57 protein-coding genes, 1 tRNA gene and 1 riboswitch (2 of these 59 only partly in view) are annotated in these 55,792 nt (G+C 63.7%); of the genes, 36 read left to right on the top strand and 22 right to left on the bottom strand.

What is annotated here, in order from left to right; genetic code table 11:
• The 10 genes from obgE to C1A35_RS17180 all read left to right on the top strand — a co-directional run.
• Positions 1-951, top strand: the 3' portion of a protein-coding gene (gene obgE / locus C1A35_RS17225) for a GTPase ObgE (protein ID WP_104665506.1). 72 nt of this gene lie to the left of the window's left edge; 951 of the gene's 1,023 nt are visible here — the last part of the coding sequence; its start codon lies off the left edge, out of view; it ends in the stop codon at positions 949-951.
• Between the two features lies 1 nt (position 952).
• The gene (gene proB / locus C1A35_RS17220) at positions 953-2,122 is read left to right on the top strand and encodes a glutamate 5-kinase (RefSeq protein WP_104665505.1); all 1,170 of its coding nucleotides are present in this window, start codon (positions 953-955) and stop codon (positions 2,120-2,122) included.
• The gene (locus tag C1A35_RS17215; RefSeq protein WP_104665504.1) at positions 2,115-3,398 is read left to right on the top strand and encodes a glutamate-5-semialdehyde dehydrogenase; all 1,284 of its coding nucleotides are present in this window, start codon (positions 2,115-2,117) and stop codon (positions 3,396-3,398) included. Before proB ends, C1A35_RS17215 begins: the two co-directional genes overlap by 8 nt.
• Positions 3,399-3,414: 16 nt before the next feature.
• The gene (locus C1A35_RS17210) at positions 3,415-4,023 is read left to right on the top strand and encodes a nicotinate-nucleotide adenylyltransferase (RefSeq protein ID WP_104665643.1); all 609 of its coding nucleotides are present in this window, start codon (positions 3,415-3,417) and stop codon (positions 4,021-4,023) included.
• Between the two features lie 102 nt (positions 4,024-4,125).
• Complete coding sequence (gene rsfS, locus C1A35_RS17205; RefSeq protein WP_077968685.1) at positions 4,126-4,557, top strand: ribosome silencing factor; 432 nt, start codon at positions 4,126-4,128, stop codon at positions 4,555-4,557.
• Positions 4,558-4,922: 365 nt separating this feature from the next.
• On the top strand, positions 4,923-5,405 hold the full coding sequence (rlmH, locus tag C1A35_RS17200; RefSeq protein WP_104665503.1) for a 23S rRNA (pseudouridine(1915)-N(3))-methyltransferase RlmH: 483 nt from the start codon (positions 4,923-4,925) through the stop codon (positions 5,403-5,405).
• Positions 5,406-5,563: 158 nt separating this feature from the next.
• Positions 5,564-6,961 (top strand): murein hydrolase activator EnvC family protein, encoded by a 1,398-nt coding sequence (locus C1A35_RS17195; RefSeq protein WP_104665502.1) that lies wholly within the window; start codon positions 5,564-5,566, stop codon positions 6,959-6,961.
• The gene (locus tag C1A35_RS17190) at positions 6,951-8,273 is read left to right on the top strand and encodes a S41 family peptidase (RefSeq protein ID WP_104665501.1); all 1,323 of its coding nucleotides are present in this window, start codon (positions 6,951-6,953) and stop codon (positions 8,271-8,273) included. Before C1A35_RS17195 ends, C1A35_RS17190 begins: the two co-directional genes overlap by 11 nt.
• A 300-nt stretch (positions 8,274-8,573) precedes the next feature.
• Entirely contained in the window at positions 8,574-9,788 is a 1,215-nt protein-coding gene (locus tag C1A35_RS17185; RefSeq protein ID WP_104665500.1) for a divergent polysaccharide deacetylase family protein, read from the top strand.
• A 52-nt stretch (positions 9,789-9,840) separates the two neighbouring features.
• Positions 9,841-10,362: an RNA pyrophosphohydrolase gene (locus C1A35_RS17180; protein ID WP_104665499.1), complete on the top strand. Its 522-nt coding sequence runs from the start codon at positions 9,841-9,843 to the stop codon at positions 10,360-10,362.
• A gap of 76 nt (positions 10,363-10,438) precedes the next feature.
• Here C1A35_RS17180 and bfr read toward each other — a convergent pair whose 3' ends face one another.
• The 5 genes from bfr to C1A35_RS17155 form a co-directional block, all read right to left on the bottom strand.
• Positions 10,439-10,930: a bacterioferritin gene (gene bfr / locus C1A35_RS17175; RefSeq protein WP_034802698.1), complete on the bottom strand. Its 492-nt coding sequence runs from the start codon at positions 10,928-10,930 to the stop codon at positions 10,439-10,441.
• On the bottom strand, positions 10,896-11,207 hold the full coding sequence (locus C1A35_RS17170; RefSeq protein ID WP_104665641.1) for a (2Fe-2S)-binding protein: 312 nt from the start codon (positions 11,205-11,207) through the stop codon (positions 10,896-10,898). Before C1A35_RS17170 ends, bfr begins: the two co-directional genes overlap by 35 nt.
• Before the next feature lie 362 nt (positions 11,208-11,569).
• Positions 11,570-14,938: an error-prone DNA polymerase gene (locus tag C1A35_RS17165; protein ID WP_104665498.1), complete on the bottom strand. Its 3,369-nt coding sequence runs from the start codon at positions 14,936-14,938 to the stop codon at positions 11,570-11,572.
• Complete coding sequence (locus C1A35_RS17160) at positions 14,935-16,488, bottom strand: DNA polymerase Y family protein (protein ID WP_234822904.1); 1,554 nt, start codon at positions 16,486-16,488, stop codon at positions 14,935-14,937. Before C1A35_RS17160 ends, C1A35_RS17165 begins: the two co-directional genes overlap by 4 nt.
• On the bottom strand, positions 16,403-17,356 hold the full coding sequence (locus tag C1A35_RS17155; protein ID WP_104665497.1) for an ImuA family protein: 954 nt from the start codon (positions 17,354-17,356) through the stop codon (positions 16,403-16,405). The genes C1A35_RS17160 and C1A35_RS17155 overlap by 86 nt, the downstream gene beginning before the upstream one ends.
• Positions 17,357-17,524: 168 nt before the next feature.
• Between C1A35_RS17155 and C1A35_RS17150 the strand changes: the two genes are divergently transcribed.
• Positions 17,525-17,959, top strand: a complete 435-nt coding sequence (locus C1A35_RS17150; RefSeq protein WP_034802708.1) for a metallopeptidase family protein — start codon at positions 17,525-17,527, stop codon at positions 17,957-17,959.
• A 266-nt stretch (positions 17,960-18,225) separates the two neighbouring features.
• On the opposite strand, the gene C1A35_RS17145 is transcribed toward C1A35_RS17150, so the two are convergent.
• Both C1A35_RS17145 and C1A35_RS17140 read right to left on the bottom strand, forming a co-directional pair.
• Positions 18,226-18,432: a DUF1737 domain-containing protein gene (locus C1A35_RS17145; protein ID WP_104665496.1), complete on the bottom strand. Its 207-nt coding sequence runs from the start codon at positions 18,430-18,432 to the stop codon at positions 18,226-18,228.
• Positions 18,429-19,334 carry an HpcH/HpaI aldolase/citrate lyase family protein gene (locus C1A35_RS17140; protein WP_104665495.1) on the bottom strand — a complete coding sequence of 302 codons (906 nt, stop codon included), beginning with the start codon at positions 19,332-19,334 and terminating at the stop codon, positions 18,429-18,431. Before C1A35_RS17140 ends, C1A35_RS17145 begins: the two co-directional genes overlap by 4 nt.
• Before the next feature lie 125 nt (positions 19,335-19,459).
• Between C1A35_RS17140 and C1A35_RS17135 the strand changes: the two genes are divergently transcribed.
• The 9 genes from C1A35_RS17135 (at position 19,460) to C1A35_RS17095 (ending at position 26,562) form a co-directional block, all read left to right on the top strand.
• Positions 19,460-19,714 (top strand): hypothetical protein, encoded by a 255-nt coding sequence (locus tag C1A35_RS17135; protein ID WP_104665639.1) that lies wholly within the window; start codon positions 19,460-19,462, stop codon positions 19,712-19,714.
• Between the two features lie 189 nt (positions 19,715-19,903).
• Positions 19,904-20,335, top strand: coding sequence for a VOC family protein (locus C1A35_RS17130; protein ID WP_104665494.1), 432 nt, complete (start codon positions 19,904-19,906; stop codon positions 20,333-20,335).
• Positions 20,336-20,490: 155 nt separating this feature from the next.
• On the top strand, positions 20,491-21,096 hold the full coding sequence (leuD, locus tag C1A35_RS17125) for a 3-isopropylmalate dehydratase small subunit (RefSeq protein ID WP_104665493.1): 606 nt from the start codon (positions 20,491-20,493) through the stop codon (positions 21,094-21,096).
• A gap of 9 nt (positions 21,097-21,105) precedes the next feature.
• Entirely contained in the window at positions 21,106-21,486 is a 381-nt protein-coding gene (locus C1A35_RS17120; protein WP_057254948.1) for a RidA family protein, read from the top strand.
• Positions 21,487-21,583: 97 nt separating this feature from the next.
• Positions 21,584-22,423: an AAA family ATPase gene (locus C1A35_RS17115; protein WP_104665492.1), complete on the top strand. Its 840-nt coding sequence runs from the start codon at positions 21,584-21,586 to the stop codon at positions 22,421-22,423.
• Positions 22,420-22,863 carry an NUDIX hydrolase gene (locus C1A35_RS17110; protein WP_104665491.1) on the top strand — a complete coding sequence of 148 codons (444 nt, stop codon included), beginning with the start codon at positions 22,420-22,422 and terminating at the stop codon, positions 22,861-22,863. The genes C1A35_RS17115 and C1A35_RS17110 overlap by 4 nt, the downstream gene beginning before the upstream one ends.
• Positions 22,864-23,099: 236 nt before the next feature.
• Positions 23,100-23,177: riboswitch (SAM riboswitch) on the top strand.
• 61 nt (positions 23,178-23,238) lie between these two features.
• Positions 23,239-24,165 carry a homoserine O-acetyltransferase MetA gene (gene metA / locus C1A35_RS17105; protein ID WP_104665490.1) on the top strand — a complete coding sequence of 309 codons (927 nt, stop codon included), beginning with the start codon at positions 23,239-23,241 and terminating at the stop codon, positions 24,163-24,165.
• A 6-nt stretch (positions 24,166-24,171) separates the two neighbouring features.
• Positions 24,172-25,356, top strand: coding sequence for a vWA domain-containing protein (locus C1A35_RS17100; protein ID WP_104665489.1), 1,185 nt, complete (start codon positions 24,172-24,174; stop codon positions 25,354-25,356).
• A gap of 189 nt (positions 25,357-25,545) precedes the next feature.
• On the top strand, positions 25,546-26,562 hold the full coding sequence (locus C1A35_RS17095) for an aldose epimerase family protein (RefSeq protein WP_104665488.1): 1,017 nt from the start codon (positions 25,546-25,548) through the stop codon (positions 26,560-26,562).
• Between the two features lie 166 nt (positions 26,563-26,728).
• Here the strand turns inward: C1A35_RS17095 and C1A35_RS17090 are convergent.
• A tRNA-Gly gene (locus C1A35_RS17090) sits at positions 26,729-26,803 on the bottom strand.
• A 252-nt stretch (positions 26,804-27,055) separates the two neighbouring features.
• Here C1A35_RS17090 and C1A35_RS17085 point away from each other — a divergent pair.
• The 4 genes from C1A35_RS17085 (at position 27,056) to C1A35_RS17070 (ending at position 29,667) form a co-directional block, all read left to right on the top strand.
• Complete coding sequence (locus C1A35_RS17085; RefSeq protein ID WP_104665487.1) at positions 27,056-27,565, top strand: prolyl-tRNA synthetase associated domain-containing protein; 510 nt, start codon at positions 27,056-27,058, stop codon at positions 27,563-27,565.
• Positions 27,566-27,623: 58 nt separating this feature from the next.
• Positions 27,624-28,598 (top strand): thioredoxin, encoded by a 975-nt coding sequence (gene trxA / locus C1A35_RS17080; RefSeq protein WP_104665486.1) that lies wholly within the window; start codon positions 27,624-27,626, stop codon positions 28,596-28,598.
• A 189-nt stretch (positions 28,599-28,787) separates the two neighbouring features.
• The gene (locus C1A35_RS17075; protein WP_034802753.1) at positions 28,788-29,468 is read left to right on the top strand and encodes an LON peptidase substrate-binding domain-containing protein; all 681 of its coding nucleotides are present in this window, start codon (positions 28,788-28,790) and stop codon (positions 29,466-29,468) included.
• 10 nt (positions 29,469-29,478) lie between these two features.
• The gene (locus C1A35_RS17070; protein WP_104665485.1) at positions 29,479-29,667 is read left to right on the top strand and encodes a Trm112 family protein; all 189 of its coding nucleotides are present in this window, start codon (positions 29,479-29,481) and stop codon (positions 29,665-29,667) included.
• A gap of 235 nt (positions 29,668-29,902) precedes the next feature.
• Here the strand turns inward: C1A35_RS17070 and C1A35_RS17065 are convergent, their stop codons facing one another.
• Complete coding sequence (locus C1A35_RS17065) at positions 29,903-31,117, bottom strand: ubiquinone biosynthesis hydroxylase (RefSeq protein WP_104665484.1); 1,215 nt, start codon at positions 31,115-31,117, stop codon at positions 29,903-29,905.
• Positions 31,118-31,202: 85 nt separating this feature from the next.
• Here C1A35_RS17065 and tesB point away from each other — a divergent pair, with 85 nt between their 5' ends.
• The 7 genes from tesB (at position 31,203) to C1A35_RS17030 (ending at position 41,208) form a co-directional block, all read left to right on the top strand.
• The gene (gene tesB / locus C1A35_RS17060; protein ID WP_104665483.1) at positions 31,203-32,087 is read left to right on the top strand and encodes an acyl-CoA thioesterase II; all 885 of its coding nucleotides are present in this window, start codon (positions 31,203-31,205) and stop codon (positions 32,085-32,087) included.
• A 235-nt stretch (positions 32,088-32,322) separates the two neighbouring features.
• Positions 32,323-32,661 (top strand): P-II family nitrogen regulator, encoded by a 339-nt coding sequence (locus tag C1A35_RS17055; protein ID WP_077968248.1) that lies wholly within the window; start codon positions 32,323-32,325, stop codon positions 32,659-32,661.
• 28 nt (positions 32,662-32,689) lie between these two features.
• A complete protein-coding gene (locus tag C1A35_RS17050; RefSeq protein ID WP_104665482.1) occupies positions 32,690-34,045 on the top strand; it encodes an ammonium transporter in 1,356 nt (451 codons plus the stop codon).
• A gap of 235 nt (positions 34,046-34,280) precedes the next feature.
• Positions 34,281-36,935 (top strand): FtsK/SpoIIIE family DNA translocase, encoded by a 2,655-nt coding sequence (locus C1A35_RS17045; protein WP_104665481.1) that lies wholly within the window; start codon positions 34,281-34,283, stop codon positions 36,933-36,935.
• A 206-nt stretch (positions 36,936-37,141) separates the two neighbouring features.
• Complete coding sequence (locus C1A35_RS17040; RefSeq protein ID WP_104665638.1) at positions 37,142-37,804, top strand: outer membrane lipoprotein carrier protein LolA; 663 nt, start codon at positions 37,142-37,144, stop codon at positions 37,802-37,804.
• 179 nt (positions 37,805-37,983) lie between these two features.
• The gene (locus tag C1A35_RS17035) at positions 37,984-38,790 is read left to right on the top strand and encodes an exodeoxyribonuclease III (RefSeq protein ID WP_104665480.1); all 807 of its coding nucleotides are present in this window, start codon (positions 37,984-37,986) and stop codon (positions 38,788-38,790) included.
• Between the two features lie 234 nt (positions 38,791-39,024).
• Positions 39,025-41,208 carry a TonB-dependent siderophore receptor gene (locus C1A35_RS17030; protein WP_104665479.1) on the top strand — a complete coding sequence of 728 codons (2,184 nt, stop codon included), beginning with the start codon at positions 39,025-39,027 and terminating at the stop codon, positions 41,206-41,208.
• A 13-nt stretch (positions 41,209-41,221) separates the two neighbouring features.
• On the opposite strand, the gene C1A35_RS17025 is transcribed toward C1A35_RS17030, so the two are convergent.
• Positions 41,222-41,677, bottom strand: a complete 456-nt coding sequence (locus C1A35_RS17025; protein ID WP_104665478.1) for a cyclic nucleotide-binding domain-containing protein — start codon at positions 41,675-41,677, stop codon at positions 41,222-41,224.
• A 119-nt stretch (positions 41,678-41,796) separates the two neighbouring features.
• Positions 41,797-42,480: a response regulator transcription factor gene (locus tag C1A35_RS17020; protein WP_034802783.1), complete on the bottom strand. Its 684-nt coding sequence runs from the start codon at positions 42,478-42,480 to the stop codon at positions 41,797-41,799.
• A 143-nt stretch (positions 42,481-42,623) separates the two neighbouring features.
• Between C1A35_RS17020 and C1A35_RS17015 the strand changes: the two genes are divergently transcribed.
• Entirely contained in the window at positions 42,624-43,172 is a 549-nt protein-coding gene (locus C1A35_RS17015; protein WP_104665477.1) for a L,D-transpeptidase family protein, read from the top strand.
• Positions 43,173-43,190: 18 nt separating this feature from the next.
• On the opposite strand, the gene C1A35_RS17010 is transcribed toward C1A35_RS17015, so the two are convergent.
• The 5 genes from C1A35_RS17010 to rplS form a co-directional block, all read right to left on the bottom strand.
• Entirely contained in the window at positions 43,191-43,727 is a 537-nt protein-coding gene (locus C1A35_RS17010; RefSeq protein WP_104665476.1) for a SixA phosphatase family protein, read from the bottom strand.
• A 144-nt stretch (positions 43,728-43,871) separates the two neighbouring features.
• On the bottom strand, positions 43,872-45,281 hold the full coding sequence (leuC, locus tag C1A35_RS17005) for a 3-isopropylmalate dehydratase large subunit (protein WP_104665475.1): 1,410 nt from the start codon (positions 45,279-45,281) through the stop codon (positions 43,872-43,874).
• 242 nt (positions 45,282-45,523) lie between these two features.
• Positions 45,524-46,345, bottom strand: coding sequence for an amino acid ABC transporter permease (locus C1A35_RS16995; RefSeq protein ID WP_104665474.1), 822 nt, complete (start codon positions 46,343-46,345; stop codon positions 45,524-45,526).
• 9 nt (positions 46,346-46,354) lie between these two features.
• Positions 46,355-47,164 (bottom strand): basic amino acid ABC transporter substrate-binding protein, encoded by an 810-nt coding sequence (locus tag C1A35_RS16990; RefSeq protein ID WP_104665473.1) that lies wholly within the window; start codon positions 47,162-47,164, stop codon positions 46,355-46,357.
• 125 nt (positions 47,165-47,289) lie between these two features.
• A complete protein-coding gene (rplS, locus tag C1A35_RS16985; protein WP_043625625.1) occupies positions 47,290-47,808 on the bottom strand; it encodes a 50S ribosomal protein L19 in 519 nt (172 codons plus the stop codon).
• 326 nt (positions 47,809-48,134) lie between these two features.
• Here rplS and C1A35_RS16980 point away from each other — a divergent pair, with 326 nt between their 5' ends.
• Positions 48,135-48,881 (top strand): sulfite exporter TauE/SafE family protein, encoded by a 747-nt coding sequence (locus tag C1A35_RS16980; RefSeq protein WP_104665637.1) that lies wholly within the window; start codon positions 48,135-48,137, stop codon positions 48,879-48,881.
• Here C1A35_RS16980 and trmD read toward each other — a convergent pair.
• From trmD to C1A35_RS16950, 6 genes are all read right to left on the bottom strand, one after another.
• On the bottom strand, positions 48,863-49,555 hold the full coding sequence (trmD, locus tag C1A35_RS16975; protein ID WP_104665472.1) for a tRNA (guanosine(37)-N1)-methyltransferase TrmD: 693 nt from the start codon (positions 49,553-49,555) through the stop codon (positions 48,863-48,865). The genes C1A35_RS16980 and trmD overlap by 19 nt on opposite strands.
• Before the next feature lie 10 nt (positions 49,556-49,565).
• Positions 49,566-50,129: a ribosome maturation factor RimM gene (rimM, locus tag C1A35_RS16970; RefSeq protein ID WP_104665471.1), complete on the bottom strand. Its 564-nt coding sequence runs from the start codon at positions 50,127-50,129 to the stop codon at positions 49,566-49,568.
• Between the two features lie 145 nt (positions 50,130-50,274).
• Entirely contained in the window at positions 50,275-50,637 is a 363-nt protein-coding gene (gene rpsP / locus C1A35_RS16965) for a 30S ribosomal protein S16 (RefSeq protein WP_077968265.1), read from the bottom strand.
• A gap of 37 nt (positions 50,638-50,674) precedes the next feature.
• A complete protein-coding gene (locus C1A35_RS16960; RefSeq protein WP_104665470.1) occupies positions 50,675-51,010 on the bottom strand; it encodes a chorismate mutase in 336 nt (111 codons plus the stop codon).
• Between the two features lie 14 nt (positions 51,011-51,024).
• Positions 51,025-52,590 (bottom strand): signal recognition particle protein, encoded by a 1,566-nt coding sequence (gene ffh, locus C1A35_RS16955; protein ID WP_104665469.1) that lies wholly within the window; start codon positions 52,588-52,590, stop codon positions 51,025-51,027.
• 255 nt (positions 52,591-52,845) lie between these two features.
• On the bottom strand, positions 52,846-53,328 hold the full coding sequence (locus C1A35_RS16950; RefSeq protein ID WP_104665468.1) for a MarR family winged helix-turn-helix transcriptional regulator: 483 nt from the start codon (positions 53,326-53,328) through the stop codon (positions 52,846-52,848).
• Positions 53,329-53,405: 77 nt separating this feature from the next.
• On the opposite strand from C1A35_RS16950, the gene C1A35_RS16945 reads away from it, so the two are divergent.
• The 3 genes from C1A35_RS16945 to mtaB all read left to right on the top strand — a co-directional run.
• On the top strand, positions 53,406-54,401 hold the full coding sequence (locus C1A35_RS16945) for an MBL fold metallo-hydrolase (RefSeq protein WP_104665467.1): 996 nt from the start codon (positions 53,406-53,408) through the stop codon (positions 54,399-54,401).
• Positions 54,402-54,511: 110 nt separating this feature from the next.
• Positions 54,512-55,423, top strand: a complete 912-nt coding sequence (gene dapF / locus C1A35_RS16940; protein WP_104665636.1) for a diaminopimelate epimerase — start codon at positions 54,512-54,514, stop codon at positions 55,421-55,423.
• On the top strand, positions 55,420-55,792 hold the beginning of the coding sequence (gene mtaB, locus C1A35_RS16935; RefSeq protein ID WP_104665466.1) for a tRNA (N(6)-L-threonylcarbamoyladenosine(37)-C(2))-methylthiotransferase MtaB. It continues 902 nt past the right edge of the window; 373 of the gene's 1,275 nt are visible here — the first part of the coding sequence; the start codon lies at positions 55,420-55,422; the stop codon falls past the right edge of the window. Before dapF ends, mtaB begins: the two co-directional genes overlap by 4 nt.

Raw genomic sequence — 55,792 nt, 5'->3', positions numbered from 1 at the left:
CGCGAGAAGTTCATCGAGTTCGGCGGACCTGATGGCGGCGACGGCGGCCGCGGCGGCGACGTCTGGGTGGAGGCGGTCAACGGCCTCAACACGCTGATCGACTTCCGCTACCAGCAGCATTTCAAGGCCAAGACCGGCCAGCACGGCATGGGCCGCAACCGCACTGGTGCTGGCGGCGACGACGTGACGCTGAAGGTGCCGGTCGGCACCCAGATCTTCGAGGAAGACAACGAGACGCTGATCGTCGACATGGTCGCCGAGGGTCAGCGCTACCGGCTGGCTGCCGGCGGCAATGGCGGCTTCGGCAACGCCCGCTTCAAGTCCGCGACCAACCAGGCGCCGAACTGGGCCAACCCCGGCCTCGAAGGCGACGAGAAGACGCTCTGGCTGCGCCTGAAGCTGATCGCGGATGCCGGCCTCGTCGGCCTGCCGAATGCCGGCAAGTCGACCTTCCTTGCCGCCTGCACCCGTGCGCGCCCGAAGATCGCCAACTATCCGTTCACGACCCTGCATCCCAATCTCGGCGTCGCCACCATCGACGGCAACGAATTCATCATCGCCGATATCCCTGGCCTGATCGAAGGCGCCCATGAAGGCGTGGGCATCGGCGACCGTTTCCTCGGTCACGTCGAGCGCACCCGCGTGCTGCTGCATCTCGTCTCCGCCCAGGAGGAAGATGTCGCCAAGGCCTATAAGACCGTGAAGCACGAGCTCGAAGCCTATGGCGGCGGGCTGGAAGACAAGCCGCAGATCGTGGCCCTGTCGCAGATCGACGTGCTCGACGAGGACGAATTGAAGGTGAAGGCCAAGGCGCTGGCAAAGGCCTGCGGCGAGCAGCCCCTCTTGCTCTCCGCCGCCGTCGGCAAGGGCATGACCGAAGCGCTGAGGGCGCTGCGCAGCGTCATCGTCACCGCCAAGGCGGGCGAGGGATTTGGCGAGGAGAACGCCTGATATGACCAAGACCCGCAAGCCGCTTTTGAAGTATCGCCGGGTCGTCATCAAGATCGGGTCGGCGCTTCTCGTCGACCGCGCCAGCGGGCTGAAGAAGGCCTGGCTCGACGCCATGTGCGCCGATATCGCCGGCCTGAAAGCGAGGGGTGTCGAGGTGCTGGTCGTCTCCTCAGGCGCGATCGCCCTTGGCCGCACCGTGCTCAACCTGCCCGCGGGTGCCTTGAAGCTGGAAGAGAGCCAGGCGGCCGCCGCCGTCGGCCAGATCGCTCTGGCGCGCGCCTGGTCCGAGAGCCTGTCGACCGACGCCATCGTGGCCGGCCAGGTGCTTTTGACCCTGGGCGATACGGAAGAGCGCCGCCGCTATCTCAACGCCCGCGCCACCATCAACCAGCTCTTGAAACTCGGCGCCGTGCCGATCATCAACGAGAACGACACGGTCGCGACGACCGAGATCCGCTATGGCGACAACGATCGCCTCGCTGCCCGCGTCGCCACCATGGTCGGCGCCGATCTCCTGGTGCTGCTCTCCGACATCGACGGACTCTATACGGCCCCGCCGCATCTCGATCCGAACGCGCGCTTCCTCGAAACCGTCGCCGAGATCACCCCGGAGATCGAAGCGATGGCAGGCGGTGCCGCGTCCGAGCTTTCGCGCGGCGGCATGCGCACCAAAATCGATGCCGGCAAGATCGCAACGACCGCCGGCTGCGCCATGATCATCGCCTCGGGCAAGCCCGACCACCCGCTGGCAGCGATCGAGGACGGTGCCCGTTCCTCCTGGTTCGCGCCGTCGGGGTCGCCGGTCACCGCGCGCAAGACCTGGATTGCCGGGCAATTGCTGCCGGCCGGAACGCTTGTCGTCGATGCCGGCGCCGAGGAGGCGCTGCGCTCGGGCAAGAGCCTGCTGCCCGCCGGCGTGCGTGACGTCACCGGCAGCTTCAGCCGCGGCGACACGATCGCCATTCTCGGCACCTCGGGCCGCGAGATCGCCCGTGGCCTTGCCGGCTATGATGCCGACGAGGCGCGCCAGATTGCCGGCAAGAAATCAGCCGAAATCGCCGCGATCCTCGGTTATGCGGGCCGCGCCGCCATGGTGCACCGCGATGATATGGTGATGACCGGAAAACGCGCCGAAAGTGACGGCAGCCGGAAGGATGAGGTCCATGCTTGACGAGGTGAAGAACAAGGACGACGTCGAGAGCGTCATGCTGGAAATCGGCCGCCGGGCCAAGGCCGCCAGCCGACCGCTTGCCGTCGCCAGCGCCGAACGCAAGCATGCCGCCCTGATTGCCATGGCCGACACGATCGTGGCGCGCACGAACGACATCCTCGCTGCCAATGCGATCGACCTTGAAAACGCCCGCGAAAGCGGCGTTGCCGCCGCCTTTATCGATCGCCTGACGCTCTCCGAAGGCCGCATCCGCGACATGGCGAACGGCATTCGCGCGATCGCCGAGTTCAAGGATCCCGTCGGCGACGTGATTGCCGAATGGGACCGGCCGAACGGCCTGCATATCGAGCGCGTGCGCACGCCGCTCGGCGTCATCGGCGTCATCTATGAAAGCCGGCCGAACGTGACGGCGGACGCTGGCGCGCTCTGCCTCAAGGCCGGCAATGCCGTGATCCTGCGCGGCGGCTCCGACAGCTTCCATTCCTCCGGCGCGATCCATGCCTGCCTCGTCGAGGGGCTGAAGGCCGCCGGCCTGCCGGAACACGCGATCCAGATGGTGCCGGTTGCCGACCGCGCCGCCGTTGGCGCAATGCTCTCGGGTCTTGGCGGCACGATCGACGTCATCGTTCCGCGCGGCGGCAAGAGCCTTGTCGCCCGCGTACAGAACGAGGCGCGCGTGCCGGTGTTTGCCCATCTCGAAGGCCTCTGCCACATCTATGTCGACGCTTCGGCCGATCTCGCGATGGCGGAGAAGATCGTCGTCAACGCCAAGATGCGCCGCACCGGTATCTGCGGTGCTGCCGAAACACTGTTGATCGACCGCAACGATGCCGCACGGCTGGCAAAGCCGCTGCTGAACGCCCTGCTTGCCGCCGGCTGCGAAGTGCGCGTCTCGGACGAGCTCGCAGGCGCAGTTGATGGCCTGAAGGCCGCCAAGGATGAGGACTGGGCGACGGAGTATCTCGACGCCATCATCTCGGTGAAGCTGGTCGACGGCATCTCCGGCGCCATCGAGCACATCGCCACCTGGTCGTCGGCCCACACGGAAGCCGTGATCGCCGAGGATGCGACCGTGGTCGAGCGCTTCTTCTCGGAGATCGATTCCGCCATCCTCCTGCACAACGCCTCGACGCAGTTTGCCGATGGCGGCGAGTTCGGCATGGGCGGCGAGATCGGCATCGCGACGGGCAAGATGCATGCCCGCGGGCCGGTCGGCGTCGAACAGTTGACGTCCTTCAAGTATCGGGTGCGCGGTGCTGGACAGGTCAGGCCCTGAGGTGATCGCGGGCACGGTGAACGCCCGCTACCTGCGCATGCCCCATGTCGAGGCCGGCATGGTGGTGGGCCTCTTCGGCGGATCCTTCAATCCGCCGCATGAGGGCCATGTGCTGGTTGCCGACACCGCGATCCAGCGGCTCGGGCTCGACCAGCTCTGGTGGATGGTAACACCCGGCAATCCGCTCAAGGATCACAACAACCTTGCGCCGCTCGCCGAACGCATAGCCATGAGCGAGGAGATTGCGCAGAACCCGCGCATCAAGGTGACGGCCTTCGAAAAGGCGCTCGGCCAAAGCTTTACCGCCCGCACGCTGGAAATCGTGCAGGCGCGCAATCGCGACATCCGCTTCGTCTGGATCATGGGTGCCGACAACCTGAAGAGCTTCCACCGCTGGCAGAACTGGCAGAAGATCGCCCGCACCTTCCCGATTGCGGTCATCGACCGGCCGGGCTCGACGCTCGCCTATCTCTCCTCGCGCATGGCGAAAACCTTCGACTACGCCCGCATCGACGAGGACGACGCGCGGCGCCTCGCCTATCACGCAGCCCCTGCCTGGACCTTCATCCATGGCCCGCGCTCATCGATGAGCTCGACGGCGCTGCGGGCCGCCGGCGGAGTATGATTTCCTGGGAATCAGTTCTGCTGTCTTGAAACCGCTACGGTTTGATGCCTACATTCATGGACGGTTCGATCCTTGTTCGAATCGAAAGTGCCTGTTCTGTTCATGTGGAAAGGAAAGACCCTGACAACAGCACACGCCAAGGGATATGCGGTCTCCGCATTCCCGCGCAGCACGGGATCGAGCGACGAAGCCGCTGTCCGTGCGCTTCAACTGGTCCTCGAGAGCCTAGAGGACTCGAAGGCAGAAGATATCGTCAGCATCAACATTGCCGGAAAATCGGCGCTGGGAGACTTCATGGTCGTTGTCTCCGGGCGATCGACGCGGCATGTGATGGCCATTGCCGATCACCTGACGACCGACCTCAAAGACGGGGGCTTTGGCAATGCCCGTGTCGAAGGTCTGGAAGGCGGTGACTGGGTGCTGATCGACACCGGCGATGTGATCGTTCACATCTTCCGGCCGGAAATCCGGGAGTTCTACAACATCGAGAAGATGTGGGCGGCTCCCGAGATCGAGGACGGCACCTTGCATTGAGACCGACCGGGTCGCCGCGCAGCTAAGCGCCGGACGAGCCGAGTTGCGGTCATGCATGAATGTGAAGGGCTGGCGCCGCCTTGGGCGGCGTTGCCAGCCGGACGTGTGTTGCGACTGATCGTTCCTTTGGTTCCGTTTGCCGGACAAGGCTCGCAGCGACGCTGCAAGGCCATATGGACGCGGCATAAGATTGTCCTTGAATCGATCCGATTTCAGGAACTATGCAGTGCGCGTTGCAGCACTACAGCGCCGCGCGTCTTATCGGACGCGCAAAGGACGCTGTGGCACTTTGAATCGCTGCATGTTTTTGTCCTTTGATCGGCTGCGATCAAAGGAAACATGCAGTAGCAAGGACGGACAAGGTCATGCGTATCGGACTTTTCGCAGTCGGCCGCCTCAAGGCAGGGCCGGAAAAGGATCTTGCGGCCCGTTATCTCGATCGCTTCTCCAAGGCCGGTCCGGCGATCGGTCTCGAACTTTCCCGTGTCGTCGAAGTCAATGAAAGCCGCGCCTCGAATGCCGAGACGCGCAAGCGCGAGGAAGCCGCACAGCTTGAAAAGGCACTCGCCGAGGGCAGCCTGCTCGTGCTGCTGGACGAACGTGGAAAGGCGCTCGATTCCGAGGGCTTCGCCTCGCTTCTCGGAACCTTCCGCGACGGCGGCAAGCGCGACCTGATGATCGCGATCGGTGGCGCCGACGGCCTCGATCCGAGCCTTCACGCCCGCGCCGATGCGGTGCTCAATCTCGGAAAGATGACCTGGCCGCACCAACTCGTGCGCATCCTGATCGCCGAACAGCTCTACCGGGCGGTCACCATTCTCTCCGGCCACCCCTATCACCGCGTCTGAAGCGACAGGACATCTTCGGAAGCGCCGCAGCCGGTACACGGGCCGATAACGAGAATATGCTTGGTCGCGCGCGCCAAATCAGATTAGGTTTTTTCCTCATATTTTCGGATGGACGCACGCAACGGATGACGCCCCGAGGCAGGACCAGCGTTTTCGGCATGGGAAGAGACGACGCAGGACGGCTTGCCCGTAGAGCGGCGACCTTCGCGCTTGCGCTTGCGATCGGTCTGCCGGCGGGGGCCCAGGAAGTCACGCCGCCCGACGTTGCCACGACCGGCCAGGAACAGGGCCCGCCCGACCCGGCCGCCGACCTGACGTTGCGCCGCAACAGCACGCGCAGCGAGCTGGATGCGCTCTCCAAGACGATCACGCTGTCGCAGGAGCGCGCCAATGCGCTGACCGAGACCATTGCCGAGATCGACAAGACCAACGAGACGCTGCGCGCCGCGATCATCGAGTCCGCGAAGAAGCGCCAGGATCTCGAGCAGCAGATCGTCGACGGCGAGAAGAAGCTGAGCGAGCTCAGGACCAAGGAAGATACGGTCCGCCGGTCGCTGCGGTCACGCCGGGGCGTGCTTGCCGAGGTGCTGGCCGCCTTGCAACGGATGGGGCGCAACCCGCCGCCGGCGATCCTGGTGACGCCCGAGGATGCGCTTGGCTCCGTGCGCAGCGCCATCCTGCTTGGCGCCGTCGTGCCCGGCCTGCGCGAGGAAACCGAAAACCTGGTCGCCGACCTCAAGGCGCTCGCCGATATCCGTGCCGGCATCGATCGCCAGCGTGAAGACCTGAGCGCGGCGATGACGGCCAATGTCGAGGAAGAGCGGCGCATGTCGATGCTGGTTGCCGAGAAGGAGAAGCTGCGCCAGACGAGCGCCAGCGAACTTGCGGCCGAGCAGCGCAAGGCGCAAGAGCTTGCCTCTCAGGCGACCAACCTCCAGGGTCTGATCGGCTCGCTGGAGGACCAGATCGCCTCCGTGCGCGACGCCGCCGAGGCGGCGCGCGCCCAGGAGGAGGAGCGCCGGCGCATGAGCGAAGCCGAGCGCGAGGCGGCGCGGGAACTCGCCCGCAATGCGGTGCCTGACAAAAACCGCATTGCCCCCGCATATGTGTTTTCGGAGCTGAGGAACAAACTTGCCTATCCGGCCGCCGGATCGCTGTTGCGTAAATTCGGCGATGCAGACGGCACGGGGCATTCCCTGCAAGGGATCATGTTGGAAACCAATCCCGGCGCGCTGGTGACTGCGCCGTCAGATGGCTGGATCGTCTATGCAGGCAATTTCCGCAGTTATGGACAGATGATCATTCTCAACCCGGGCGATGGCTACCACGTCGTGCTTTCGGGGATGGAGAAGGTGAGCGTGCAGACTGGCCAGTTCGTCGTGGCGGGTGAACCACTGGCGACGATGGGGGCAAAAAGAGTGGCGAGCGCTGCGGCCTTGGCGCTGGAAACGGACCGGCCGACGCTTTACATTGAATTCCGAAAAGACGGAAAACCGGTTGATTCCCGACCATGGTGGACCGCAGCAGAGGTTGGAAAGGCGCGAAATGATACGTAGGGCTTCACTTGTTCTGGTCGGGGCGCTGATGGGCGCGACCGCGATGGGCGTGGTTTATTCGGCTGTCGTTCCGGCCGTCGCTGCCAACACTTCGACCTATCGCGAACTGGCAATCTTTGGCGACGTGTTCGAGCGCGTGCGGGCGCAATATGTGACGCCCCCGCAGGACGACAAGCTGATCGAGAACGCCATCAACGGCATGCTCTCCTCGCTCGACCCGCATTCGAGCTACATGAACTCGGCCGATGCCGAGGACATGCGCACCCAGACCCGTGGTGAGTTCGGTGGCCTCGGCATCGAAGTCACCATGGAAGACGATCTCGTCAAGGTGACGAGCCCGATCGACGACACACCTGCTGCGCGCGCCGGTGTGCTTGCCGGCGACTTCATCTCGAAGATTGACGGTGCGGACGTTCGCGGCCTCAAACTTGAAGACGCGGTTGAAAAGATGCGCGGTGCCGTCGGCACCCCGATCAAGCTGACGATCCTGCGCAAGGGCGCGGACAAGCCGATCGAGCTGACGATCGTTCGCGACGTCATCGCCGTTCGCGCCGTCAAGTTCCGCACCGAAGGCGACGTCGGCTACCTGCGCGTCATTTCCTTCACTGAAAAGACCTATGACGACCTGAAGAAGGGCATCGAGAAGATCAAGTCGGAAGTGCCGGCCGACAAGCTCAAGGGCTACGTGCTCGACCTGCGCCTCAACCCGGGCGGTCTGCTCGATCAGGCGATCAACGTCTCCGACGCCTTCCTGGAGCGTGGCGAGGTCGTTTCGACCCGCGGCCGCAACCCGGACGAGACCCGCCGCTTCAACGCCACCCCGGGCGACCTGACCGATGGCAAGCCTGTCATCGTACTCGTCAACGGCGGCTCGGCCTCCGCTTCGGAAATCGTCGCCGGCGCCCTGCAGGACCTGAAGCGCGCGACCGTGCTCGGCACGCGCTCCTTCGGCAAGGGTTCGGTCCAGACGATCATCCCGCTCGGCGAGGCCGGGGCGCTGCGCCTGACGACGGCGCTCTACTACACGCCGTCGGGCAAATCGATCCAGGGCACGGGCATTTCGCCTGATATCAAGGTTGAACAGCCGCTGCCGCCGGAACTGCTCGGCAAGGTCGAAGCCCAGGGTGAATCCGATCTGCGTGGCCACATCCAGGGCCAGAGCGAGACCGACGAAGGTTCGGGCTCGGTCGCCTATGTGCCGCCGGAGACCAAGGACGACCTGCAGCTCAACTACGCGCTCGACCTGCTGCGCGGCAAGAAGACGGATCCGACCTTCCCGGCGAGCCCCGAACAGGCACAGCTCAAGAAGTAAGCCTGGCAGACACGAAACGAAGCGCCGCGGTTCAGCCGAACCTGCGGCGCTTTTCATTTGTGCGGCCGCCCTTGTGGCGCATGCACTGGTCAATCCCCCGCGGCTAAATTATAGGGTTAGGAGGCGCCGGCCATTGCCTGATTCTCCGGGCGCGGCCGGGCTCGCGAGGGAACAGGAAGCGGCGCGGAAAGCGTCCACTCACCACCCCGGCTGGAAATGATGCAAGCCTGGAATGATACCGGTTCGGTTCATCCTGGATTTGCTTGGCGGCAACATCCCACAGCTCGACCGAGGCTCCGTTTGGGAACTGATCTCAATGCTCCGCTCGGCCAGAACCGGCGGGCCAAGCCAGCGTCGAAACGCAATTCCCGGCGGTTGCTGGGGTTTTCCTTTGCCGGCCTTTGCATGGCTGTGGTGATTGGCCTTTCCGCCTGGAGCATTCTTTCGCCGGACGGATTGCGGCGCGGCCCCGCATCGCCGGTCGCAACGGCGGAAAACATAACGAGGGCGGACGACAAGGCAGCCAACGCGCCAAGCGGCCAGACGGGCATAGGCTCCGGGACGATGACGCCGGGAACGGCTTATTCCGGCGCCGATGTCGAGCGCACGCTCACCGACGACGGTTCCACCGTCACGACCTTCTCGCCGCGCAGCCGCGATGGCAAGGGGCCGGCGCTCATCAATGTCGGTCCGATCCGCGGCCAGGATCCGCGCATGGCCGCGATGCCCAATAACGATCTGCTGGAAGACAGTGCCGCTGGGCGGCTACCGATCATCGGCCCCGACGGGCTCAGGCCGATGGATCAGTATGCGCGCCCCTGGTCCGGCGCACGCGGCACGCGCATCGCGCTCGTCGTCGGCGGGCTTGGCCTCAGCCAGACCGGAACGCAGAAAGCGATCCGCGACCTGCCGGGCGAGGTGACGCTCGGCTTCGCCACCGCCGGCAACAGCCTACAGCGCTGGATGCAGGAAGCGCGCCGCAGCGGCCACGAGATCCTGTTGCAGCTGCCGATGGAGCCGTTCGACTATCCGGCCAACGACCCCGGGCCCCATGCGCTGCGCGTCGGCCTTAGCGAAAAGAAGAACCTGTCGGAGTTGCACCGCAACCTCGCCGAGATCACCAACTATACCGGCGTCATGAACTATCTTGGTGGCCGCTTCCTGTCCGATGCCGATGCGCTGGAGCCGGTCATGCGCGATCTCGGTAGGCGCGGCCTGCTGTTCCTCGACGACGGCACCTCGGCGCAGTCGCTGTCCGGCAAACTTGCCGGCGCCTTCGACGTGCCGCACGGCTTTGCCGACCTGACGCTCGACACGGAACTCAGCCGCAACGCGATCCTGAAGAAGCTCGATGAGCTCGAACGCATTGCACGCCGCAACGGCACCGCCATTGGCGTCGCTTCCGCCTTCGATGAAAGCGTCGGCGCGATCGCCTCGTGGATCGGCGAGGCGCAGGGGCGCGGCATCGAGATCGTCGGCGTCTCCGCGCTCGTCAAGGATCCGCAACAGAACTAGCTTAAAGCCGTCCCGATGGGACCAATGAACGTTTGCACAGAAGAGGCAGCCGATGAGCAAGGACAAGAAACTGAAGGCGGACGACCTTCCCTATCGCCCCTGTGTCGGGGTGATGGTGCTGAACCGTGCGGGCCTCGTCTGGGCCGGCCACCGCATTGCCGTCGGCAATTCCGAATATGACGGCTCGCCGCAGCAATGGCAGATGCCGCAGGGCGGCATCGACAAGAACGAGGACCCGTTGAAGGCCGCCTATCGCGAGCTCTACGAGGAAACGGGCATGAGCACCGTCTCGCTGCTGGCCGAAGCCCCCGGCTGGATCAACTACGATCTGCCCGAACATCTGATCGGCATCGGCCTCAAGGGCAAGTATCGCGGCCAGACGCAGCGCTGGTATGCCTTCCGTTTCGAGGGCGAGGAGAACGAGATCGCCATCAACCCGCCGCCGGGCGGACATGAGCCGGAGTTCGATGCCTGGGAATGGAAGCCGATGCGCGAGCTGCCGGAGCTGATCGTGCCGTTCAAGCGCAAGGTCTACGAGGAAGTGGTCGCAGCTTTCACGCATCTGGCGCCGTGAACCGGACTGCTTTGCTCCTGAAACGACAAAGGCCGGCGATATCGCCGGCCTTCGCCTTTGTAAGCTTTGACCAGGCTCAGTCGGCTTCGGCTTCGTTGGCCGGTGCGGCATTGAGCTGGCCGTATTTCTCTTCGCCGATCTTGTCGAGCAGCTCGAGCTGGGTTTCGAGGAAATCGATGTGGCCTTCCTCATCCGCGAGCAGTTCTTCGAAGAGTTTCATGGAGACATAGTCTCCGGCGGCGTGACAGATGTCTCGGGATTTCTTGTAGGCCGTGCGGGCGTCGTATTCGCCGGCGAGATCGGCCTTCAGCACTTCCTTGACGTTCTGGCCGATCCGCAGCGGCGCAACCGTCTGCAGGTTGGGGTGGCCCTCAAGGAAGATGATGCGCGCGACGAGCTTGTCGGCATGCTGCATCTCCTCGATGGATTCGGCCCGCTCCTTCTTGGCGAGAAGCGTGTAACCCCAGTCTTCGAGGAGGCGGTAGTGCAGCCAATACTGGTTGACGGCACCGAGTTCGAGATAGAGCGCTTCGTTAAGCTGCTCGATGACTTTTTTGTCGCCTTTCAAGATCCGCCCTCCGGTTGTCGTCGTGGAATTGTCTGAGGCGGGTCATGAAATCAAATATCTCTGCGTCCGTCGAGTCGCGACGGGCGTGATATTGCTCGGTGGTGCGGATGATGATGTCGACGACATTGGGGAAACAGCCGCAGCAACGGCCGCGTTTTTCCATCGCGTGGTAGACTTTCGCCGGCACGATCAGCTGCCAACAGTCCTCGTCAAGGAGGCCGACAATCGTGTCCTCGATCTCTTTTTCCGTGATGAAATTGCAGCTGCAAACCAGCATGTCGTCTCGCCTGTCGTACGCAACGCCCTGTATCTGCGCATAAAGCAAAACAGGACATTTAGTGTCAACTAAAAACTCCGCGAGCGGAAGTTGCAGGTCGATTAGAACGACTCTAAACTTGACAAAAAACTTCGTCTTTTCAGAATTTTAGAGATTCCTTGGCGACTTCTCCTGCAAACCCTGAATGGGTCACGACGCCCGCAGCCTGCGACATTTTTACACACCTATGCGCACGATGGGGGAGGGCCTGCCCGTGAGCCGACGTCGGGGTTCGCTGGAATTCTCCGGCGCACTTGGCGGCTCCTCTCACCAAACCGCGCCCCGCACCATGGGAATGGCCGTCACGCCGGATCCGGAGACCTTCAATGGAAATTGCGCCCCTTCGGCATCACGTCGGCCACCTCGGCTGTCGCCCGGTCCGGACTGCCGGGATTGCTGCCGGACCGGCGGGCCGTCGGCAGAGCCAGGTCGCCTTGTGCCCGCTTCTGGCGTGCGTCGCCGGTCGGCCGCAGCGCCTCGTCGGCACGGTCACTCGCACCGAAACGCCGCGCCTCCTTGCGCAATAGCCCGAGCATCGGCGTGATATCCTCGATGTGCTCGGCAACCACATGGATGACGCTGCTTTCGCGCTGCAGCCGGCCGCGGATCTTGACCAGCCGCGCGCCCATGACCACCGGGCGATAGGCCGCGAACACCTTTGGCCAGACGATCGCATTGGCAACGCCGGTCTCGTCCTCGATGGTCATGAAGATGACGCCCTTGGCCGAGCCCGGACGCTGGCGGACGAGCACCAGGCCGGCAACCGTGACCCGCCGCCCGACCGGGGCGGTCGCAAGCGCGCGGCTCTGCACGATGCCCTGCGCAGAAAGGGTGTCTCTGAGGAAAGAGACCGGATGCGCCTTCAGCGAGAAGGAGAGGTAACGATAGTCGTTGATCACCTGCTCGCCCGGCAGCATCTCCGGCAGGACCATCGCCGGTTCCGGCCGCAACTCCTCTCTCGCCGCACCTTCGAAGAGCGGCAACCGTTCCGCAGCACTCTTTTCATCCAGTGCCTTCACCGCCCAGAGCGCCTTTCGCCGGTCGAGCCCAATCGAACGGAAGGCATCCGCATCCGCAAGCCTTTCGAGCGCGGAACGGGAGAGGCCGGAGCGCAGCCAGAGATCACGAACCGTTCTGTAGCCGTCCCCCCGGTTGGCGATGAGTTTCTTCTCGATCTCTTCCTGGTTCAGCCCCTTGATCGAGTTGAAGCCGAGCCGCATCGCCTTCGTCGTCCTGATCACGTCCGCCATCTCGCGATGCCGCGGCTCGATGGCCCTCTTGTCGACCCCTCCCTCTTCAAGGTCCGCATCCCAGAGCGAATGGTTGATGTCGACGGGCATGACCCTGACCCCATGCTCCCTTGCATCGCGCACCAGTTGCCCTGGCGCGTAAAAGCCCATCGGCTGCGAATTCAGGAGCGCCGCGCAGAAGACATCGGGATAGTAGGTCTTGAGCCAGGAGGAGACATAGACGAGCAGCGCGAAGGACGCGGCATGGCTCTCGGGAAAACCATACTCGCCGAAGCCCTCGATCTGCTTGAAGCAACGCTCGGCAAAGTCCCGTTCATAGCCGTTCCTGACCATGCCCTCGATCATCTTCTCATGGAAGGTATGGATGGTGCCGGTGCGCTTGAAGGTCGCCATGGCGCGACGCAACTTGTCCGCCTCACTGGGTGTGAAGCCGGCGGCGGTAATGGCGATCTGCATTGCCTGTTCCTGGAACAGGGGCACGCCGAGCGTCCGCTTCAGTACGGCCTCCAGTTCCGGACTTGGATATTCGATGGGGATATTGCGCGCGCGCTGCTCCCGGCGTTTCAGATAGGGGTGCACCATGTTGCCCTGGATCGGTCCGGGCCGGACGATCGCCACCTCGATGACAAGGTCATAGAAGATGCGGGGCTTCAGCCGCGGCAACATGCTCATCTGCGCCCGGCTCTCGATCTGGAAGACACCGATCGTATCGGCGCGGCAGATCATGTCGTAGACGGCGTCCTGGTGATCCTTGAAAAGCTGGTGGAGGTTTTTCCGCTCATTGTAATGCCGGTCGAGCAGGTCGAAGGCCCGGGCGATGCAGGTGAGCATGCCGAGCGCAAGCACGTCGATCTTCAGGATCTTCAACGTGTCGAGGTCGTCCTTGTCCCACTCGATCATGAAACGGTCGGGCATCGCCGTGTTCATGATCGGCACTACCTCGTCGAGACGGTCGCGGGTCATGACGAAGCCGCCGACATGCTGGGAGAGATGGCGCGGGAAGCTCATCAGCTCGGTGGCATAGTCGAGCACCTTCACCGTCGTCGGGTCCTTCGTGTCGAGCCCGGCAGCCTGCGCCTCACGCTCTGAGAGATCGGCGACCGACCAGCCCCAGACCGAACCGGCAAGCGCCGATTGCACGTCTTCTGAGAACCCGAAAGCCTTGGCGGTTTCGCGACCGGCCGAGCGCGCCCGGTAGCTGATGACGGCGGCCGTCAGCCCCGCATGTTCCTTGCCATAGGTGCGGTAGATATGCTGGATCACCTCTTCCCGCTTCTCATGTTCGAAATCGACGTCGATATCCGGCGGCTCGTCCCGCTCGGTCGAGAGGAAACGATCGAAAAGCAGGGTGGTCGAAAGCGGGTCGACCTCGGTAATGCGCAGACAATAGCAGACGGTAGAATTCGCCGCCGACCCGCGGCCCTGACACAGGATCTGAGCACTGCGCGCAAACTGCATGATATTGCGCACCGTCAGGAAGTAGGGTTCGTAACGCTTGCTGGCGATCAGCTCGAGCTCATACTCGATCTGCGTCGAAATCTTCTGAGGGATCTCACCGGGATACCGTTCTCGCGCGCCCTCCATCGTCAGCCGCCGCAGCGTCTGCGTCGGTGTTTCGCCCGGAATGCTCTCATCCGGATACTGATATTCGAGATCCGACAGCGAGAACTTCAGACGTCCAAAGAAATGCCCGGTATTGGCGATCGCTTCCGGATAGTCGCGGAAGATGCGCACCATTTCGGCGGGCGCCTTCAGATGCCTTTCGGCATTGGCATGCAGCCGATAGCCGGCCGTGGCGATCGTCACATGCTCGCGGATGGCGGTGACGACATCGGCGAGCGGTCGCCTTGCAGCCGCGTGAAACAGCGGACTGTTAGTGGCGACGAGCTTGACTGCCGCATGGCGGGCAATGGTTGCAAGCCCGGCAAAGGCGAACTGGTCGAAGCCGTCATAACGCGGCACCAGCGCCAGATAGAGCCGATCGGCGAAATGCGGTTTCAGCCGCTTGAGGAAATCGCCAAGCCGGGTTGCCTCCGGCGCGCCGATGACGGGGCCCGGCAGCACGGCGAGAAGCAAATCCTCGCCCCATTCGATCAGATCGGTCTCGTAGAGCGTGCAGGTGCCCTTCTTGGCCCGTAGGTTACCGGCACTCAGCATCCGGCAGAGATTGCCCCAGCCGCGGCGGTTCAAGGGATAGGCGAGCACGTCGGGCAGGTCCTCGGCAAAGGAAAGCCGTGCACCCGGCTGGAAGGTCGACTTCTCCACCTTGGCCTGCGCATGCGCCCGCACGACGCCGGCCACCGTGTTGCGGTCGGCAATGCCGAGGCCTGATATCTTGAGACGGCTCGCCGCAACCACCATCTCGCCCGGATGGGAAGCGCCTTCGAGGAAGGAGAAATTCGACCAGGCGCCGATCTCGAAATAGGGGACAGCGTCGCTCATGCGAAGACCCCATGCATGAACCAGCGCGGCGGAGCGCTGGCGCCGTAATGACCCTCGCGAAACAGCCAGAACCGCCGGCCGCTATCGTCCTCCACCCGGAAATAGTCGCGCTCCAGCGCCGGCTCGCCGTCGAGCCACCATTCGCCGGCGATCCGCTCCGGCCCTTCGGCCCGCGCAATGCGGTGCAACGTGCGCCGCCAGCGAAAGCTTCGGGGCGGCCCCTCGGGCACCTCGGCCACCGCCTCCACCGGCTCGGGGCTTGGAAAGAGCCGCTGCGGCCGGGCGGCGGCGGCAAGCAGGGGCGCCGGGATGTTGTTACCCGGTTCCTCAGCCTTGCCGATCAGCGCCAGATCCGTGAGCGGCCGGAAGCTTGCCGCCCGCTCCGGAACATGGCTTTCCGAGAGCGCCGGCACCATCAGGCTTTCTGCGCCGAACCGCGCCATGACCCGGTCGGCGAAGGCGGCAAGCGGACGCTCGCGATCCGGCGTGCCGGAAAAATCCTCCTGCATCACCTCGTATTTTTCGCTCTTCGGCACCGAGAGCCTGAGGATTTCGAAACCGAAGCCGGCATCGAGATCTTCGTGCACCGCCTGCAGGCGCTCGCGGAAAAGACCGGCGACACGTCGCGGATCGTTGAGCGGCGAGGACGTGCCGGCGGTAATGCGGAAGACCGCGCCATCGACACGGAAGAGCAGCAGCTCGAACAGGCGTCCGCCCTCCCCGCGCTTTTCCAGCTCCGGCTTCAGCCGCAGCGCCAGCTCTTCCGCCAGGCCCAAGATATCGTCTTCGCCCTGGACCGGTTCGCCGAGCCGGCGCTCGACCGAAAGGGCGGCGACGGGCAGCCGCGGCGACAGTGGTTCGTCCTCGCGCCCGAGCGCCTGGTCGAGGCGCAGAAGCAGGGTTGCACCGAACCGGCGGGCAAGCGGCGCGCGCGGCGCCTTGAGGATGTCGCCGATCTGCTTGAGCCCGACCCGGCCAAGCGTTTCGATCGTTTCCCGCGGCAGCCTGAGCGCCGCCAGCGGCAGCGGTGCCAGCGCCCGCGCCGCCTCATCCTCGGCAAGGATGTCGTCGGAACCGAAACGCGCCACCGCCCAGGAGAGCCCGGCGGACGAGGAGATCGCCGCCCGGGCCTCGACCCCCAAATGGAAAAGGCGGGCGAGCAGATCGTCGAGCAGCGCCTTTTCCCCGCCGAGAAGGTGGGCGCAGCCGGTAATGTCGAGAAAGAGGCCGCTGTCACCATCGAGCGCGACGAGTGGCGTGTAGCGGCAGCACCAGTCCGCAAGGCCTGCAAGCAGGGCCCGGTCGGCGGCGGGATCGGCCGGCAGCACGTCGATCTCGGGACACATGGCCCGCGCCTCGGCAACGCCCTGACCGATGTGAAACCCGCGCTTCTCGGCAAAACCGTCGAGCGCGACAAGACGCATCGCGCTCTTCACCTTGTCGGCGAAGACGACGGGCGGATGCTCAGGACGCCCGCGGGAAAGCCACGAGTTCCCCCAGCGCTTGCGCGCGACCCGATCGGCCGGAAGATGCGGAAAGGCGAGCGACAGAATGCGCTGGTTCTGGATCTGCCGCAGCAGCGGCTGGTAGGGGCTCGACGGGGTAAAGGCGGCGGTCATGGGGGTTCCACTCCAGCAGGAAGCCGAGCGGCGCAGGAGCCCTGCTCTTCTCGGCAATGACATGAAAGACGGGATGGCCGATGCTGCCGCGAAGCATCGATCCATCCGGTAGCGGACGCTCGCGCGCCGGTGCCGGTTCGACGAGGAGCCGAAAGAAGGCGCTGCTCGCCTCCTCGTGTCCGGACTGGCGCAAAAGCAGAAGGGGGACGTGGCCAGCACGCGAGCGCACATGCAGGCGCCGGCTTTCGCTGAGCGCAAGGGCTGCAGGATTGCCGCGAATTTCGAGGATGACGGCGCAGAAGCTCGGCACGGAAAGCGCAGCCTCGGCGATCCAGAGCGCATCCTTCACCGTGCGCGGCAGGCTGAAGACGAGACCGCGGACATCGAGCCCAAAGGCCTTCAGACCCAGCCCATAGGGCAGGCCCGCCTCGGTGGACGCCATCGACTGGCTGATCCAGAGAACGGGAGCCACAGGCTCGCCTTTTTCAAGGCGCGCTCGTTGGCAGAGCACGCCGAGTGCGGCGGCAAAACCGGCGGCAGCACCCGCATCGCGCGTCTCGGCATTGCGGATTTCCGTCATGCCTTCGAGCGGCAGACCGCCCTCGAGAAGATCGTCCAGATCGGGAACGCCGAGCGAAAGCACCTTGCGGCCGGGTTCCTCTTCCTCCCGTTGACGGAAGCCACCGGGATCAGCCGCCTTGGCGGCGCGCACGACGCCCGGAAGCCGACGGTTTTCGATCCTTGCTATGGTTTCCCGGAGCGAAAGCACCGTCTCCCGCTGCACGGCTGTGTCGGCCATGACGGTCAACTCCCATCAGTATGTTCATGTTATGTTCTAATTGATTCCAGAGCTTCCTAATGGAGTCAACAGCCAATTCTAAGAATTTATTCCTGTCCCTGTGATCAAGGAATTCAACACTCGAAAAACAAAGGCAAAATCGCTATATGAGGGCAACAAGGAGTGCCTATGGCCCGCATTGACCAGACCGATGATTGGCGGGAACGCCACGCACCGACGCTTACCACTTTCGAGCAGCTCGCTCTGGAAGCCTACGGCCACCTGCCGCAGGAATTCCGCCAGTTGACGACCGACCTCATCATCGAGGTTGCCGACTTCCCGAGTGACGACGTTTTCGAGGACATGGCGCTGGAAACGCCCTTCGACCTGCTCGGCCTCTTCGAAGGCCGCGGCATCAGCGAGCGCTTCACCATGGAAACCGGCCAATTCCCGAACCGCATCACGCTTTATCGCCGCCCGATCATCGACTATTGGGCAGAGAACGAGGAAACGCTGGGCGACATCATCACCCACGTGCTGATCCACGAGATCGGCCACCATTTCGGCCTTTCCGACGACGACATGGAGCGGATCGAGGCGAGCGTCGAGCACGTCGGCGGTTAGCGCAATTCCAGGAAAAGTGTGAAGCGGATTTCCGTCCGGAGCTGCGTTACTTCAAAGAGCAAGGCTCACCCGTTGCCCCTCATCCGGCCTGCCGGCCACCTTCTCCCCGCAAGCGGGGCGAAGGAGACTAGCTGCACCCGCTCGTTTCAATAAACCATTCCCGTAAAGGGCGACGCCAAGTGCCGAGGGCGCTTTCGCTCTCGTCCCCTCTCCCCGCAGGCGGGGAGAGGGTTAGGGTGAGGGGCTGACGCTGATGGCTACCGCGACTACTGCTCCGACAGCTTGATGTCAGGGGTGTAATCCTTGCCCTCGACATCCTTGACCACCGCCTGGCCGCACTGCATGTGCTGCGTATCGGCATTGAAGGCATAGGTGGGCGAGCCGTGCAGGCTCCAGCCCTGGTTCAGCGCCGCCGTCACCTTGTGGCAGAAAGTGGCGTCGTCCGGACCGGTCAGGAAGCGGTAGAGTTTCACGTTCTTGTCTTTCGTTTTTCGATGAGCTCGGCCTTGGCGGCAAGCGTTACGGCCTGGTCGAGGTGCAACCGCTCGACCATTCGGCCGTTGAGATTGATGACGCCCTTGCCGGCGTTTTCAGGAAGAGCGAAGGCGGCGATGATCGCGCGCGCCTCGTCGACGGCGATCTGCTCGACGCCGAAGCGTTCGTTCGCCGGGCCGATCTGGGCCGGATGGATCAGCATCTTGCCGTCATAGCCCATGTCGCGGCCCTGCCGGCATTCCTCGTCGAAACCGGCAGCATCGCGGAAATCGTTGAACACGGCGTCGATGACATCGAGCCCGCCGCCCCGCGCAGCAAGCAGGATCTGCATCAGCCAGGGGACGAGATAGGGCCGGCCGGGACGATCCGGCACGCCCGTTTCCTTGCGCAGATCGTTGAGGCCGACGACGAAACAATCGAGCCTGCCGCTGAAGGTACGGCCGGCCTCGGCGATCGCGGGCGCATTGATGACCCCGCGCGGCGTTTCGATCATCGCCCAGAGACGCAGCGTTTCCGGCGCATCGTTGTCGTCGAGCCAATCGGCAGCCACCTGGATATCCGAGGGGCTTTCGACCTTGGGCAGAAGAATGGCGTCGGGATTGGCCGCAAGCGCTGCCGCGAGATCGCCCTGGCCGAAGTCCGAGCCGATCGCATTGATGCGAATGACGATCTCGCAATCCGGCCTGTTCGTCGTCAGATGCTGCACCAGCGCCGCCCGCGCCTCGGCCTTGCGCTCGGGCGCCACCGCATCCTCGAGATCGAAGATCGCCGCATCGGTCGCGAGTTCCGCGACCTTGGCAAGCGCGCGGGCATTGTCGGCCGGTACCGAAAGCACCGAGCGGCGCAGGCGCACGGGGTGATGTTCGCTCGATTTGTTCATGCCTCAGTTGTGCCCGCCTTTGCCGCGTTCCGCAAGACGAGGCGAACCGCCGCACCCCCTTTCGGGGGCAACCTCTTGCAAGTCAGGGCGCGAGCCCCCACATCGCCATCAGAAAGGTGACGATCATGCAAAGCATTCGCTCTGTTCTCTTTACGGCCGCAGCCCTGACCATCACGTTTGCGGCCTTTGTGCTGACCGCCTCGCTGGCGCTGGCACTGGCCGGCATCGCCGCCGTCGTCGTGATCGGCAGCGCCATTGCCACCAGGCTGAACCTCAAGCCAGCCCGCGCAACTGTGCGCCCGGCAGCGGCAACCGCCGCGAACGGCCAGCGCGAGATGCGCATCTGGAACGACGGTCGCGGCACGATCATCGACCTCTGATCTCTCCTGATCCGGGCAAGACCGGCCGGGCCGATCCATGATCGGCCCGCCTTTTGTGATGCCTGCAAAAACGACGCGCCGCAGCGGCTTCAAATTTTTTCCATCTCCATGTCGGATCGGGTGCACCCGGCCCGTCCTTGAGGCAGGCCAGCAACGGCCCTGGCTCCTCAAACAGGATGGAGAAACCCGATGGATACCCAGACGCAGCAAACCGAAACGCAGCAGCCGGCACCGGTCCTGAACGGCCTTCTGCCCTATCTGCAGGTCGACGGCGCCGCCAAGGCGTCCGAATTCTACCAACGCGCCTTCGGCGGCAAGGAAGTGGGCCGGCACCCGCTCGACGAGCAGGGCCGCACGATGCACATCCACCTCTACATCAACGGCAGCTCGCTGATGCTGGCCGACGCCTATCCGGAATACGGCCATCCGCTGGAAAAGCCGCAGGCCTTCACCCTGACGCTCACCGTCGACGATATCGATGCCTGGTGGGATCGTGCCGTTGCCGCCGGTGCGGAAGTGGTGATGCCGATCGAGCTGATGTTCTGGGGCGACCGTTACGGCCAGCTCCGCGATCCCTTCGGCGTTCTCTGGGCAATGAACAGCCCTGTGAAGGCGGGCTGAGGGCGGCCCGACAACAGGAATTCGGGCGAAGCTTTCGCCGGGCAGGCATTTTCACCCGCCCGGCGAAGCCTATTTGAACAGATTTTCCTTCATTTCGGCGCAAAACTCATCTAAACGCTAGCGCAACATTCTTCTGAAATCGAAGGCCTGAAGTTATGGAAAAATTCGTCAAGCTCACCGGTGTCGCCGCCCCCCTCCCCGTCGTCAACATCGACACGGACATGATCATTCCGAAGGATTACCTGAAGACGATCAAGCGCACCGGCCTTGGCAAGGGCCTCTTCGCCGAAGCCCGTTATAATGAGGACGGCTCGGTCAATCCGGACTTCGTGCTCAACAAGCCCGCCTACCAGAACGCCAGCATCCTGGTAGCCGGCGACAACTTCGGCTGCGGTTCCTCGCGCGAGCATGCGCCGTGGGCGCTGCTCGACTTCGGCATCCGCTGCGTGATCTCCACGTCGTTCGCCGACATCTTCTACAACAACTGTTTCAAGAACGGCATTCTGCCGATCGTCGTCAGCCAGGCCGACCTCGACAAGCTGATGGACGACGCCTCGCGCGGCTCCAACGCCATCCTCTCGGTCGACCTGGAATCCCAGGAAATCACCGGTCCGGACGGCGGCTCGGTCAAGTTCGAGGTCGACGCCTTCAAGCGTCATTGCCTCCTGAACGGCCTCGACGACATCGGCCTGACCCTGGAAAAGGCAACCGCGATCGACAGCTTCGAGAAGTCGGTCGGCGCCTCGCGCCCCTGGGCCTAAAGCCGAGACATGGCGCGCAAGCTCATCTCCTCGGGCTCGCCCTTCGAAAAGACGGCAGGCTATTCGCGTGCCGTCGCGATGGGTGACTGGTGCTTCGTCTCCGGCACGACCGGCTATGACTATGCCACCATGACCATGCCCGAGACGGTGGAGGAGCAGGCGCGCAATTGCCTGAAGACGATCGAGGGCGCGCTGAAGGAAGCGGGCTTCTCGCTGAAGGACGTGGTGCGCAACCACTACTACGTCACCGATGCCAGCTTCGCCGACCGGGTGTTTCCGATCTTCGGCGAAGTCTTCGGCGAGATCCGCCCGGCCGCAACCATGATCGTCTGCGACCTGATCCGCCCGGAAATGCTGATCGAGATCGAAGTCACCGCCCTTCGCGGCTGAAGACTTCTCGCACCTCTCCTCAAATCGATTCCGATTTCGGCCAAGATGCGGTAGTCCATGGACTTCGCAGACGAGACGCCGAACCCGGAAGACGCCCATGCAATTTCAAGGCACCGCCGACTATATCGCCGACAAGGATCTGATGATCGCCGTCAACGCCGCGATCCGGCTGGAGCGACCGCTGCTCGTCAAGGGTGAACCGGGCACCGGCAAGACCGAACTGGCCCGCCAGATCGCCGCTGCCCTTGATCTCGAACTCATCGAATGGAGCGTCAAGTCGACGACCAAGGCGCAGCAGGGCCTTTACGAATACGACGCCGTGTCGCGCCTGCGCGACAGCCAGCTCGGCGACGAACGGGTCAACGAGGTCCGCAACTACATCCGCAAGGGCAAGCTCTGGCAGGCCTTCGAAGCCGACCGCCGCGTCGTGCTCCTGATCGACGAGATCGACAAGGCCGACATCGAGTTTCCGAACGACCTTTTGCAGGAACTCGACCGCATGGAATTCCATGTCTACGAGACCGGGGAGATGATCGGCGCTCGCCACCGGCCAATCGTCATCATCACCTCCAACAACGAGAAGGAACTGCCGGACGCGTTTCTGCGCCGCTGCTTCTTCCACTATATCCGCTTCCCGGACGCAGACACGCTCGCCCGCATCGTCGAGGTGCACTATCCGGGCATCCGCAAGACGCTGCTGTCGGCGGCGCTGGCCGCCTTCTACGATATCCGCCAGGTGCCCGGCCTGAAAAAGAAACCGTCCACCTCCGAGGCGCTTGACTGGATCCGCCTGCTTGTCGCCGACGAGGTCGATCCGGCGGACTTGAGAGCCGATGCCAAGACCATGCTGCCGAAGCTGCACGGGGCGCTCCTGAAGAACGAGCAGGACGTGCACCTCTTCGAACGCCTCGCCTTCATGGCACGCCGCGACGGATGATGCCCGACGCCCACAAGGTCCTGATCTACGCCACTTGGCAGGGCCGCCTGCTGGTCTTCGACGAGCCGGATTTTCCCGCGATCGAGCTGCAGGTACCCGGCGGCACGATGGAGCCCGGCGAGAGCCCGGAGCAGGCGGCCGCGCGGGAATTCACCGAAGAGACCGGACTGACGTCGCCGCAGGCGCTCACCCATCTCGTCACGCATGACTACCACTACCCGAAGGACGGCAGGACGATCTGTCATCGGCGGCACTACTTCCACATCGCCCTTGCCGGCGAGCAGCGGCAGACCTGGATACATCGGGAAATGACGCCCTTTGGCGGCGGTGACCCGATCCGCTTTCGCTTCTTCTGGCTTGGGATAGACGGGGCGCGGCACCGGCTGGGTTATGGCATGCGGGATGCTCTAAGCCTGCTGCAGACTAGCCCCTCACCCTAACCCTCTCCCCGCAGGCGGGGAGAGGGCAAGACGACGGCTGGCTCCAAGCCGAGACGTGCGGATAGCGAACCCGGCTACCAAGATAGGCCGAACGGCCGCTGCCCTTGACTTGTGGAACGATCGGGTACGGCAAGGCCCCTTCTCCCTGCTTGCGGGGAGAAGGTCGCGGCAGCGGGATGAGGGGCCTCCCCACGCCCGAATCGTTTTTCTTGACCCCCGCGCCCCTGTCGCGCTATCAAATTCCCCGTGGTGATTTGGCCGGCCGGCTTGCAGCCACGTTAAACAAGTCGCTAAAGGGCCGAGGAAAGTTGGATTTCCGAGGACCGGTCGCGATCAATCGCCGCCGGTTTTTTTGTATTGATCGAGTGGAAGCCCATGCCCATCAAGATTCCCGATACGCTGCCCGCCTTCGAAACCCTCGTCAATGAGGGCGTGCGGGTGATGACCGAGACCGTGGCGATCCGTCAGGATATCCGTCCGCTCCAGATCGGGCTCCTCAACCTCATGCCGAACAAGATCAAGACCGAGATCCAGATGGCGCGCCTGATCGGCGCTTCGCCACTGCAGGTGGAACTGTCGCTGGTGCGCATCGGCGCCCACCGCGCAAAGAACACCTCCGAAGACCATCTGCTTTCCTTCTACGAGACCTGGGAAGAGGTCAGCGCCCGCAAGTTCGACGGCTTCATCATCACAGGCGCCCCGGTCGAGACGCTCGAATACGAGGACGTCACCTATTGGGACGAGCTGAAGCGCATCCTCGACTGGACCGAGACCAACGTCCATTCGACGCTCAACGTCTGCTGGGGCGCGATGGCGGCGATCTACCACTTCCACGACGTGCCGAAGTATCCGCTGAAGGAAAAGGCCTTCGGCGTCTATCGTCACCAGAACCTCAATCGCTCCTCCGTCTATCTCAACGGCTTCTCCGACGATTTCGCCGTCCCCGTTTCGCGCTGGACCGAAGTGCGACGCGCCGACATCGACAAGGTGCCGGGCCTCGAAATCCTGATGGAATCGAAGGAGATGGGCGTCTGCCTCGTGCACGAGAAAAAGGGCAACAGGCTCTACATGTTCAACCACGTGGAGTATGATTCCACTTCGCTGTCGGACGAATATTTCCGGGACGTGGACGCCGGCGTGCCGATCAAGATGCCGCACGACTATTTCCCGCACAACGATTCGACCCTGCCGCCGCAGAACCGCTGGCGCAGCCATGCACATCTGTTCTTCGGCAACTGGATCAACGAGATGTACCAGACGACGCCCTATGATCTCCAGGAGATCGGCACCGGGAAAAGCTGAGGTCAGATGTTCATCCCCTTCTTCCTCGAACTCAAGGCGGCGAAAGTCCCGGTCACCCTCCGGGAATTCCTCTCCTTGATCGAGGGGATGGAGGCCGGCATCGCCACCTTCGACGTCGAAGCCTTCTACTATCTGGCGCGCGCGGCGCTGGTGAAGGACGAGCGCCATATCGACCGCTTCGACCGGGTGTTCCAGCACTGCTTTTCCGGCCTCGAAGCGGTCAACCCGATGGAAGCGGGCGAAGAGGCGGTCATCCCTGAGGACTGGCTGCGCAAGCTTGCGGAAAAGCACCTGACCGAGGAAGAAAAGCGCCTGATCGAATCCCTCGGCGGCTTCGACAAGCTGATGGAGACCTTGCGCCAGCGGCTGAGTGAACAAAAGGGCCGCCATCAGGGCGGCTCGAAATGGATCGGCACCGCCGGCACCTCCCCCTTTGGTGCCTATGGCTACAATCCCGAGGGGGTCCGGATCGGCCAGGACCAGTCGCGCCATCGCCGCGCCGTCAAGGTCTGGGACCGGCGCGAGTTCAAGGATTATGACGACACGGTCGAGCTTGGCACCCGCAACATCAAGGTGGCGCTGAAAAGATTGCGGCGCTGGGTGCGCCAGGGTGCCGCCGACGAACTCGACCTCAACGGCACGATCCGCGCCACCGCCGAACACGGCTATCTCGACGTGGTGACGAGGCCGGAGCGGCGCAATGCCGTGAAGCTCCTGATGTTCTTTGACGTCGGCGGCTCGATGGACGACCACATCCGCATCGTCGAGGAACTGTTTTCCGCCGCCCGCGGCGAGTTCCGCCACATGGAGCACTTCTACTTCCACAATTGCGTCTACGAGGGCCTGTGGAAGGACAATCGCCGCCGGCGCGCCGACATCACCCGCACGACAGAGGTGCTGCGCACCTATGGCGGCGACTACCGCGCCATCTTCGTCGGCGACGCCTCGATGAGCCCCTACGAGATCAGCCATCCCGGCGGCTCGGTCGAGCATTGGAACGACGAGGCCGGCGCCCTCTGGCTCTCGCGCTTGACGGCGCATTTTCCGCGCTCGATCTGGATCAATCCCGTGCCGGAGCAGCATTGGGGCTACACCCAGTCGATCGCCATGGTGAAAAGCCTGTTCGAGGGGCGGATGTTCCCTCTGACCCTTGCCGGTCTCCAGGACGCCACCAAACAACTATCGCGCTGAAATGACCGCAGAAATCTTGTGAATACCGGTTGCCGCGCCCCGGGAAATGACGCAGGTTGCTGCGATCGCACGACTGCATGTTCCCTGGATACCAATCGATCCCAGGAACATGCAGCGATCATAGAATGTACAGCGACCTTTGCGCATCTGGGGAGACGCGCGGCGCTGTAGAGGGAGCAAGCGGTGAACATGCATCAGAACACGGAAATCTTCGGCCATCTGCCATCCGGCGAGCCGGTTCATCGTGTGGTGCTGTCCGGCGGCGGACTGACCGCCCATGTGCTCACCTGGGGCTCGGTGATCCAGGACCTGCGCCTGGAAGGCCACGAGCCGCCGCTGGTGCTCGGTTTCACCGATCTCGAAAGCTACCTCGCCCATTCGCCCTATCTCGGCGCGACGCCCGGCCGCTCAGCCAACCGCATCGGCAACGGACGCTTCACGCTCGATGGCGAGACCTATCAGCTCGAATTGAACGAGAAGGGCGTCACCCATCTGCACGGCGGCAGCGACAATATCGGCAAGCGCAACTGGACGATTTCCAACCAGACGCCCGATAGCGTGACGCTCGTGATCACCGATCCCGACGGCCGCGCCGGCTATCCCGGCAATTGCAGGATCACGTGCACCTACGCGCTGAAGCCTGGCGGCGTCCTGAGCGTCGTCTACGAGAGCGAGGCCGATCGGGCGACGCTCGCCAATGTCTGCCAGCACAGCTATTTCAATCTCGACGGCAGCGCCGACGCGCTCGGCCACGACATCATGATCGCCGCCGACCACTATCTGCCGACGAATGATTTTCAGGTGCCGACGGGCGAGATCCGCTCCGTCGAGGGCACCGCCTTCGATCTCAGGGAAATGACGCCGCTTCGCCGCCAGACCGAAGGCGAACGCATCAGCTACGACCACAACTTCTGTCTTTCCGACGAGCGCATGGCGAAGCATTCGGTGGCGCTTGCCCGCAGCATCGATTCCGGCGTCACCATGGAAGTGCTGACGACCGAGCCCGGCGTGCAGCTCTATACCGGCGTCAAGCTTGATATCCCCGTCCCCGGCCTCGAGGGCCGCCGCTACGGCCCGTTTGCGGGCTTCTGTCTGGAAACCCAGGTCTGGCCGGATGCCATCAACCATTCAGGCTTCCCGAACGCGGTGCTGCGCCCCGGCGAGACGCGCCGGCAGGAGACGGACTACGTGTTCATGAAGAGCTGACCGCGGAAGCGGCGGCGGCACCGCCAACAGCACCAAGCCACGACGAAGCAAGGCCGATGGTCCGGACCCAGCGGTGTGAATGCGCGGTCACGCACGCATGGAATGGTTATCGGCAAATGCCGCTTCATTCCGGAAATGATTGTGAAATGAAGTGGTTGGGAGAAATTGGAGCGGGTGAGGCGATTCGAACGCCCGACCCCAACCTTGGCAAGGTTGTGCTCTACCCCTGAGCTACACCCGCTCATCATCCAAGGTCCGGGGGTAGTCGGTGGACCGTGGCGTCGGCGCTGTCTTGCGGCGACGGGCGGTATATGGCCTAAGCGATTTTGGAATGCAACAGGGAAATGACGAGAAATCGAATATTTTTTTGGAGACTGCGCGCAAAGCCCGGAAATGCCGCGTTTTCGGTCGGCATCGCCGCCTGTGAGATTGCGCATAGACAGGCTTCTCCCCTAAAGCAGATGCGAAACGCGTGCCCTGGGGGATGAGAATCATGAGTGAATCACAGCCGAAGACCGCCGAAGACCTCTTTCATTTTCTCGACGGGCTTGGGATCAAGCACAAGACCAAGAACCACGAGCCGGTGTTCACCGTTGCCGAATCGGTGGCGCTGCGCGACGAGATCCCCGGCGGCCACACGAAAAACCTGTTCGTGAAGGACAAGAAGGACAACTATTTCCTTTTGACGGTCGAGGAGCACGCGACGGTGGACCTGAAGACCGTGCACCAGGTGATCGGCGCGGCAAGCCGGGTCTCCTTTGGCAAGCCGGAGAAGCTGATGGAATATCTGGGTGTCATTCCGGGTGCGGTCACCGCCTTCGGCGCGATCAACGACACCCAGGGCAACGTCAGGGTCATCCTCGACGAGGAGCTTATGAAGTTCGACATCGTCAACTGCCATCCGCTTTCCAATGACGCGACGACCTCGATCGCTTCGAAGGATCTGCTGCGCTTCATGGAAGCGACCGGACACGAACCGCTTGTCTTGAAAGTCACGGCCTGACATACGATCTTTGGCGCGAATGCAGTAAGCTGGCCGACGAGCCGGCGAGGAGAGAAGAATGACGGGCAGCGACAATCCCTATGCAGGGTCTTTCGGCACTCAGATGACAGGTTCGGCCTCCTTCGGCCAACCAGCGCCGGCCGCCGCGTCGGGCGGTGACCTGATCAAGGAAACCACCACTGCCAATTTCACCAAGGACGTGCTCGACGCGTCCCGGCAGCAGCCGGTGCTCGTCGATTTCTGGGCGCCGTGGTGCGGCCCCTGCAAGCAGCTGACCCCCGTCATTGAAAAGGTGGTCACGGAAGCAGCCGGCCGCGTCAAGCTCGTCAAGATGAACATCGACGACCACCCCTCGATCGCCGGCCAGCTCGGCATCCAGTCGATCCCCGCCGTCATCGCTTTCGTCGGCGGCCGTCCGGTCGACGGTTTCATGGGCGCTGTCCCGGAAAGCCAGATCAAGCAGTTCATCGAGAAGATCGCAGGCCCCGCCGTCGACGACAGCAAGGCCGAGATCGAAGCCGTGCTCGCCGACGCCAAGGCGCTTGCCGATGCCGGCGATGCCGAGAACGCCGCCGGCCTCTACGGCGCCGTGCTGCAGGCCGATCCGGAAAATGTCGTGGCGATCGCCGGCATGGTCGACTGCATGATCGCGCTCGGCCAGCTCGCTGAAGCCCGTGAGGCGCTTTCCAGCCTGCCGGAGGACCTTGCCAAGGACGCCGGCATCGCCGCGATCGGCAAGAAGCTCGACCAGATCGAGGAAGCCCGCAAGCTCGGCGACCCGAACGAGTTCGAGCGCCGTCTTGCCGCAAACCCCGACGATCACGAGGCGCGCGTGCTGCTTGCCAAGATCCGCAATGTCGAAGGCGACCGCACGGCTGCGGCCGATCACCTCCTGACGATCATGAAGCGCGATCGGGCGTTCGACGACGACGGCGCGCGCCGCGAACTGCTCTCCTTCTTCGAAGTCTGGGGTCCGAAGGATCCGGCAACGATCGCCGCTCGGCGCAAGCTATCGTCGATCCTGTTCTCCTGAGCCGTCAGTCATGGTTTTGAAAAGGGGCGCGGTCTGCGCCCCTTAAGCGGATCCGATCACGATCCATATTCACCCGTGAAGATCGGCATGCTCGTCCCTTGAGATTTTCAAGCGGCGCACCATCTCTTGATCTGGTTGACCACGCTTCCTTGGCGGGGCAAAAGCGAATACCGGCAGGGTCTATCGGAAATGCACGTCGGAAATGCACGTTATCTCGGTCCCAAGGACTTGCCGGAGATCATTCCGGTGTTTCCGCTGACCGGTGCGCTGCTGCTTCCCGGCGCTCAGCTTCCGCTCAACATCTTCGAACCGCGCTATCTCGCCATGCTCGACGACGCGCTCTCCGGCAACCGGCTGATCGGCATCGTGCAGCCATCCTTCTGCGAAGGCCGCAACGACACGGCCACCGGCCCGATGCAGGCGCTCTGCGAGGTCGGCTGCATCGGCCGCATCACGTCCTTTGCCGAAACCGGCGACGGCCGCTACATCACCTCGCTGACCGGCGTTTGCCGTTACCGGCTGTTTTCGGAAGTCGGCGGCACCCGCGGCTATCGCCGTTTCCGCATCGGCCCCTTTGCCGCCGATCTCGAAAACCGCGACGATGAAACCCTCGTCGACCGGGCCGCACTGCTTGCTGCCTTCAAGGCCTATCTCGAAGCCAACAAGCTGAAGGCCGACTGGGAAAGCGTCGAGCGGGCGAGCAACCGCACCTTGGTCAATTCCATGGCGATGATGTCGCCCTATGGCCCGGCGGAAAAACAGGCGTTGCTCGAAGCCCCGGACCTCAAGACCCGCGCCGAAACCCTGATCGCCATCACCGAGATCGTGCTTGCGCGCGACTTCGGCGATATGGACAGCATTCTGCAGTGAGCAACGGACAATGGACATCAACGCCAGCAAGGTCGATCCGAAACTGCTCGAGCTGCTCGTCTGCCCGCTGACCAAGGGCCGCCTCAGCTACGACGCCGAGGCGGGCGAGCTTGTCTCGGAAAAGGCCCGCCTCGCCTATCCGATCCGCGACGGTGTGCCGATCATGCTGGTTTCGGAAGCGCGCAAGATCGAGAATTGAGCTCTTCCTCGGCGTCGTTTTCGATCGACCCCATAGGCCCTCATCCGCCTGCCGGCACCTTCCCCGCTAAGCGGGGAGAAGGAAGTCTGCGGCGCCACCTGCACTTCAGCAACAAAGGTTGCGTTCCGCTTGTTCAGCAGCGACCTGAGACCAAGCGATGGTGCGGCAGTAGCTCTCGTCCGCTCTCCCCGCCTACGGGAGAGGGTCAGGGTGAGGGCAATCCTCAAGTACAGGCTCAGATCGGCTGTCCCGACAACAGCCGCGGATCGGTTTCACCGGCAATGCCGGCCGCCTGGCGGATGAAGAAGCTCTTCAGCGACGGCATCCTGTCGACGAGACCGAGACCGAAGTCGCGGGCGATCCTGACCGGAGTGATGTCGTTGGAAAACAGCCGGTTGAGCACGTCCGTCGTCACCCCCATGCGGAACGTGTCGAAACGCCGCCAGCTCTGGTAGCGCTCGAGCACGGCGAACGAGCCGATATCGAGCCCGAGGCGATCCGCCTCGACGATGGTTTCCGCCAAGGCTGCGACGTCCTTGAAGCCGAGATTGAGACCCTGGCCGGAGATCGGATGGATGCCGTGGGCGGCATCGCCGGCAAGCGCGAAGCGCGGCTTGACGAAATCACGCGCCAGCGTCAGCCCGAGCGGGAAGGCCCGCCGTCCGCCGACCACCTTCAGATGGCCGAGCCTGTGGCCGAAGCGCCGCTCCAGCTCTTCCTCGAACAGGAAATCGTCACCCTTGACCAGGCGTTCGGCGTCCTCGGTGCGCTCGGTCCAGACCAGCGACGAGCGATTGTCCTTGAGCGGCAGGGTGGCAAAGGGGCCCGCCGGCAGGAAATGCTCCTCGGCCGTGCCGTCGTGCGGCCGCTCGTGTTCGACAGTCGTGACGATACCGGACTGGCCATAGTCGAACTCGACCGTCTTGATCCCTGCGGCATCACGCAGCTTCGAGCGTACGCCGTCGCAGGCGACGAGCAGGCGTGCCTCCAGCTCTTCGCCGCCGGCAAGCGTGACGGCGACGGCATGGTCGCCGCTCTTGAAGCTCTCGACCATGGTCGACTGGCGATTGACGACGCCGAGCGCTTCACAGGCGCGGCGCAGCGCGCCGACCATCGCCGTGTTCGGCACCATATGGGCAAAGGGACGACCATCGCCGCCGTCGCCGTCGAAGGTCAGGAACACCGGGCGTACCGGATCGGCCGCCTTCGAATCGGTGATCACCATGCGGCGGATCGGCTCGGCCTCCGGCGCAATCTCGTCCCAGACACCGAGCACGTCGAGCATGCGCTCGGCGGCGGAGGCGACGGCCGAGGCACGCTGGTCCTTCTTCCAGGCGCCTTCCGGCGCGCCATCGATCACCATGACGTCGAGATGCGGCGCCGCCTTCTTCAGGGAAACGGCGAGCGAAAGGCCGACATAGCCGCCACCGGCAATCAAGACATCGAGCATCGGCTTTCTCCCGTCGCACTTGAGCATCGTTTTATGTCTATATAGATCAATGCCATCGACGTTCCTACCATCGGAGACTGCCGAAATGTCGCGCCCCACCGAGACCACCACGCCCATGGATGCGCTGCTCGCCATTCTCGATCTCGAGAAGCTGGAGGAGAATCTGTTCCGGGGCTTGAGCCCACAGGTCGGCTGGCAGCGGGTGTTTGGCGGCCAGGTGATCGGCCAGGCACTGGTCGCTGCCCAGCGCACCGTGGACGCGGACCGCTACGTCCATTCGCTGCACGCCTATTTCATGCGACCGGGCGACCCGTCGGTGCCGATCATCTACGAAGTCGACCGCATCCGCGACGGCACAAGCTTCGCCACCCGCCGGGTCGTCGCCATCCAGCACGGCAAGGCGATCTTCTCCATGTCGGCCTCGTTCCAGTACGACGAGGACGGCTTCGACCACCAGATCGAGATGCCTGATCTCGCCATGCCCGAGACGCTCCCGGGCGAGCAGGAGCTGAAGGAAAAGTTCCTCGTGCACGCACCGGAAGCGATCCGCCGCTACTGGGAGCGGCCGCGGCCGATCGAGATCCGCCCGGCTTCGTTTCACCACTACTTCACCCGCGACGACGGCAAGCCGATCCAGGACGTCTGGGTCAAGGCCGTCGGCACGGTTCCCGACGAACGCCACATCCAGGCGGCGATCCTTGCCTATCTCTCCGATATGACGCTGCTCGACACCTCGCTCTACGCGCATGGCACGTCGGTCTTCGACCGCAATCTGCAGGTCGCGAGCCTCGATCACGCCATGTGGTTCCACCGGCCCTGCAAGATGGACGACTGGCTGCTCTACACCCAGGACAGTCCGAGTGCACATGGTGCCCGCGGGATGACCAGAGGCAGCCTTTTTACGCGTTCCGGCGTGCTGATTGCCTCCGTTGCCCAGGAAGGGTTGATCCGGAAAAAGGCAACTGAATAGAAAACGAGCAGATTCTTCAATCTGCCTATTTTTTAATCTTCTAAATTGACATTTCTTTGGTGCGCCGCAGCATTATTGCTGCGGCGTTCTTTTTTCTATTTTCTTTTCATACACTTAGAGCAGGCGTCAGAATCTGGCACGCCCCTTGAATGTCATAGTCCGGTTGCACGGCGCTTGGGGCGCTCCGCAGCAAGGAGAGACGGCCTCCGCCGGAGGCGAACAAGGATGAAACCAGATGAAAATTGTGATGGCCATTATCAAGCCGTTCAAGCTCGATGAGGTTCGCGAAGCCCTCACTGCTGTCGGCATCCAGGGCCTGACCGTGACCGAAGTCAAAGGCTACGGCCGCCAGAAGGGACATACCGAAATCTACCGCGGCACCGAATACGCCGTGAGCTTCCTGCCGAAACTGAAGGTCGAGATCGCCGTTGCCTCGGAGCTCGTCGACAAGGCCGTGGAAGCGATCGCCGCAGCCGCCAAGACCGGCCAGATCGGCGACGGCAAGATCTTCGTCTACGCCATTGACCACGCCGTGCGCATCCGCACCGGCGAAACCGATTCAGAAGCGTTGTAAATCACGCCGTTCAGGGAGCACTACCTCGATGTCATCCAGCAAACTTACCACCTCTCTTGGACGCCTCGGCGCTCTGACCACCGCCCTGCTTGCGCCGGCCGTTGCCTTCGCACAGGAGGCGGCGCCGGCCGCAGCCGCCGCAGCGCCGGTCCCGGACAAGGCCGATACCGCCTTCATGTTCATCTCGACGCTACTCGTCTTCTTCATGCTGATCCCGGGCCTGGCGCTCTTCTACGGTGGTCTGGTGCGCGCCAAGAACATGCTGTCGGTGCTGATGCAGTGCACCGTCATCGGCGCGGCGATGATGATCGTCTGGGTCGTCTATGGCTATTCCTTCGCCTTCGGCGGCTCGACCAGCCCCTATTTCGGCGGCTTCGCCAAGATGTTCCTCGCCGGCGTCACCGGTGAGAGCACGTCGGCAACCTTCTCGGAAGGCGTCGTCATTCCGGAATACATCTTCATGCTCTTCCAGATGACCTTCGCCGCACTGACACCGGCCCTGATCGTCGGTGCCTTTGCCGAACGCATCAAGTTTTCGGCAGCCGTGCTCTTCTCCATCCTCTGGGCCACCTTCGTCTATTTCCCGATCGCCCACATGGTCTGGGACGGCAACGGCCTGCTCTTCGGCATGGGTGCACTCGACTTCGCCGGCGGCACCGTCGTTCACATCAATGCCGGCGTCGCGGGCCTGATCGGCGCGATCATGGTTGGCAAGCGCACCGGCTACGGCCGTGACATGATGGCGCCGCACTCCATGACGCTGACGCTGGTCGGCGCCGCCATGCTCTGGTTCGGCTGGTTCGGTTTCAATGCCGGCTCGAACCTCGAAGCTTCCGGCGGGGCAGTGCTTGCAACCGTCAACACCTTCCTTGCAACCGCCGCCGCAGTGCTCTCCTGGTCGGTGGTCGAAACCATCACCCGCGGCAAGGCTTCGATGCTGGGTGCTGCTTCGGGCATGATCGCCGGCCTCGTCGCCATCACCCCGGCTGCCGGCATTGCCGGCCCGATGGGTGCGATCGTCATGGGCGTGATTGTCTCGCCGCTTTGCTACTTCTTCGTCTCGGTCGTGAAGAACAAGTTCCACTATGACGACACGGCGGATGTCTTCGGCGTTCACGGCGTCGGCGGTTTCTTCGGTGCGCTTGCCACCGGCATCTTCGCCTCCTCGTCGCTCGGCGGCATCGGCTATGCCGACGGCGTCACCATGGGCGGCCAGTTCATGACGCAGCTCACCGCCGTTGCCATCACCATCGCATGGTGCGGTGTCGTCTCGACGATTCTCTACAAGGTCGTGGACGCCGTCGTCGGCCTGCGCGTCTCCGTCGAAGCCGAGCGCGAGGGTCTCGACCTCTCGTCCCATGGCGAAGCCGCCTACCACAGCTAAGCCGATCACAGCGCCGGACCTGGCGCTGCTCACAGTCCCGTCGCGATCCGCCCCACGCGGATCGCCCTTGGCCCGGATCGAAAGCTCCGGGCCTTTTTTCTTGGCCGATCTCTCCGGTTGCGACCGCTATTTTAGCGCCGACTACGCATGGTTAATGTCGCATTAACCGTACTCCGCTTAGGTTGATTCCATGGCGCGCAATGCGCCCTTGAGATCGAGACGGGCAGCAGGCAACATGAGCAGAAGCAATCCGGCAGCGCTTGACAGCCGTTCCAACCGGTTCGTGCTAACCACCTTCGTTTGGCGACAGATCGCGTCGCTGGCGGGCTTTGCGCTGTTCGGCGCATTGGCGCTGGCGATTGCGGCGCTCTCGACCTGGAACGTCGCCGATCCGAGCTTCTCCTACGCCACATCGCAAGCGCCGACCAACGTGCTCGGATACACCGGTGCAGCCTTTGCCGATATCTTCATGCAGTTTTTCGGCCTTGCCAGCGTCGTCGCCCTTTTGCCGGCGGTCGCCTGGGCCCTGGTGCTGATCGGCGGCAAGCGCTTCGACAAGGTCTTCAAGCGCCTCGGCCTCTGGTTCGTCGGCTCGGTGCTTGCCGGCGCGGCGCTCAGTTGCGTTCCCGCCCCCATCACCTGGCCGCTGCCCAACGGCCTCGGCGGCGTCTTCGGCGACATGATTCTCCGCTTTCCGGCACTCTTCACCGGCGCCTTCCCGACCGGCACGCTTGCGACCATTCTTGCCTGCATCTTCGCCGTGCCGGCCGCCTGGTGCCTGGTCTACAGCGCCGGCCTGATCGGCGTCAGCGACGAAGAGGAAGACGAAGAGGTCGTCGAGCCGACACCGAGCAAGGCGCGCACCGTTCGCGACGAGATCGACGAGGATGACAGCGAAGGGCCCTTCACCCTGCTGATGGGCTCCTTTGCCCACATGCGCTACACCATGCACGCACGCATGCGCCGCATCTTCGGCATGAGCGGCACCCGCGCCACGCCCAAGCGCCAGTACGACGAACCCTATGATTTCAACAATGACGAGTTCGGCACGCTGAACGAGCCGGCCCGGCCGAAGCCGATGGCCGCCGGCGACCGCATCGAGCCCTCGCTCGACCGCTCCGAGCGCCGCGTCCTCACCCCGCCGCCGATCATGGCCGACGACGAGGACGACGACCTGCCCTTCGATATCGACGGACGCCGTCCCGCCGGCATCCTGCCTGACGACGATTACGACGCCGCCGCCGACTGGGCGCCGAAAGCGGCGCCGCCGAAGCAGGGCTTGCCGAATGCCGGCTCGCGCGTCGCAACGCCTGCCCCTCGCCCGAAGTCGGGCCAGCGGGGCGAACGCGAAGCCCAGCGCTCCTTCGTCGACGACAACGACGGCGATTTCACGCTTCCGCCGATGCATTTCCTCGCCGAGCCGAAGAACGTCAGCCGCGACGCGTCGCTGTCGCCCGACGCGCTGGAGCAGAATGCCCGCATGCTCGAAGGCGTTCTTGAAGATTTCGGCGTCAAGGGTGAGATCATCCATGTACGCCCCGGCCCGGTCGTCACCCTCTACGAACTGGAGCCGGCGCCCGGCATCAAGTCCTCCCGCGTCATCGGCCTTGCCGACGACATCGCCCGCTCGATGAGCGCGATCGCTGCCCGCGTCGCCGTCGTTCCCGGCCGCAACGCCATCGGCATCGAACTGCCGAACCAGCGGCGCGAGACCGTCTACCTGCGCGAACTCATCGGCTCGCGCGACTTCGAGACCTCGAAGGCGCGCCTGGCCATGGCGCTCGGCAAGACGATCGGCGGCGAGCCCGTGGTTGCCGATCTCGCCAAGATGCCGCATCTGCTCGTTGCCGGGACGACCGGCTCGGGCAAATCGGTCGCGATCAACACCATGATCCTGTCGCTGCTCTATCGCCTGAGCCCCGACCAGTGCCGCCTGATCATGATCGACCCGAAGATGCTCGAACTTTCCGTCTATGACGGCATCCCGCACCTGCTTTCACCCGTCGTTACCGATCCGAAAAAGGCCGTCGTTGCGCTGAAATGGACCGTGCGCGAGATGGAAGAGCGCTACAAGAAGATGTCGAAGATCGGCGTGCGCAACATCGACGGCTTCAACAGCCGCGTCGAGCAGGCGCTTGCCAAGGGCGAGCAGATCACCCGCACCGTCCAGACCGGCTTCGATCGCCAGACCGGCGAAGCCATGTACGAAACCGAAGAATTCGATCTGGCGCCGATGCCCTATATCGTCGTCATCATCGACGAGATGGCCGACCTGATGATGGTCGCCGGCAAGGACATCGAAGGCGCCGTCCAGCGGCTTGCGCAGATGGCGCGCGCCGCCGGCATCCATGTCATCATGGCAACCCAGCGCCCGTCGGTCGACGTCATCACCGGCACGATCAAGGCCAACTTCCCGACCCGCATCTCGTTCCAGGTGACGTCCAAGATCGACAGCCGCACCATCCTTGGTGAACAGGGCGCCGAACAGCTGCTCGGCATGGGCGACATGCTCTACATGGCCGGTGGCGGCCGCATCCAGCGCGTCCACGGTCCCTTCGTTTCGGACAACGAGGTCGAGGAAGTCGTCGCCTACCTGAAGACTCAGGGCGTGCCGCAATATCTCGACGCCATCACTGAAGCCGACGACGATGATGGTGAGGGCGGCGGCCCGGCCGGCACCTCCAACCTCGCAGACTCCGACGATCCCTACGACCAGGCGGTCGCGGTTGTCCTTCGCGACGGCAAGGCCTCCACCTCCTACGTTCAACGTCGCCTCGGCATCGGTTACAATCGTGCCGCATCGCTGATCGAACGCATGGAGCAGGAGGGCATCATCGGCCCGGCGAACCATGCCGGGAAACGCGAAATCCTGGTGCCGACCGAGGAGTAAGTCGCCGGACGACAAGGAAATTCCGGCAGAGTCGCGTAAAGCGAATGCCTTGACAGAAGAGACGCCCGGCGAACGCGGGCAGAGGCCCCGCACAAGGGGCCGAACTGGTAACGGTCATGTGAGAGCGCGAGCGAAAAAGCTCGAAAATGGCGCCTTGAAGGCGCCGCACTTGCGCTCCAGATGATTCGTAAATGAAGGAGACCGAGATGACAGAGACTAAGACTGGCGAGCGCAACCACCCGGTGATGTCGCGCCGCCTCTTCGTGTGCGGGCTTGCGGCACTTGCCGGCATCGGCGGCACCGGTCTCGACATCGGCAAGGCGTTCGCGCAGGCGCCGAGCGCAGCCCAGAAGATCGCCGATCACTTCTCTTCGGTGAAGACCATGGCCGGCGAATTCGTGCAGTTCGGCCCGCGCGGCGAACAGACCGGCGGCAAGTTCTATATCCGCCGCCCCGGCCGCATCCGTTTCAACTACGAGGCCCCCTCGCCGATGCGCGTGATCGCCGACGGCAAGTCGGTCGTCATCGGCAACATGAAGCTCAAGACCTGGGACATCTACCCGCTGTCGAAGACGCCGCTCAACCTCCTGCTCAGCGAGAGGATCGACCTGACCGGCAAGATGGTGCGCAACGTCAAGGAAGAATCCGACCTCATCACCATCGTGCTTGGCGACCGCTCGATCTTCGGCGATTCGACGATCACCATGATGTTCGACCCGAAGACCTATGACCTGCGCCAGTGGACGATCACCGACGCGCAGAAGAAAGACACCTCGGTCATGATCTTCAACGTCAAGACCGGGATGGCGCTGGACGACAAGGTCTTCCAGATCCCCTATGACGAAGTCCGCAACAAACGGGGCGGCTGAGCAACAGCAAGCGTCCCAGGCACCCTTGCGCGTCCATAGGACGCGCGGTTTTGCTGCGACCTCTCTCATGCATTCCTTGTCCCGGCGCGCCGGACCTGCTTAAAGCTCGGGTCAAACATCCATCCCGAGCCGGCCTTCCCTTCGCGAGCGTCCGGCCCCAGCCGATCAGGGAATGACGCATGGCCCTTTCCGTCGCCACTTGGAACATCAACTCCGTTCGCCTGCGCATGCCGCTGGTCGAGCATCTCTTGAAGACCTGGCAGCCGGACATCCTCTGCCTGCAGGAAACCAAGTGCCCGAACGACCAGTTCCCCTCCAAGCCCCTGAAGGCGCTCGGCTACAACCACATCGAGATGCACGGCCAGAAGGGCTATCACGGCGTGGCGACGATCTCGCGCCTGCCGCTGCATGAGCTCAGCGACCGCCGCGACTACTGTGGCGTCGGCGACGCCCGCCACCTTTCAGTCGTCTTCGCGGCCGGCGGCAAGAAGATCCGGCTGCATAACTTCTACGTTCCGGCCGGCGGCGACGAGCCGGACCGCACCATCAACCCGAAGTTCGGCCACAAGCTCGATTTCGTCGAGGAAATGAAGCTGCTGCACGCGGAAGCCGAAGCCGGCATCTCCTCGATCCTCGTCGGCGACCTCAACATCGCGCCGCTCGAAGACGACGTCTGGTCGCACAAGCAGCTCTTGAAGATCGTCAGCCACACGCCGATCGAGACCGAAGGGCTGACCACGGTCATGAACGGCGGCGGCTGGGTCGACCTGATGCGCCAGCACACGCCGGCCCCGACCAAGCTCTACACCTGGTGGAGCTACCGCGCGAAGGACTGGGAAGCCGCCGACCGCGGCCGCCGGCTCGACCATATCTGGTCGTCCGCCGACCTGGCGCCGGCGCTCAAGAACGTCGACATCCTGCGGGAAGCGCGCGGCTGGGAACGCCCCTCCGACCACGTGCCGGTTATCGCGCACTTCGACATCTAGGACGTCATTTTCTGAGCGGCGGCATGCGCCTTCGATGCTCGCCGTTCGGTCAAGGAAAACATGACTAAAAGAATCATATTTTTCTTGATGCGCACTTCCAAACGGACTATCCCTCTTGTCGGGCGGCGGGGACACCGCCTCCGGCAGCCAGTTGGCTGCCATTTTCACTGATACCTGGGTGCTTTGCTCTGGCTTTCGCCGGAGGGTTTTCGTGCGCCCGCAAGAGGGCCAGAGATGTCAAAGACCTTGCCGATCACCTTCCAGCGCGCCTCGCGACGCGCGCTCTCCGCAGCCACCGTGCTGGCCGCGAGCGCTGCCGCCGTGATCCTTTCGCCGACAGCGACCCATGCGCAATCGGCCGAGAGCCAAAGGACCACCCGTCTTGAAAAGATCGAAGCGACGGCCGGCAAGGCGGCTGCGACGATCGCCGAGGATAACGACACGATCGCGCCGACGCGCAACGTCTCGGCGCTAAAGACCGACACGCCGCTCAACGAAACGCCCCGCTCCGTCTCGGTTATCACGCGCAAGGAACTCGAAGAGCGCGGCGTGCAGGACATGATCCAGGCAACGCGCTACGCCGCCGGCGTCACGACAGGCGCCTTCGGCTTCGACCCACGCTTCGACCAGATCTACATCCGCGGCTTCGAGACGACGACCACCGGCGACTTCCGCGACGGACTGCGCCAGCCCTACATGAACTACGGCACCTTCCCGACGGAAGTCTACGGCCTCGAGCGCATCGAGATCCTCAAGGGTCCGGTTTCGGTCATGTATGGTGCTGCCGGCGTCGGCGGCATCGTCAACCGCATCTCGAAGATGCCCGAGGACAAGACCCACCGCGAGATCGAACTGCAATACGGCACGATCGGCCGCGCCCAAGCCGCCTTCGACGTCGGCGGGCCGGCAACGGCCGATGGCGACTTCCTCTATCGCATCGTTGGGCTTTTGCGAAACGGCGAGACAAACTACGACGTGGCCGACGACCGCTACCTGCTGCAACCCTCCTTCACCTGGAAGCCGGACGAAGGCACGTCGCTGACCGTCTACGGCCTGGGACAGAAGGGCGAGAGCGACGCCAGCCCGCGCGTGCTTCAACATGACGGCCGGCTGCTGCGCTACAGCGATCCGGATTACGACTACCAGAAGGTCCGGCAGGTTCAGGTCGGCTACAAGTTCGAGCATGAATTCGACAATGGCCTGACGTTCCGCCAGCACGGCCGCGTCAGCGATCTCGACCTGAAGGCCCGTTACCTGCAGTTCGGGGCCAAGGTCGCACCCGACGTCTTCGATCGCTCGCCCGTCGCCATCAGGGACGACCAGCGCGCCTACCAGGTCGACAACCAGCTCCAGGCCGTCTTCGACACCGGCGCGGTCTCGCACACGCTGCTGACCGGCCTCGACTACACCTGGATCACCTCCGATTTCGGCCTGGGTTTCGGCGCCGTCGACCCGGCCTATCGCTTCGATCTCAACAACCCGACCTTCGGCGTCGGCGGCCCGACGCCAGCGCTGACCAGCTTCAGCGGGCGGGACCTGCGGCAGACCGGCATCTATGTCCAGGATCAGCTGGAGTTCGGCAACTGGCGCGCCGTCGGCGGCCTTCGCTACGACTGGGTCGACCAGACCAGCACCAACAAGAACACCGGCGTCGTCGATCGCAAGGACGATGGCGAGCTCACCGGACAGGTCGGCCTGCTCTACCTCTTCGACAACGGCATCGCGCCCTATGCCAGCTACAGCACCTCCTTCGTGCCGCGCACCGAGCTTTCGGCCGACGGAAAGGTACTCGATCCGACGACGGGCGAGCAGATCGAACTCGGCGTGAAGTATCAGCCCGAGGGCGAGGCCTATTCGCTGAGTGCGGCCTACTACCGGATCGTGGAGACCGGCGCACCGCAATATGTCTCGGACGCCTCGCTGCCCGTCGGCTACTACTACAAGTCCTCGGGCGAGGTGACGACCAACGGTTTCGAGGTGGAAGGACGCCGGGAATTCGACAACGGCCTGAGCTTCATCGCCGCCTACAACTACAACGACGCCGAAATCACCGGAAACGTCGACCCGTCGCTGATCGGCAACGCGCCGTCGACGAAGCCACGCCATGTCGCATCCCTCTGGGCCAACTATCTCCTGCCCGAGGACACGCAGCTTGCGGGCCTGAGCCTCGGCGGCGGCGTGCGGCTGGCGTCAAGCTCCTACACGTCCGACGCCAACACCGCCAGGAACGGCGGCGCCGTCTATTTCGACGCCTCGATCGCCTACGATTTCGGTGTCAAGAACCCCGAACTCGACGGGCTGTCGCTCGCCGTCAGCGCCACCAATCTCGGCGACCGCCGCGAAGAGGTCTGCACCGATGGCTACTGCTATTTCGGCCAGGGTCGAACGATGCTCGGTTCGCTGAAATACCGCTGGTAACGGCCAAAAGCCCTCAAGCAAAACGGCCGGCGAGCGCGCCGGCCCGGCGGATCATTGCCTGCAGGTTTTCGCGGATGCGCGCTTCGACGAGTTCCGCCACTTCCGGATACTCTTCCAGCATGCGGCGGAAGAGCGGCCGGTTGATGCGGATGACCTCGCTGTCCTCCTCGGCCGTTGCGGTGAACTTGCGCTCGACCATCGAGATCAGTGCCAGCTCCGACAGAAGCGCCCCACGGCCGACAGTCGAAACCGCCGTATCGGAACCATCCACCCCCGTCTTCGACAAGGTGAGACTGCCGCTGGCGATCGCATAGGCGCAGTCGGCCGGCGCCCCCTCGCGAAACAGTTCCTGCCCCTTGAAGATGCGCCGCCGTTCGGCACCGAAAGCGATCAGCCTCAGCTTGTCCTCGCTGATGTCGGCAAACAGCGGCACGTTGGACAGAAGCACGATATCGTCGTTGAGCGCCAAGCGGCTAACCTCCCAAGGTCACGCCGGTTCCGGTCCAAACGGACCGGATCGCGCGACCCATGCAAACAACAGTCTACGGAGAACGCGCGAGACGTGGTTTTCCACCTTGCGCACCCCGGCTACGGAACGATCTTGTAGCCGCCGTTCTCTGTCACCAAAATCTCGGCATTGGAAGGGTCCCGCTCGATTTTCTGGCGCAGCCGATAGACGTGGGTTTCGAGCGTGTGTGTGGTCACACCGGAATTGTAGCCCCAGACCTCTTCGAGCAGAACGTCGCGCGTCACCACCTTCTGATCGGCGCGGTAGAGATAGCGGATGATCGCCGCTTCCTTTTCAGTGAGCCGGATCTTCTGGCCGTTTTCGAGCGTCAGCAGCTTCTGGCTGGGCTTGAAGGTGTAGGGACCGACGCTGAAGGTCGCGTCCTCGCTCTGCTCGTGCTGGCGCAACTGCGCGCGGATGCGGGCAAGCAGCACGGCGAAGCGGAACGGCTTGGTCACATAGTCGTTGGCGCCGGCCTCAAGACCGAGGATCGTATCGGAATCGGTATCGTGGCCGGTGAGCATGATGATCGGCGCCTTGAAGCCGCCCTTGCGCAGGAGCTTGACCGCCTCGCGGCCGTCCATGTCAGGCAGGCCCACATCCATGATCAGGAGGTCCACCTGCTGCGCACGCGCCGTCTGGATACCCTTGCCGGCGGTTGCCTCCTGGATGAGATCGAATTCCTCGTAGAGCGAGAGCTGCTCGACCAGGGTCTCGCGCAGGTCATTGTCGTCATCGACAAGAAGAATGGTACGGGTCGCCATGGGACAATTCCTGTTTGCTTCCGTTTTCAAACTAGCTCAAATGCCCGTGTTGGCAAGCGAGCCAGCATCGCTAAGTCGTTATATCTGCAACCGTGCTTATGGTGCCCCCCAAATCACGGGCAAAGCAAAAATCCGTGAGAATGATGCGTAAGAAAACGTCGGGAAGAAGACCAGCCAAAACCGTCATCACCGTGCGCGCCGCACCGCGCGATCGCAAACGCGCCCTCGTCTCTTTCGACGGTCGGGTCGAGCAGGCGGCGATCGGACGCAGCGGCATCACCAGCCGGAAGCGCGAGGGCGACGGCGCGACCCCACGCGCCGCGATGAGGCTGATCGGCGGCTATGTCAGGCGCGACCGGCTCCTTCTGCCGAAAACGCCGCTTCCGACACGCGCGACGCGCAAGGGCATGCTCTGGTGCGACGCGTCAGGCCACGCCCTCTACAACCGACCGGCCGAAGCCCCTTTCAAGCCGAGCCATGAGGAGATGATCCGCGACGATGCCCTCTACGACATCTGCCTCGTCATGGACTGGAATCTCCTCGCCCGGCGACGAAACGCCGGCTCGGCCATCTTCTTCCACCTGATCCGCCCGGGCTATGAGCCGACGCAGGGCTGCGTCGCCGTCAGCCTTGCGTCCATGCGCCGGCTGATCCCGCACATGCGCCGCGGCACGGTCGTTAAGGTGCTTTGATCCCGGCGTCCGGATGGCTCAATCGCGCGAACGCGGCGTCACGAAACGCACGAGCCTGGCCCCGCCGGAAAGGAGCGCGCGCCAGCCCGCAGCTTCGAATTCAAGAACGGCAAGGGCGGCCGTCGGAAACTTGTCCGCCATGCGCATGCGCAGGTCCGGATCGCCGGAGCCGACGAGCTCGTGCGCCAGGTCCTCCATGCCGGGATTGTGGCCGACGATCAGCAACGTCCCGACAGCCGGATCGGTTGCGCGAAGGACGCTGAGGATCTGGGAGGCGCCCACCTCGTAGATCGAGCGGGTGTTTTCGACCACGATGCCCGACGGCAGGGCGGCCGCCACCAGTTTCCAGGTCTCTTGCGCCCGCTTGGCCGTCGAGACGAGGGCGAGATCCGGCACCAGCTTGTGCCGCGCCATATAGTCCCCCATCAGCGGCGCCGCCTTGCGGCCACGCTCGCCAAGCGGACGGTCGATGTCGGCGACGCCGTCCGGCCACGCCGACTTGGCATGGCGCAGCAGCATCAAGCGATAGCTTTGCACGGGTAGATCGTCGCTCATCAATCATCCTCCCCTCATGCATGTCGATGCTCCGGTGGGACAGCTTAGCGCATTTCACCGCGCCGCGCGGAACGACGGATGCGGGCAAACAAAAAAGGCCGCCCCGAAGGGCGGCCATTGGCGCCGGAAAAGCTCAGATCCGGCTTATTTCCATTCGCGGATGTCGACGAAGTGACCCGCAACCGCCGCGGCTGCCGCCATGGCCGGCGAGACCAGGTGCGTGCGGCCCTTGAAGCCCTGGCGGCCCTCGAAGTTGCGGTTCGAGGTCGACGCGCAACGCTCGCCCGGCTTCAGCCGGTCGTCGTTCATCGCCAGGCACATGGAGCAGCCCGGCTCGCGCCAGTCGAAGCCGGCTTCCTTGAAGATCCTGTCGAGCCCTTCGGCTTCCGCCTGTTCCTTCACGAGGCCCGAGCCCGGAACGATCATCGCCGAAACCGTCGACGCGACCTTGCGGCCTTCCACCACCTTGGCCACTTCACGCAGGTCCTCGATGCGACCGTTGGTGCAGGAGCCGATGAAGACGCGGTCGATACCGATGTCGGTGATCTTCGTGCCCGGCTTCAGGCCCATATAGTCGAGCGCGCGCCACTTGGAGGTGCGCTTGGTCTCTTCCTGGATGTCGTCCGGATTGGGAACGATGCCCTGGACCGAGATGACGTCTTCCGGCGACGAGCCCCAGGAGACGATCGGCGGCAGGTTGGCAGCGTCGAGCACGACAACGCGATCGTAATGCGCGCCCTCGTCCGTGTGCAGCGTCTTCCAGTAGTCGAGCGCCATGTCCCAGGCCTTGCCCTTCGGCGCGCGCGGCTTGTCCTTGATGTAGGCGAACGTCGTCTCGTCGGGCGCGATCAGGCCGGCGCGGGCGCCGCCTTCGATCGTCATGTTGCAGATCGTCATGCGGCCTTCCATCGACAGCGAGCGGATCGCTTCGCCGGCAAACTCGATGACGTGGCCGGTGCCACCGGCCGTGCCGATCTCGCCGATGATGGCAAGGATGATGTCCTTGGCGGTGACGCCCGGCGGCAGCTGGTTGTCGACGCGCACCAGCATGTTCTTCGCCTTCTTCTGGATCAGCGTCTGGGTCGCGAGCACGTGCTCGACTTCAGATGTGCCTATGCCATGCGCCAGCGAACCGAAGGCGCCGTGCGTCGAGGTGTGGCTGTCGCCGCACACGATGGTCATGCCCGGCAGGGTGAAGCCCTGCTCCGGGCCGACGATGTGCACGATGCCCTGGCGCTTGTCGTTCTCGGAGTAGTACTCGACGCCGAAGTCGGCAGCGTTCTTGGCGAGCGCCTCGACCTGGATGCGGCTTTCCTCGTTCTTGATGCCGAGGTGGCGGTCGGCCGAGGTCGGGACGTTATGGTCGACGACGGCGAGCGTCTTTTCCGGTGCGCGGACCTTGCGGCCAGCCATGCGCAGGCCCTCGAAGGCCTGCGGGCTCGTCACTTCGTGAACGAGGTGACGATCGATGTAGAGAAGACAGGTGCCGTCTTCCTGTTCGTTGACCAGGTGGTCGTCCCAGATCTTGTCATAGAGGGTACGCGGTGCGCTCATGGCGGTATATCCATCGAGTTTTCAAAAGAGGCAGGAAGCCGGCGGCAAGGCGGCCGGAGGCACTGATCGGGGGATCAGGAAAGGCGGCTTGTAAGCGCCCCGTGGACGCGCGCAAAAAAGCGTGCCGGCAGGCGCTTGTGGTCCTGCAGCACGACGATTTTCTGTTCGCGACATCCGAATTTGGATTCCATGAGCGCGTACATATCAATTTTTTGACAGGTCGGCAATTGGCGTGATCGCGCTCAGCGCTGCTCGGCACGCCTCAGCCGCCGCTCCAGCGCCCGCAGTCCCAACGACAGACCGATGGTCAGCACCAGATAGACATAGGCGACGATCGAATAGGTCTCGAAGAAGCGAAAGGACCCGGAGGCATAGACCTTACCCATCTGCGTGATGTCGGCGACGCCGAGCACCGAGACGAGTGAGCTGTCCTTGACCATGGCAATAAAGTCGTTGCCAAGCGGCGGCAGGATCACGCGGATCGCCTGCGGGAAGATGACGAGGCGGAAGCGCTGGTAGCGCGAAAGCCCGAGCGCCTTGGCGGCCTCGACCTGCCCCTTGTCGACCGAGAGAATGCCGGCGCGGAACACTTCGGCGATGAAGGCCGAATAGCCGATCATCAACGCAATGATCGCCCGCCACATCAACGAGATGTCGCGTACGACGACGGGCTCCATCCAGCCGGCGCTGATCAGTGGCGCCAAGATGAAGTTGGCGGCGACCACGATCGCCGGCGCACCGACAAAGGCGATGTAGAACAAGAGCACCAGGATCGGCACCCCGCGGATCACTTCGGTATAGAAGCGGGCGATCTGCCTGAGCGCCGAATGCTCGGAGAGCGCCATCAGCGCGACGCCGAGGCCGAGCGTCGTTGCCAGCACGAAGCCCATGAGGGTCACGAAGACAGTGACGCCAAGGCCCTTGAGGACGACGGTGAAGACTTCCGAAAAGATGTCATTGCTGACGATCACCGCGGCAAGCGCCACGGCGATCACAAGAAGGGCGACCAACCACCAGGGATAGTCGCCCTTGCCGGACATGTCTGAAGATTGTGGAGCGGCCATAGCCTACGATCAGCCGCCCATCTTGTATTCGAGGAACCACTTCTTATCGAGCGCGTCGAAGGTGCCGTCTTCCTTCAGCGCCTTGATCGCGGCGTTGATCGGAGCCACGAGATCGGACCCCTTCGGGAAGATGAAGCCGAAATCCTCGGTGCCGAGCGGTCCGCCGACGACCTTGAGCTTGCCTTCGGAGGAATCGACGTAACCCTTGGCGGCAACGCTATCGGTCAGCACCACGTCGACGTCGCCGGCCTTCAACGCCTGAACGGTCGCACCGAACGTCTCGAACAGCTTGATGCGCGGGTTCTGCTCGTTGCCGTCGAGCATTTCATAGACGGCGGTGTAGAACGGCGAGGTGCCCGGCTGCGCGCCGACGAGGCCGTCTGCGAAGGCGCCGAAGCTCTTGCCGTCGTTGAAGCGGGTCTCGTCGCTGCGCACGAGCATGAACTGCTGCGAACGCATGTAGGGATCCGAGAAGTCGACCTTTTCCTTGCGATCGTCCTTGATGGTGATGCCGGTCATGCCGATCTGGTACTGGCCGTCATGCACCGCCTGGATCATCGCGTCCCAGCTGGTGTTCTGGTATTCGACCTTGAAATTCAATCGCTTGGCGATCTCGTTCATGGCGTCGTATTCCCAGCCCTTGGCCTCGCCGGTCTTCGGGTCGACGAACTGCAGCGGCGGGTAGGCGTTCTCCGTGACGACGACGACCGTCTTGCCGCCGAGATCCGGCAGGTCGCTGGCAACGGCCGGTGCAGAAAATGCGAATGGAACGGCAAGTGCAGCTGCGATGCCCGCAAGCACGTGGCGACGGATTGTCATTGGAGGGCTCCCGAAAATTGTGGCAGCGGAAAATGTCACAAATTCAGACGGAAAGACAAGCGGATAGTACCAAAAAAGAAAGGCGGCCGAGGCCGCCTTTCCAACATTCCAGGAGGAATGAAAACTTATTCTGCTGCGGCTTCCGCTGCTGCCTTTGCTTCGGCAGCTTCGGCTGCTGCCTTCTCGGCGGCGAGCGCCTGAGCTGCTGCAACCTTTTCAGCCTCGATGCGTGCCTTTTCCTCGGCAATCGCCTGGCGCTCGGCTTCGTTCAGCTTGCGGGCGCGCGTGCCGGTGTTCTCGACGATACGAGCCGACTTGCCGCGACGATCGCGCAGGTAGTAGAGCTTGGCGCGACGGACCTTACCGCGGCGAACCACTTCGACGCTCTCGACGAGCGGAGAGTAAACCGGGAATACGCGCTCGACGCCTTCGCCGTAGGAGATCTTGCGAACGGTGAAGCTCTCGTTGATGCCGCCGCCCGAACGAGCGATGCAGACGCCTTCGTAGGCCTGGACGCGGGTACGGTTGCCTTCGACAACGCGGACGTTGACGCGCAGAGTGTCGCCTGCGGAGAATTCCGGAAGGGTGCGCTTGGCGGCGATCTTGGCGGCCTGTTCGGCTTCCAGCTGCTGGATGATGTTCATCGGTCTAACCTTTCAAGTTCTTCTGAAACAGCCAGAGCGCTCTCGATGAACCTGTCGGGCCAGCCTTCAGGTCTTGCCGGTACCGGCAGGAGCGGATTCGCCATTCTTTGTTTTGGTCGACGGGCATGGAACCCGAACCGGGGCGGCACATACACCAATCGCTTCGCCTTGTCATCCCCGAACGCCATAATTTCTAGGGCATCCGCGCCTGGAAAGCCGATTTTATCAGAAAATGCGCAAACACGGGCGTGATGATTGTCCGATGCAACGGGCTTGCGGCCGGCACAACCACCGGCTATCCCGAGCATGAGGGGTCGGGGGAGACCATGCATATCTTCGAAATACTCATGCTGTTTGCAGCCGGCTTCCTGTCCGGCGTCGTCAACGCCATCGCCGGCGGCGGAACCTTCCTGACCTTCGGGGCAATGACGCTTGGCGGTCTCTCGCCGATCGTCGCCAATGCGACCTCGTCGATCATCCAGTTCCCGGGCTACATCACCTCGGCGCTCGCCTATGGCAAGGAGATCCGCGCCGACAAGCGCTATGCGATCCTGCTCGGCGTGATCTCGGCCCTCGGCGGTCTGGCCGGCGCGCTGCTCCTGATCTCGCTCTCCAACGCCTCCTTCCGGGCGCTGGTCCCCTGGCTGCTTCTGGCGGCGACCGCGATCTTCGCCGCTGGGCCGCTCCTGAAACCCAGGGCGCGCGTCGACGAGCATGCGATCAACCCGGCCGGCATCGGCGCCCAGTTCGTCACCTCCATCTATGGCGGCTTCTTCGGCGCCGGCATGGGCATCATGATGCTGGCAGTGCTGGGGCTGGCGACGGGCGGCGGCTACCACCGGCTGAACGCGCTCAAGAACTTCATCTCGGTCGTCATTGCCGCAATCGCCATCGTCGTCTTTGCCGCCGGCGGCGTCGTCTCCTGGCTGCATGCGGCGATCATGGTGCCGGGTGCCGCCCTTGGCGGCTATTCCGGCGTCTGGGCGGCCAGGCGCGTGCCGCAGGCGGTCATCCGTGCGCTGGTCGTCGCCGTCGGCCTTTTGCTCGCCGCCTATTATTTCTTCACGGGGTGATCGAGCAGGTCCGGCCGGCGCTCGGCGGTCAGCCGCCGCGCCTCTCCTTCGCGCCACTTGGCGATGGCACCGTGGTTGCCGGAGGTCAGCACCGCCGGGATCTCGCGCCCCTCGAAGACCTGTGGCCGCGTATAGTGCGGATGCTCGAGCAGCCCGCCTTCAAAGCTTTCATGCACGCCCGAAAGCGCGTTGCCCATAACGCCCGGCAGGATGCGCACCACGGCATCGAGCAGCGTCAGGGCAGCCGGCTCGCCCCCCGAAAGAATATAGTCGCCGATCGAAACCTCTTCGAGGCCGCGGGCGTCGATCACCCGCTGGTCGACGCCTTCGAACCGTCCGCAGACGATGACGACGCCGGGGCCATCGGCGAGCTCGCGCACGCGCGCTTGCGTCAGGGGGCGGCCGCGCGGGCTCATCAGCAGACGCGGACGATCGTCATCCGCGGAAACTTGGTCGATCGCCCGGGCGAGCACATCCGGCTTCAGCACCATGCCGGCGCCGCCACCGGCCGGCGTGTCGTCGACGGTGCGGTGCTTGTCCTCGGCGAAATCGCGGATCTGCACCGCCTCGATCGCCCATTGGCCACGCTCCAGCGCCTTGCCGGACAGCGAAACGCCGAGATGGCCCGGAAACATTTCGGGATAAAGCGTCAGAACGGTCGCGCGAAAGGTCATCGCCACACGCTCATTTGCGCTTTGCGGAAAACGGATTGCCCGGATCCTGGTCCTTGTCTTCGGAAAGACCTGCGGCCACCGGATCGACGAGCAGCCTGCCCGCTTCCAGGTCGATCTCCAGCACCGACCATTCGGTAAAGGGGATCAGCACCGGGCGCCGGCCCGGGCCCTTCAGCTCCAGCAGATCGCCGGCGCCAAAGTCGAAGACGCCGCTGACCTTGCCATAGCTGGTGCCATTGCCGTCGATCGCTTCGAGGCCCTCGAGATCGGCGTAGAAGAACTCGTCTTCATCCAGATCCTCGTCGGGCAGGTTGTCCCGTTCGATGAACAGGTCGAGACCGTTGAGCGCCTCGGCCGCGTTGCGGTCGTTGACGCCACGAAAACGCACGATGACGACATTCTTCGCCTCTCGGATTTCCAGCACCTCGAACACTCGGCCGTCGGCGCTGTGCAGGTTGCCGTAGTCGCCGAGCGCGGTCGGATCGTCGGTAAAGGACTTGACCCTGACCTCGCCGCGCAGGCCTTGCGCCGCGCCGATCGTCGCCATCAGAACCGGGTTTTCGAGTTTGCTCATCGTGCGCGTCCGTTTCGGTATATCTCGGTGCACATAACGGAAAACGGGCGGCATGGAAATGCCACCCGTTTCCTTAAGTCACGGCCAGCCGGAGAGGTGCGTCGGCAGAAGACCGCCGATCGCTCTCCGGACCGTTCGCCGGCTATTATTCAGCAGCGGCAGCAGCGGCGTCTTCAGCCTTCTGCTTGGCTTCAGCAGCGCGCTCCTGAGCCTTCTTGCCCGGAACAGCCTTCGTCGGGTTGCTGCGAGCCGGACGCTTTGCGAGGCCAGCCTGGTCGAGGAAGCGCAGAACGCGGTCGGTCGGCTGGGCGCCCTGGGCGATCCAGTGGTTGACGCGCTCGGCGTCGAGCTCGACGCGCTTTTCGTCGTCCTTGCCGAGCATCGGGTTCCAGGAGCCGATCTTCTCGAGGAAGCGGCCGTCACGCGGGCTGCGGGCGTCGGCAACGACGATCTGGTAGTACGGACGCTTCTTGGAACCGCCACGGGCGAGACGAATTTTCAGTGCCATTTGAGTAACTCCTTGCAGGCTTTCTTGACCGCTTCGTTCAAGCGGAATGGTTTGTGCCGGCGGCGCTCGCGGAATGCGAGCGATCGGCGGCGATGGCTTCATGATGCCGGATGACTTCCTTGATGATGAAGTTCAGGAACTTCTCGGCGAAATCCGGATCCAGATTGGCATCCTTGGCCAGGCGGCGCAGGCGTTCGATCTGGTATTCTTCGCGCGCCGGGTCGGCCGGCGGCAGTTCGTGCTTGGCCTTGAGAACGCCGACTGCCTGGGTGCAGCGGAAGCGTTCGGCCAGCATGTGGACGAGTGCGGCATCGATGTTGTCGATCGACTGCCGGTAACCCGCCAATTCCTGTTTGATTTCGGGATCAATCATCTCTCAAACGATCCTCACTTCTTCTTCGGCAGGCCGGGAAGGCCGGGGAAACCGCCCCCGAGGCCCGGAAGCTTGGCGCCGCCGAGACCCGGAAGCCCACCACCGCCGAGGCCAGGCATGCCGCCCGGCTTCAGACCGGCAGCTTCGGCCTGCTTCTGCAGGGCTTCGAGCTGCTTCGGGTCGAGCTTCGACAGATCGGGCATGCCGCCGCCACCGAGGCCGCCAAGCCCCATCTTGTTGGCAAGGCCGCCCATCATCTGCTTCATCATGCCGCCTTTGCCCTTGCCGCCGATCATCTTCATCATGTCCGCCATCTGGCGGTGCATCTTCAGAAGCTTGTTGATGTCGGCGGCATCGGTGCCGGAACCGGCGGCGATACGCTTCTTGCGCGAATGCTTCAAGAGGTCCGGGTTGGCGCGCTCTGCCTTGGTCATCGACGAGATGATGGCGAGCTGGCGCTTGAACAGGCTGTCGTCGAGGCCGGCGGCAGCCATCTTGTCCTTCATGCCGGCCATGCCGGGCATCAGGCCCATAATGCCGCCCATGCCGCCCATCTTCTGCATCTGGCCAAGCTGGTCGGCAAGGTCGTTCAGATCGAACTTGCCCTTGGCCATCTTGGCGGCCATGGCGGCCGCCTTCTCGGCGTCGATGTTTTCGGCCGCCTTTTCGACGAGCGAGACGATGTCGCCCATGCCGAGGATGCGGTCGGCGACGCGACGGGGATGGAACTCTTCGAGCTCGCCCATCTTTTCGCCGACACCGATGAGCTTGATCGGCTTGCCGGTGACCGCGCGCATCGAAAGGGCAGCACCGCCACGGCCGTCACCGTCCATGCGGGTAAGCACCAGGCCGGTGATGCCGACGCGTTCGTCGAAGTTGCGGGCGAGATTGACGGCGTCCTGACCGGTCAGCGCATCGGCCACGAGCAGGATTTCATGCGGATTGGACTTCCGCTTGATCTCCGCCATCTCGATCATCAGCGGCTCGTCGATATGGGTGCGGCCGGCGGTGTCGAGGATGACGACGTCATGGCCGCCGAGCTTGGCAGCCTGGACGGCGCGCGAAGCGATATCGGTCGGCGACTGACCGGCGATAACAGGCAGCGTGTCGACACCGGTCTGCACGCCGAGCTGGCGAAGCTGTTCCTGGGCTGCCGGGCGACGCGTGTCGAGCGAAGCCATCAGGACCTTCTTCTTGTCCCTGGTCTTCATCCGGCTGGCGATCTTGCCGGTGGTCGTCGTCTTACCCGAGCCCTGCAGACCGACCATCATGATGACGACCGGCGCCGGCGCGTTGAGGTCGATGGTGACGCCCTCGGAGCCGAGCATCTCGACGAGCTGGTCATGGACGATCTTGACGACCATCTGGCCCGGCTTGATCGACTTCAGGATCTCGGCGCCGACGGCCTTTTCACGAACCTTTTCGGTAAAGGAGCGCACGACGTCGAGCGCGACGTCGGCTTCGAGCAGCGCACGGCGAACCTCGCGGAGCGCAGCGGAAACATCGGCTTCCGACAATGCGCCGCGGCCGGTCAGTCCATTCAATATGGAACCAAGGCGGTCCTGGAGGCTCTCGAACATTCTCACTTCCTTCTGGTTTCCGGTGGCGATCAACTCGCCGGAAACGTGGGTTCCTTCGCCAGGAAAACAAGGCGCAAAGCCAAAAACCACCCGAGGGCGCAACGCGCTGTCGGATGTTGACCTCCGGGTTCTCTTTATACCTCTAGGGGACCCGGTCGGTGGCTTCGAAGACTTGAGCTTGCGAAGGAATTGGGGCGGATAAACAGGAAAGCGCGGCAAAAGTCAAGGACGGCAGGACAATGAGACGCTTTCGGTTCAGGGCGCCTCGCCCGCGTCGGCCTCGTCCAGTTCGCCGGCCAGCTGCTCGAAGGCCGCCGACACCCGCGTCATTACCCTGAGCGCCGCCACCACTTCGGTCTGGTTGATATCGCCGAGCAGGGCATGCAGCAACGCCACCTCGCGGCGATGGATTTCCTCGAACAGATCGCACCCGGCCACCGTCGGCGCGCAAAGATAGGCGCGGCGGTGTTCCGGGTTCGGCTGCCTTTCAAGCAGGCTCTTGTCCGTCAGCCCGTTGACGACCCTGAGAACGAACTGCCGTTTCATCGACAGGCGCCGCGCCGCCTCCGGGACGGTCAGCGGCGTTTCGCAAAAAAGTTCGAGAACCGCCCGCTCCGCCACTGATATGCCGGCACCATCGAGCATATGTTCAGTGGAACGCTGCATGTTGAGATGGATGGAGCGCACCAGCCTGAGGGTCTTGTAGAGACGTTCCTGCGGATCGAATCGAACGAGCATGCAAACACGATAGCAATCCAGTTGCTGTCTTCAAGAATTTATTAAACCTTGACCTTTCAACCAGGGCGAACAGCGGAATGAAGACACGCAATCCCTATTACCAGGGGCCCGTCTCCGATCATTTCGACGGTGCCCGTTTCTTCAATCCCGGCGGCAAGCCGCCCAAGGGGACGGCAGATCTGCTGCGCTGGCAGTTCGGCGGCGGCAAGGTGCGCTGGCCCCAGCACAATCCGAGCCCGTTCGCGCCGGTGAAGCCCGAACTCAGCGTCGAAGGCGATCGCCTGCGCGTGACGATGGTCGGCCATGCGACGCTGCTCATCCAGGTGCACGGCGTCAACATCCTGACGGACCCCGTCTGGTCGCGCCGCGCCAGCCCCTTCGCCTTTGCTGGCCCGCAGCGCCGCAACGCCCCCGGCATCGAGCTCGACGACCTGCCGCCGATCGACATCGTGCTCGTCACCCACAATCACTACGACCACCTCGACGTGGAGACGCTGGCAGCCCTTCACGAGGAACATGCGCCAAGGATCGTCACGCCGCTTGGCAACGACACGATCATCCGCCGCGCCGTTCCCGATGCCGAAATCGACGTGGTCGACTGGAACGATCGTGTTGATTGCGGCGACGACATCGTTCTTCACGCGGAGCCCTGCCACCACTGGTCGGCCCGCGGCTCGCGCGACCGGCGCATGGCGCTCTGGGCGGCTTTTGTCATCGAGACGCCGGCTGGCAGGATCTACCATGTCGGCGATACGGGGTTTCATGACGGCATCAACTATCGCGCCGCCCGCGAAAAGCACGGCCCCTTCCGTCTCGCCAACCTGCCGTTCGGCGCCTACGAGCCGCGCTGGTTCATGCAGGACCAGCATCAGAACCCGGAGGAAGCCGTGCGCGGCATGATCGACTGTGCAGCAAGCCACGTCGCCGGCCACCACTGGGGCACGTTCCGCCTGACCGACGAGGGGGTCGAGGAGCCGCGACAGGCGCTGGAACGGGCGCTCGATGCGGCCGGCATCCCCCGCAGCCGCTTCCGGCCACTGCACCCCGGCGAAATCTTCGACGTTCCGGCGTAAGCCGCGGCCGGCAAATGAAGGCGGCACTGGTATTTTCCGGGCTTTTCCGCCATATACAGCCCGAATGAAGGATGGCGCGCCTGAGGCGGGCCGGTTTGGACAATCGCCACATGACCGACAACGTGCAATTTGCCAGGATGAACGGGCTTGGAAACAAGATCCTCGTCGTCGACATGCGCGGTCGGAAGGATCGGGTAACGCCGGCGGCTGCGATTGCGCTCAATGCCGACCCGGCGACCGCCTTCGACCAGATCATGGCGATCCACGACCCGAAGGCCGACGGCACCGACGCCTGGATCGACATCGTCAATTGCGACGGCACGATGGCCCAGGCCTGCGGCAACGGCACGCGCTGCGTCGTCCAGGCGCTCGCCGCCGAAACCGGCAAGAAGGCCTTCACCTTCCAGACCATCGCCGGCATCCTCAATGCGACGGAGCATGAGGACGGTACGATCTCGGTCGACATGGGCAAGCCGGTCTTCGCCTGGGACAGGATCCCGCTTGCCGAAGAATTTGCCGATACCAGCCGCATCGAGTTGCAGATCGGGCCGATCGACAATCCCGTGCTACATTCGCCCTCGGCCATGTCGATGGGCAATCCGCACGCGATCTTCTGGGTCGACAAGGACCCGATGTCCTTCGATCTCGACCGTTTCGGCCCGCTGCTCGAAAACCATCCGATGTTCCCCGAGCGCGCCAACATCACACTGGCGCAGGTGCTTTCGCCTTCGTCGCTGCGCACCCGCACCTGGGAACGCGGCGCCGGTCTGACGCTTGCCTGTGGCTCGGCGGCTTGCGCGGCTGCCGTCAGCGCCGCGCGCACCGGGCGCACCGGCCGCAAGGTGACGATCGACGTCTCGTCCGCCCCTGCCCCGGCGAAGCTGACCATCGAATGGCTGGACAGTAACGATCATGTCGTGATGACCGGACCTGCCGAATGGGAATGGTCCGGCACGCTGAACCCTGCGACCGGAACCTGGCAGCGCGACGAGGCCGAGACCGGCGGGGTCCGGGCGCTTTGAGCGGCGTCGAGGTCATAACCTTCGGCTGCCGTCTCAATACCTACGAATCCGAAGTGATGCGGGCGGAAGCCGAAAAGGCGGGGCTGAACAACGCCATCCTCGTCAACACCTGCGCCGTCACCGGCGAGGCCGTACGTCAGGCACGCCAGGCGATCCGCCGCGCCCGCCGCGACAATCCGAGTGCCCGCATCATCGTCACCGGCTGCGCCGCGCAGACGGAGAAGCAGACCTTTGCCGAGATGGTCGAGGTCGACGCCGTGCTCGGCAACGAGGAAAAGCTGAAGAGCGCCTCCTACCGTTCCCTGCCCGATTTCGGGGTCTCGGCGGAAGAAAAGCTGCGCGTCAACGACATCATGAGCGTGCGCGCCA

The sequence above is a fragment of the Ensifer adhaerens genome (assembly GCF_002940685.1).
GTDB classification, from domain to species: Bacteria; Pseudomonadota; Alphaproteobacteria; order Rhizobiales; family Rhizobiaceae; genus Ensifer; species Ensifer adhaerens_E.
The sequence above is the reverse complement of the archived record's forward strand: the minus strand, read 5'-3'. Positions and strand labels throughout refer to the sequence as shown.

Bases quoted from the DNA above. Each gene is read 5' to 3' on its own strand.
- C1A35_RS17165 (WP_104665498.1), bottom strand. From the start codon at position 14,938: ATGAGCGACGCTGTCCCCTATTTCGAGATCGGCGCCTGGTCGAATTTC.
- C1A35_RS17040 (WP_104665638.1), top strand. From the start codon at position 37,142: ATGACAGAGACTAAGACTGGCGAGCGCAACCACCCGGTGATGTCGCGC.
- C1A35_RS17065 (WP_104665484.1), bottom strand. From the start codon at position 31,117: ATGCTCGATGTCTTGATTGCCGGTGGCGGCTATGTCGGCCTTTCGCTC.
- C1A35_RS17215 (WP_104665504.1), top strand. From the start codon at position 2,115: ATGCTTGACGAGGTGAAGAACAAGGACGACGTCGAGAGCGTCATGCTG.
- trmD (WP_104665472.1), bottom strand. From the start codon at position 49,555: ATGACCTTTCGCGCGACCGTTCTGACGCTTTATCCCGAAATGTTTCCG.
- C1A35_RS17110 (WP_104665491.1), top strand. From the start codon at position 22,420: ATGATGCCCGACGCCCACAAGGTCCTGATCTACGCCACTTGGCAGGGC.
- C1A35_RS17115 (WP_104665492.1), top strand. From the start codon at position 21,584: ATGCAATTTCAAGGCACCGCCGACTATATCGCCGACAAGGATCTGATG.
- C1A35_RS17020 (WP_034802783.1), bottom strand. From the start codon at position 42,480: ATGGCGACCCGTACCATTCTTCTTGTCGATGACGACAATGACCTGCGC.
- C1A35_RS16950 (WP_104665468.1), bottom strand. From the start codon at position 53,328: ATGCTCGTTCGATTCGATCCGCAGGAACGTCTCTACAAGACCCTCAGG.
- C1A35_RS17155 (WP_104665497.1), bottom strand. From the start codon at position 17,356: ATGGCCGACACAGCCGTGCAGCGGGAGACGGTGCTTTCGCTCCGGGAA.
- C1A35_RS17055 (WP_077968248.1), top strand. From the start codon at position 32,323: ATGAAAATTGTGATGGCCATTATCAAGCCGTTCAAGCTCGATGAGGTT.
- C1A35_RS16995 (WP_104665474.1), bottom strand. From the start codon at position 46,345: ATGGCCGCTCCACAATCTTCAGACATGTCCGGCAAGGGCGACTATCCC.
- rlmH (WP_104665503.1), top strand. From the start codon at position 4,923: ATGCGTATCGGACTTTTCGCAGTCGGCCGCCTCAAGGCAGGGCCGGAA.
- C1A35_RS17085 (WP_104665487.1), top strand. From the start codon at position 27,056: ATGAGTGAATCACAGCCGAAGACCGCCGAAGACCTCTTTCATTTTCTC.
- rplS (WP_043625625.1), bottom strand. From the start codon at position 47,808: ATGAACATCATCCAGCAGCTGGAAGCCGAACAGGCCGCCAAGATCGCC.
- rpsP (WP_077968265.1), bottom strand. From the start codon at position 50,637: ATGGCACTGAAAATTCGTCTCGCCCGTGGCGGTTCCAAGAAGCGTCCG.
- metA (WP_104665490.1), top strand. From the start codon at position 23,239: ATGCCCATCAAGATTCCCGATACGCTGCCCGCCTTCGAAACCCTCGTC.
- trxA (WP_104665486.1), top strand. From the start codon at position 27,624: ATGACGGGCAGCGACAATCCCTATGCAGGGTCTTTCGGCACTCAGATG.
- C1A35_RS17100 (WP_104665489.1), top strand. From the start codon at position 24,172: ATGTTCATCCCCTTCTTCCTCGAACTCAAGGCGGCGAAAGTCCCGGTC.
- C1A35_RS16980 (WP_104665637.1), top strand. From the start codon at position 48,135: ATGCATATCTTCGAAATACTCATGCTGTTTGCAGCCGGCTTCCTGTCC.
- C1A35_RS17120 (WP_057254948.1), top strand. From the start codon at position 21,106: ATGGCGCGCAAGCTCATCTCCTCGGGCTCGCCCTTCGAAAAGACGGCA.
- proB (WP_104665505.1), top strand. From the start codon at position 953: ATGACCAAGACCCGCAAGCCGCTTTTGAAGTATCGCCGGGTCGTCATC.
- C1A35_RS17075 (WP_034802753.1), top strand. From the start codon at position 28,788: ATGCACGTCGGAAATGCACGTTATCTCGGTCCCAAGGACTTGCCGGAG.
- tesB (WP_104665483.1), top strand. From the start codon at position 31,203: ATGTCGCGCCCCACCGAGACCACCACGCCCATGGATGCGCTGCTCGCC.
- rimM (WP_104665471.1), bottom strand. From the start codon at position 50,129: ATGAGCAAACTCGAAAACCCGGTTCTGATGGCGACGATCGGCGCGGCG.
- leuD (WP_104665493.1), top strand. From the start codon at position 20,491: ATGGAAAAATTCGTCAAGCTCACCGGTGTCGCCGCCCCCCTCCCCGTC.
- dapF (WP_104665636.1), top strand. From the start codon at position 54,512: ATGACCGACAACGTGCAATTTGCCAGGATGAACGGGCTTGGAAACAAG.
- ffh (WP_104665469.1), bottom strand. From the start codon at position 52,590: ATGTTCGAGAGCCTCCAGGACCGCCTTGGTTCCATATTGAATGGACTG.
- C1A35_RS17180 (WP_104665499.1), top strand. From the start codon at position 9,841: ATGAGCAAGGACAAGAAACTGAAGGCGGACGACCTTCCCTATCGCCCC.
- C1A35_RS16990 (WP_104665473.1), bottom strand. From the start codon at position 47,164: ATGACAATCCGTCGCCACGTGCTTGCGGGCATCGCAGCTGCACTTGCC.
- leuC (WP_104665475.1), bottom strand. From the start codon at position 45,281: ATGAGCGCACCGCGTACCCTCTATGACAAGATCTGGGACGACCACCTG.
- C1A35_RS17190 (WP_104665501.1), top strand. From the start codon at position 6,951: ATGATACGTAGGGCTTCACTTGTTCTGGTCGGGGCGCTGATGGGCGCG.
- C1A35_RS17070 (WP_104665485.1), top strand. From the start codon at position 29,479: ATGGACATCAACGCCAGCAAGGTCGATCCGAAACTGCTCGAGCTGCTC.
- C1A35_RS17035 (WP_104665480.1), top strand. From the start codon at position 37,984: ATGGCCCTTTCCGTCGCCACTTGGAACATCAACTCCGTTCGCCTGCGC.
- C1A35_RS17050 (WP_104665482.1), top strand. From the start codon at position 32,690: ATGTCATCCAGCAAACTTACCACCTCTCTTGGACGCCTCGGCGCTCTG.
- C1A35_RS17140 (WP_104665495.1), bottom strand. From the start codon at position 19,334: ATGAACAAATCGAGCGAACATCACCCCGTGCGCCTGCGCCGCTCGGTG.
- C1A35_RS17195 (WP_104665502.1), top strand. From the start codon at position 5,564: ATGGGAAGAGACGACGCAGGACGGCTTGCCCGTAGAGCGGCGACCTTC.
- C1A35_RS17095 (WP_104665488.1), top strand. From the start codon at position 25,546: ATGCATCAGAACACGGAAATCTTCGGCCATCTGCCATCCGGCGAGCCG.
- C1A35_RS17170 (WP_104665641.1), bottom strand. From the start codon at position 11,207: ATGCTGGTTTGCAGCTGCAATTTCATCACGGAAAAAGAGATCGAGGAC.
- rsfS (WP_077968685.1), top strand. From the start codon at position 4,126: ATGTGGAAAGGAAAGACCCTGACAACAGCACACGCCAAGGGATATGCG.
- C1A35_RS17135 (WP_104665639.1), top strand. From the start codon at position 19,460: ATGCAAAGCATTCGCTCTGTTCTCTTTACGGCCGCAGCCCTGACCATC.
- C1A35_RS17045 (WP_104665481.1), top strand. From the start codon at position 34,281: ATGAGCAGAAGCAATCCGGCAGCGCTTGACAGCCGTTCCAACCGGTTC.
- C1A35_RS17150 (WP_034802708.1), top strand. From the start codon at position 17,525: ATGGCCCGCATTGACCAGACCGATGATTGGCGGGAACGCCACGCACCG.
- C1A35_RS17030 (WP_104665479.1), top strand. From the start codon at position 39,025: ATGTCAAAGACCTTGCCGATCACCTTCCAGCGCGCCTCGCGACGCGCG.
- C1A35_RS17130 (WP_104665494.1), top strand. From the start codon at position 19,904: ATGGATACCCAGACGCAGCAAACCGAAACGCAGCAGCCGGCACCGGTC.
- C1A35_RS16960 (WP_104665470.1), bottom strand. From the start codon at position 51,010: ATGATTGATCCCGAAATCAAACAGGAATTGGCGGGTTACCGGCAGTCG.
- C1A35_RS16945 (WP_104665467.1), top strand. From the start codon at position 53,406: ATGAAGACACGCAATCCCTATTACCAGGGGCCCGTCTCCGATCATTTC.
- C1A35_RS17010 (WP_104665476.1), bottom strand. From the start codon at position 43,727: ATGAGCGACGATCTACCCGTGCAAAGCTATCGCTTGATGCTGCTGCGC.
- C1A35_RS17015 (WP_104665477.1), top strand. From the start codon at position 42,624: ATGCGTAAGAAAACGTCGGGAAGAAGACCAGCCAAAACCGTCATCACC.